This window comes from Galbibacter marinus (assembly GCF_000300875.1).
Classification (GTDB): Bacteria; Bacteroidota; Bacteroidia; order Flavobacteriales; family Flavobacteriaceae; genus Galbibacter; species Galbibacter marinus.
The window spans coordinates 230,686-288,356 of sequence record NZ_AMSG01000002.1 but is presented as its reverse complement, the minus strand read 5'-3'; the positions used below and the strand labels follow the sequence as shown (position 1 = coordinate 288,356).

Below are 57,671 nucleotides of genomic sequence, written 5' to 3'. Positions count from 1 at the left end.
AAAGTTCAGTACAGAGATGTATATGCTTCCTTCGGATTTACAGCTTTTAGAAAAATAGGGAGCTATAATACTATAACACAATATTAAAAAATCGAGTAGACGCATCTTTTAAAAACTCTACTCGATTTTTTTTCTATAAAGTTAGACGAAACCCTAACCGTATATTTCTTCCCCTTGTGGTATAACCCACAAGTTCCTGGTAATTTTCATTTGTGATGTTATCTAGGTTTAAAAACACAGTAAACTGATTGGAAACCTGATGGTTAACAGCAAAATTTAAAAGGGAAAAAGCCTTGAGATTCACATTTTCAAAGGTGCTAAAATCAGTATCCAAACGTTGCCCAGTATATTGATACCCTAGGCTAAATGCGGTGGTTGGAAGCAATTGATAATCCACATGAGTATTAATTTTATGCTTTGGAATTCTTAGTACCACCTTATCCCGATTCTCGGTAAATGTATAATTTGCGGTAATACTTAGTTTGTTCACAGGATTGTATGCAGCCTCTAACTCCACGCCATGAACAGTAAAACTATCTTCAATATTAGTGTAACTCCACTGTCCTGTTTCTATACCAAGCACATAATCAATAAAATTTTCTTCTTCACGGTTAAAATAAAGTCCACTCCATCTAAAGATATTACTTTTAAACTCCACTCCTGCTTCAAGAGTTTGATTTTCTTCTGGCTTTAGATCTGGATTTGCGCCAAATGCGCCGAATAATTGCGGCAGGGTCGGTGCAATATAGGAGCTACTATAAGATCCAAGAAACTTTAAATAACTCCCATCAAGCTTTAAGGTATAAGAAGGATTAAAATTGTATGTGAAATGGCTGCCATATTCGCTATGATTATTCCATCGACCTCCAAGGTTAAGATTAAGACCAAAGTCAGAAACCCATACTACATTGGCATAAGGGTCTGTAGTGGAAAAATCAGTGTCAGCTCCCAGAGTTGCAGTGTGTCGAACATAATTCACCCCTAAAATGGTGTAGAACTGATCATTAAAGTTATACCTGTTATAGGCATCCACCACAGTGCTTGTTGCCTTATAAGAGTTAGGAAATTCCGAATAAATATCCCGCCGAATTTCATTAAAAGAGGCGTTGATATTTAATTGTCCTTGTCCATAACGGTATTCAGGGGACAGAGTCACTCTGTACTGCTCACTTTGAGAATGATTATCATTATCACCCATTGGAGAGGATGAGTCAAAATCAGCTTTAAACTTATCGTAATACCCCAGCACATTTACAGAAAATCGATCCGAGAACTGATAACCAAAATTGACATTAGTGTTAATACGGTTAAAAGGATCCTCTTCTTCTGCTATCACTGCGGACAAACCATCGGTGTATTGCTGACCAAAACCTACCAAATAGCTAAACTTATCCAACCGTCCATTGACATTGAGATTATTTCGAAAGTCTGCAATTGAATAAGAATCCTCATCTGAAGATTGATTACTTGCTATACTACTTTGAAAACTCGCTGAAATCTTATCAGTTCCTGCTTGTTTTGTTTTGATATTAATAACTGCGGTAGCAGCACCATTTCCGTATAAGGCACTCGCTGCTCCCTTTAAAATCTCAACGGATTCTACATTTGCTAAATCCACGAGTTTTAAATCAAAATCACCCGCTATCTGAGAAGGGTCGCTAATGGCAATACCATCGATTAAGAAAAGTACTTGTCTGTTATTCCCACCCCGGACTAGATACGATAAATTCTGCCCTGCATTACTGCGACTTCCGTTGATTTCAATACCACTTTTGGTGTTGATTAGTTCTGCCAGAGTGCGTCCTTGATTTCTTTGAAGCTCCTCAGTGGTGATCGTAATAATCGTTTTTCCTGAGTTTTCGCGCTTTAATTCAAATCTAGAATCACTGACAACAACAGCATCTAATTGATTAATTTGAGTGTCATCTAACACACTAATTTCTTGAGAGTAGCCAAGGGTACACAGTACACCAAGAGCACAAAAAGAAAGAACTCTTTTGTTCATTTTTTAAGGTTGTAAAAAGGGAAAAAGTATGGAAAAACCATACACCAACTTTTATCCCGAAAGTTTGACAATGTATTTGTGAATTTAGGCAGGTCTCCTGGCTTGCTTTTGTTTTGATTAGCCTTCCCATCCAAATCCTATAGAAATTGAACAGTGGCATAAATAAGACACCAAAACATTAAATTAGTAGTTACTCGTTTGACTACTTAAAGCTTACAGTTGCGGGAACAGCTACGGATTTACACCGTATTCCCTTTTCATCCTATTTGAATTCTCAAAATTAGGAACCATAAATTCATGGCAAATGTAAACATTTTAGACAACAGAAGCCTTACCCAATAAATTAATCTTAATTTTACACCTAGAATCAGCGATAGAAAATACACAATTAAGCTTCTCATGATTAAATACCTTTGCCTTTTATTGGTTGTTGCGCTTATGGGTTGTAATGAATCCCAGCAAAAGAAGGAATCCCCTTCTTTAGAACAAACTACAACATTGCAAAGCACCCAGGATGCAGAAATTGCAGTTCTTTACGCCCAAGGGTTTACTATAAAAAAACAAGGTCACATTACCTTTATCCAAGTGAAATCTCCATGGCCTAATGCAAATGCTCCCTTTAGGTACGCCTTGATTGAAAAAAAGCATAAAAACCAATTAAAGGACAGTATAAATTACCTCAGAGAAAACTTTGATGCTGTTGTATTTACCCCAGTTAAAAGGGTAGCTGCCACATCGACTACCCATATTCCCGCCTTCGAACTTTTAGATGTTTCAGATCATTTAATCGGTTTTGCAGAAACAGACTTTATTTCCTCTCCAGAGTTAAGAAAACGAGTTGAAAGCGGGCAAATAATTGAATTAGGCTCCAATGAATCTTTAAATGAAGAGGTTATTATTGCTGCCCAGCCAGAACTTTTTATAGGCTTTGGAGTTTCGAATCAAAACAAGAGTTATGCCACCATCTCCAAAGCAGGAATTCCAGTGGTATACAATGGGGATTGGGTAGAGGAAACACCGCTTGGTAAAGCGGAGTGGATTAAATTTATGGGAGCTTTCTTTGGCAAATCCGAGCAGGCTAATCAAATTTTTAACGCCGTTGTTACAGAATATAACAAAGCAAAGAAACTTGCCCTAGAAGCTACCTCTAGACCAACGGTAATTAGCGGTTCGATGTTCAAGGATATCTGGTACGCGCCAGGAGGGGAAAGTTGGCTTGCACAATTCTTCCAAGATGCTAATGCTAGTTATCTATGGAAAGACTCCAAAGGAACAGGTAGTCTTTCTTTGAACTTTGAAACAGTTTTAATGCAGGCGCGTGATACTGAATATTGGATAGGTTCTGGACAATTTATTAGTTATAGCCAGTTAAAACAGGCTAACCCGCATTATCAACAATTTAATTTTTTCAAGAAAAAGAAGATTTTCACCTACGGCCTAAGCACTGGAGATAAAGGTGGGATGCTCTACTATGAGCTAGCCCCGACTAGGCCTGATGTTGTTTTAAAAGATATAATTCATATTTTACATCCCAATTTGTTACCCAATTACACAACAGTATTCTTTAAACCGTTACAGCCTTGAATACCACAAAATCATATTATCCTTCACTGCTTATTCTAGGGGTATTTCTTATAGTAAGCTTTGTAGTAAACTTATCTCTGGGATCAGTGAGTATTCCTGCTAAAGAAGTGATTTATGCGCTATTGGATCGTCCTGTGGCTGATGAATCTTGGAGGTATATAATTGTAAATTATAGGCTTCCAAAATCACTGACGGCAATTTTAGTAGGTAGTGGATTATCTCTAAGTGGACTCTTAATGCAAACCCTTTTTAGAAATCCTCTAGCAGGGCCTTTTGTTTTAGGAATTAGTTCAGGGGCTAGTCTAGGGGTGGCCTTATTGATTATGGGAACTTCAATATTTGGAGGAGTTATTGGATTTGGCCTTGGGTACTCAGCAGGTACCATTATTGCTGCAACCGTTGGAAGTTTTTTGGTCCTATCCGCCATTATGATTGTAGCTAGTGCGGTCAAGGATACCATGACTCTATTGATTATTGGCTTAATGTTCGGAAGTATTACCAGTTCAGTGGTAAGTGTACTGTCTTATTTTACTCAGAAAGAACAGCTTCAACAATATATTTTCTGGTCCTTTGGCAGTCTAGGTAATCTTTCTTGGAATCAATTGTTACTCTTATGTGTATTTGTTGTATTAGGAGTTTTAATTGCGATATATTGCATCAAGCCTCTTAATGCTCTTTTACTGGGGGAACACTATGCCTTTAGTCTGGGAATTAACGTTAAGAGATCTAGATATTTAATTATCATTTCTACAAGTCTCTTGGCTGGAAGTATTACCGCATTTGCTGGTCCAATTGCATTTATAGGTTTAGCTGTCCCACACCTGAGCAGACAATTATTTCCGACTCAAAATCACAAAATAATGATACCTGCAACCGTTTGTTTCGGAGCCATGATTATGCTTCTTTGTGATACGGTTGCTCAACTTCCTGGAAGTACTTTAACCCTACCCATTAACGCCATTACCTCTTTAGTTGGTGCTCCAGTAATTATTTGGCTATTGGTTAGAAAACGTAAAATGATTTTTTAAATATCGATCCTATCAAGACAAAAACAACAAATAGCGTCATTCAAGCCAGGGATCTAAAAATAGGATACCAGCATAAATCTATGATTAGCCCGGTGGCGGAAAACATCAATTTTAATGTGCAATCTGGTGAACTAGTTGCCCTAGTTGGTACCAATGGGGTTGGAAAGTCTACCCTACTTCGGACCCTCTCTGGTATTCAACCAAAGCTTTCAGGTGAGATCCTACTTCATAACACGTTGTTATCTTCCTACAAGTCTAATCAACTCGCCAAATCCCTTAGCATAGTTCTTACAGAAGGAATCCCGACTAAAAACCTGAGTGTTTTAGAGGTCATTGCTTTAGGAAGACAACCTTATACTAATTGGATTGGCAGTTTGAGCTCCAAGGATATTGATGTGGTTAAAACGATCCTTAACGATACTGGACTCAACGAGCTCCAAGATAAAAAGTGCTACCAACTCAGTGATGGACAATTTCAAAGAGTTATGATTGCAAGAGCCCTTGCTCAGGACACCTCTTTAATTCTATTAGATGAGCCCACTACGCATTTGGATATTTATCACAAAGCTTATGTTCTTAAAATGCTTAAAAACATTGTTAAAACAACTACTAGGTCCATTGTTTTTTCAACCCACGAAATTGGATTAGCCTTACAGCTTTGTGATAAAATTGTAATACTTCAGAAAGAAAAATCCATCTTTGGTACTCCAGAGGAACTTATAAAACAAGAAGTTTTTTCAGATTTATTTGGCAGTGATCTCATCAGTTTTGATCCACAAACTGCAAGTTTCAAAATCAATTGATCGATAATTATTTAAAATCCAAATCTACCAATACAGGAAAATGATCCGAAGGATATTTACAATCTTGGGAATCACTTAAAATGCCACTTTTAAGCACTTTAAACCCACCCTCTGAAATAAATACATAATCGATTTTATCAGTAACAGGCTTTTCAAAATGAAAACCATTAAAGGTACCCTTTGGTCCAAAAGCATTATCTCCTGCGGCTTTATGTGTATCAACCATTTGGCTTGTAATGATCCGAATACCCTGCTGTTGATCAGTTAAATTAAAGTCACCTGTAAGTACGACGGCTTTGTTATCTGTATTTACTTCATTTATTTTTTGAAGTATTAATTTCGAACTCTCCAAGCGCGCAGTTTCCCCCTTATGGTCGAAATGAGTGTTAAATACCCAAAAGCTATGATCAGTGTCCTTATCTTTAAACAAGGCGTAGGTACAAATTCTATTTAAAGCAGCATCCCAACCTTTAGATGGCTTATCTGAAGTAGGAGAAAGCCAAAATGTCCCTTGCTTTAGAACTTCCACTTGTTGTGTGTTATAAAAAATGGCTGAATATTCACCTTCTGTATTTCCTTTATCCCGACCTATACCTACGTAATCATAGCGGTCTAAAGCTGCTTTAATATCTTCGAGTTGATGGTGTAATCCTTCTTGAGTTCCAATTATATCTGCATCGTAATAATTAAGTTGAGATGTTAGAAAAGTTTTGCGATTTTCCCAATTGTTGACAGAATCCGATGTGTTGTCGTACTTGATGTTGTAAGACATCACTTGAAGGTCTTGAGCATAAGTTAAACTGCATAAAAGCGCAGCTAAAAGTAAATTTAAAATTCTCATAATTCTTGTGTTATAGCCAGTAAAATTTATTATTCTCAAATATACCAAACCTAGTTTTAGATGTTGTAAAAACTGCTTGTTTTATTTTATTTGCTATGTGTAAGCCATCACTTCCAATAGTTGGAACTTTTGTCAAAAATTAGTTGATAATATAATGCTAACCTCACCTCTTTCTAAACCAAAAGGTCACTTTACTGAATCGGAGTCCCTCTTAAGCGTTCAAAAACCTTATAGGCATTATCGACTTTTTGTTTTGGAGCCTGCTCAAACTCCTTATCCGTTACCTTATAAACCTTCTGTAGTGAATCCAACTTTTGATGCATCATTTCAATAATTTGTGTATACCGCTTATCATCGATGGCATTATACTGCTCTTTAGGATCTTCTTTTAGATCATAAAATTCCCAAGCATCAATGTCATCATAGAAGTGCATCAACTTATAGCGTTTAGTTTTGACCCCATAATGTTTTTTAACCATATGAAAGGCTGGGTAGTCATAGTAGTGGTAATAAATAGCATCTCTAAAATCATCATCAGATACCTTTCCTTGAAGAAGCGGCTTAAACGACTTTCCTTGCATTGCAACGGTGGCGGAATCAGCAGCCCCTGCGTAGTCTAAAAACGTTTGTGCAAAGTCTAGGTTTTGAGTCAAAGCGCTTACTTTGCTTCCTGCCTCTATCTTACCTGGATACTGAATCATAAAAGGCATTCTAAAGGATTCCTCATACATAAAGCGTTTGTCGAAAAAACCCTTTTCTCCAAGATAAAAACCTTGGTCTGAAGTATACACCACAATAGTGTTCTCCATAAGTCCATTTTCCTGAAGATAATCAAGCACCTTCCCTAACCCATCATCAACGGCCTTAACTGTTCCTAAGTATTCTTGAAGATAACGTTGTAATTTCCAAATCGCCAACTCTTTTCCCTTTAAATCCTTCTCCCAAAAAGCATTATTCTTTGGAAGGTAAGCCTTGTCCCAAATTTCCTTTTGCTCCTCAGACATACGATCAAAATCATTTGTCCAGGGATTGTTGGATAATTCTGTACTTCCATACTCCTTACTTAATTTCAGATCATGGCCCTCATACATATCCCTATAGATGGTCTGCAACTGTTGTTGAGCTGCAATTTGATTGTCATGCTTATCGAAATAAGTTTCAGGAACGGGAAAAGTAATAGAATCAAATTCATTTAAATAACGTAAAGGAGGCATAAAGTTTCTATGTGGAGCCTTGTGATGTAACATCATAAAGAATGGTTTGTTCTCCTTCCTACTTTCCTTTAACCAACTCAAGGCTTCTTCTGTAATAATATCTGTAGCATAGCCCGGGATTCGAATAGTGTCTCCCATTTTTATAAAATCAGGATTGTAGTAATGTCCCTGATCTACCACAATGTTCCAATAATCAAATCCCTGAGGGTACCCATAAAGATGCCACTTTCCAATCAATGCCGTTTGGTAGCCTATTTGTTTTAATTTCTTAGGTAGGGTAGGCTGATTACCATCAAATCGCTCGCCATTTTGACGAAATCCATTTACATGACTATGCTTACCTGTGAGAATTACAGCCCGAGATGGTCCACATATCGAATTGGTATTATACATATTGGTAAACAACGCTCCGTTGTCTGCAATTCTATCAATATTTGGTGTAGGGGCCAATTTACTCAACTCACTACCATAAGCACTTATTGCTTGATATGCATGGTCATCCGACATTATAAATAGAATGTTTGGTCGGCTATTTTGGATATCTTCCTTTGTTTGCGTAGAATTATTGTCTTTACTTTTTGTTTGACATGAACTCACAAAAATTAACAGAGCTCCTAAAACAAAGAAATTAAAAGTTCTAATGGTTTTTGAGTCCTTCATAATTATTTTTTAAGTGTTCTATTTATTTGCGTTAATTGCTGCTTTATGATTGCCTCATTAATAAAATTAGCTATAGAATCTGTTCTTGAGAAAGGAATTCCAGCCCATTGATGGGTCCCACTGGGGTCCATACCAAGGTTATACGAAACCTTTAATTCTTTTAATTTATCAGCCATGGCTTTAGAACCATAAAGCATGAGATAGCCAGGGGCATCCTTATCACAGTAATGGTGTGCTGCGACATCATAGGGCACCAAACGATCTTTCATACCATGAAAAAACATAGATGGTTTAGCGTTTGCCTTAGTTAAACTCCCGAGTTCTAATAAAGCTCCTGCAAAAGATACCACCCCCGCAAACTCCAGGTCCCCGTAGTTCAAATCATTATATAAATCGCTGTCGCGCATATACGCCAAATTAACCACAGCTTCTGCCCCCGCACTACTGCCGATGAGAATCACACGATTAAAATCAATTTTAAAAACGTCATTTCTTTTCTTTAGAAAATGTAGTGCCTTTAAAATATCCTCACCTGACATTTTGATAGTTTCTATTTTATCTTCAGCTGGACAATCACATCCGAAACCTGTTGCTTTTCCTTTTCTTGTTAGCCTGTAGCTTACAGAGGCTACTGTATAGCCCTTTTTTGCCATGGCTTCAGAAAATTTAACCTCTGTTGGGTTATCCCTTTGTCCTACAGAAAATCCTCCTCCATGAACGACAACAAGTAAAGGTCGTTTATCTAAAAGATCCTCCTTAGCATCATAAAAGTCTAATTTTAGGGTGTCGGCATAGGTATAAGTTTGTTGTTGTACCTTTTCAAAAATTGGTTCGATATACCTGTTTTCTTGCGATGGATTACAAGAAATCAACAATAAAAAGGTCCATGAAAGTAGTAAGAATCTTAACAGCATGGTAAAAGTAGTTTTTTAGTTCTACTGTAAATTAAAGGATTTTTTTAGAGTTGCATTGGAATCTGCACCTATAAATACCTCAAAAACACCAGGCTCTGCAATAAATTCCAATTCATTGTTGTAAAATTTTAAATCATCAGCTCTTAAAGTCAATCGAACGGTTTTTTGCTCCCCTTTTTTAAGGAACACCTTTTTAAATCCTTTTAATGTCCGTTTGGGCGGGGTAATACTTCTAACCACATCTTTAAGATATAGCTGTACTACCGTTGCACCGTCATACTCCCCAGTATTCTTAATTTCAACGGAAACCTCTATGGATTGATTTTGACCAATTCTATCGTGGCTTAATTTTAAATTTGAATATTCAAAAGTTGTGTAGCTGAGTCCGTAACCAAAAGCAAACAAAGGCGTGTTAGGAACATCAAGATAATTGGATCTAAATTTCTGAAATTCTTCAGGATCCTCAGCAGGGCGCCCCGTATTTTTCATGCTGTGGTATATTGGAATCTGCCCTACTGTTCGCGGCCAAGTCGCAGTTAATTTACCCGAAGGATTATAATTACCAAACAACAAATCAGCAATAGCATTTCCTGCTTCCACTCCAGGATGCCAGACTTGTAAAATACTTACTGGCATTTCAAATTCTTCACTAATATTTAGTGGTCTACCACTCATAAGAACTAAGACTACAGGTTTACCTGTTTCCACCAATGCTCGAATCATTTTTTTCTGTGCCTCTGGGATACGGAGATCAGTTCGACTCGCCGCCTCACCACTCATCTCTGTGGCTTCCCCCACAACAGCTACCACTACATCCGACTTGGATACACTAGCCAAAGCCTCCTTTAGTAATTCCTCTGGTGAGGATTCACTAATGATAACCCGTGGCCCAAAGACATTAATTTTTTTTGCCATTTCTGGGTCGTCCAATATATTCGAGCCTTTGGCATATTGGACCTTTGCCGAAGGGGCTACATTTGCAATACCCTCACGTATAGTTACAGCGTATTTAGTTTCACCCGTCGGAGCCCATGTTCCCAGCATATTATTTCTATTATCTGCCAAAGGCCCTACCAGTGCAATTTTAGCAGTTTTTGAAATTGGCAGTATTCCCGTTTCATTTTTAAGTAGTACTGCGGATGCAGCAGCAGCTTTTCGAGCAATCGCTCTGTTCTCTGGAGAGAGTATATCTCTCTTTGGTCTATCCATGTCGATGTATCGATAAGGATCATCAAACAAGCCTAACTTAAACTTTGCTTCTAAAATCCTTCTGCATGCCTTTGTAATGGCCTCTTCAGTCACCTTACCTTGTTCCAATGACTTTTTAAGCGTGGTTAAAAAACCTTCCCCTACCATATCCATATCCAAACCAGCATTTAATGCCAAGGCAGAAACCGCCTGCAAATCACCCAAACCATGAGCTACCATCTCATTTAAAGAGGTGTAATCAGAGACAACAAATCCCTCAAAACCCCATCGCTCACGCAATACCTTAGTCAATAACCATTTATTCCCAGTAGCTGGGACACCATCGATATCATTAAATGAAGTCATCACCGAGGCAGCTCCAGCATCTATAGCGGCTTTGTAAGGTGGCATATACTGATTAAACATTTTAAGGTGACTCATATCAACAGAATTGTAATCCCGTCCTGCTTCAGAGGCTCCATAAAGAGCTAAATGCTTTACAGTGGCCATCATGGTATTTGAAGCTGTGAGATCATCTCCTTGGTATCCCTCCACCATAGCCTTGGCAATAGCCGATCCTAAAAATGGATCTTCACCAGCGCCCTCGGCGATTCTTCCCCATCTCGGATCACGAGTGATATCTACCATTGGAGAAAAATTCCAGTTTATCCCATCGGCTGTAGCCTCCTTAGCTGCAACTTGAGCAGTCTTTTTGATTAAATCCATATCCCAGCTAGAGGCTAATCCCAAAGGAATTGGGAAAGTTGTTTTATAACCGTGAATAACATCAAAACCAAAGAGTAATGGAATACCTAATTGACTTTGGTTAACAGCAAGATCCTGAGCCATTCTAATCTTATTCGGACCAGAAACCCCAAATAATCCACCAACATTACCAGCCTTTATCTTCGCCTCTACATTCCGGCTAACAACCTCACCGGTAGCGATGCCACCGCCAGGGGTAACTAAATTAAGCTGTCCTATCTTTTGCTCCACTGTCATTTTTTCCAAGAGTGCTTCCACCATTGGAATTTGTTCTGAACTTTGAGCTAGTACAGAAAAACTTACCAAGAGACATCCTAATATAATGGTTTTTAATCGTGACATATTGTTTAATCTTTTATTCTGTTACGCTAGATATTCATTCTACTTGGCGAGCTATTCCTATTTATGGCTGAGCTCGATTTTTTGAAAACAACCAAGTTAAAAGCTCTGGTTCAGCAAATGCGGAATCCCAGCTGTTGTGATTGGCATCCTCATATAAAGTGAATTTAGGGTAACCACCAGCCTTTAACAAAGCTTCTACCATTTCTAGAGAATACAGCGGGGCGACCACATTATCTTTAGCGCCGTGAAATACCCACAAGGGTACTTGGGCATATTTTTCAGCCAAGGCTGTATTACCTGCTCCACATATGGGAATTGCAGCAGCGAATGTCGTTGGCATCCGACTGAGGATTTCAAAAGTCCCCATGGCTCCCATAGATAATCCTGCAACATAGACTCTATCTTTATTCACATAAGGTTGATCTAATTGCTCATTAAGTAATTCCATGACCAGTGTCAGAGCAGTAGTGGCTTCTTTTTGGGAATTAAATTCCAATTGTATACTTTGCTTAGAACGGTCAATATCCACATTCGACCAATAATCGTCCTTAGGGCATTGTGGAAAAATAACAATCGCTGGAAAATTAGATCTGTTTTCTTGGGCAGTAAACAGGGTACTTCCATGGGTTAGTTGGGCCTTGTTATCACTTCCCCGTTCACCGGCTCCATGAAGGAATAACAACAAGGGATAGGTCTGGTTCTCTGAAAAATTTTCAGGCAATAAAATCCGATAGTTTAAAGTATCGTTTTGCCGTACCAAACTTGCTTCTTTATAGAGTTGCTCTTGCGAAAAGATCAACATTGGAAGCAATACTAATAGGCAGCTAAGCCAGTTGTTTTTATAGTTCATAGTATTAAAATTTTACATTTTCAAAACTAAAATCGTGGTCAGCATCCTCCTTATAAGCATCTAGCCAAGGAGAATAGGTACTAACAGAAATTTCACCCTTTTCAACATCAACCTTCACTATTCTCAAAAATCCATTTCCACCACTTTGCGAGCCCTCCACTCCTTTTTGATAATTAGACAACATTTGATACACCTCATTACTGTGATCCCCCGTTGAGACCAGTCTGCCAACACCTGATTTTAAAACATGACCGCTAAATACCATCAAGATATTCGGATGCCTGCTAACCAATTTATCCCATAACTGTCTGCCATTATTAACCGCATCTGCTCCTGTGTCCTTTCCAATCCCATATGCCTGTGGTTGCCACCAATGATCACCCCCATGTAAGGTATTATCATCAAACATATAAGCATGCGTATTGATAATAACCTTTGCCTCAGGGTGCTTTTCAATTATTTGGTCTACCCAATCAATTGTTTTATTTCTAGGTCCAAATTCCAAAGAAAATACCAGCCAAGTATAGCCAGCGATTTCAAATTTACTACAAAGGTTATCTACCGTTGCTTTAGGAAAAGAAGCGATCACATGGTCATTATTCTTTAATGCTTGAATGTCAAAATGTGCATTGGCCAATTTGGTATTGCGCTGATCAGCAAATTTTCCTGGTCCACTCCCCATATCATGATTCCCTATGCTAAAGGTATAGGGAACCTTTGATTCTATTCTATTAAATCCTTCTTTGGCGAGTTTCCACTCATTTTCACTGTTGTTTTGCGTAATGTCACCAAGATGTATTACAAAGGAAAAACGCTTCTGATGATCTGCAATCCACTCCATTTGTCTTATGTAAATATCGGGATAAGATTCCATATAAGACTGCGTATCTGGCAATACTACAAACTCAAAGCTTTTTTTTTGAAGTTTACACCCCAATACCAATACTAAGACACCAATGTACATTACACTTCGACTAATGATCATGGCTACATAGTTGTATAGGTAAACCCTAATTTATCCAATCCATTTTGAACATCCTTATTTCTCATAAAAAGCTCCCAAAGTAATCCCGTTCTATAATTTTCAATCATAACAGGTATGGGCCCTTGATCAATAGCCAAATAACGAGGGACATACCAATCTTCCTCAAGACTAAAGGCATCATAGGGGCCATATTTCCCGATAAGGGAATCCTGCTCGGTATACATATATCTTAAAAACTGCATACTTTCTTTTGGTGTATAAGGCATAGATGCTAGTGCTGCAGTGGGTGTAATTACACCAAGATCCATACTTCCAGGACGATGTCCTGCATAGCCTTTCATGGAATAACTTGAGCTCATCCCCCAACAATTTTCCCCATAACCCTCGTAATTCTTTGGATTATCTACACAATACCTATACTGAATCAATGCATGATTACGATTCAAAGCCCAGTAGTCAGCATATTGATCTTTTAAGCCTTTTGGATTTAGTCCTAAATACGAATAATGAGACCAAAACATGGGACCAACTGGGTCGCCATCATGCTCATAATGATCTAGTATGGTAGGCAAATCATAATAGGTAGTATCCTCAGTAATCGCTCCATCTCTAGCCCAACCCTTATCATACACCTCTTTAGATATTGGATGAGTTGGTGATGCAGCTGCTAGAACATACATAATAAGGCATTCGTTGTATCCACCAATTGGGAAATTCATTTTCCACTCATGATTTTTCGACCAGTGCCAATACAATACATTTTCTCCTTTAGTATACCAATCCCATTCAACTTCTTCGTATAAGGTTTGAATATCACTAACTAGTTTTTGTTCCTGCTCATTACCACCCTTAAAGTATTCAGCTACCGTTAAAAGTCCTTGAATCAAAAAGGCAGTCTCTACAAGATCCCCACCATCATCATAGGTACTAAATGCTTTGGTTTTACCAGTATTGTCATCCAACCAATGTGGCCATGCACCATGAAAGCGATCCGCTTTTGCCAAAAAATCGACGACCTTAATATATCGTTTTAAGGCTTGATCTCTTGTGATGTATCCCCGTTCAATACCCACTAAAATAGCCATGAGTCCAAAACCGCTTCCACCAGTTGTTAAAATATGCTTGTCATTAGATGGATACTCACCATCGGTATGAATACGTTCTGCTGCCAATCCAGAATTCGGTAAGGCACCATCCCAAAAGTAATCGAAAGTTTGACGTTGAACCTTATCCATAAGGGCAACATCATCATCTGTTGGAACAAACTCTCCTTGCTCCTCTGGAGATGGAGTATTAGGTTCCGCGGTATCGGATTCCTTTTTTGTATTATTTTCACACGAGGTAATTACTAATGTGAACAACAACATAAAGATTTTGATTAAACGCATCGTATTTTATTTTTTTTAATTAATAGTTACTCTAAATCAGCATTTTGGATTTCCAAAATTTCTTCAATGCTCAACTCTTTGTTATAAAATCGGAGTTCATCAATAAAGCTCAAGTCAGAAAGATGATCCCATCCAGAGAACCTAGGAGCCCCAGATCCAATAGATAACAAATCGCATCCAGTCCAATCCACACCTGTAATAGCGGTTTCCGCTACCAGGACTCCGTCGATATAAACTTTGGCGGTGCTTTGAGAAATAGTAAAAGCCATTTGTACCCAATCAGTACCAGGGGAAAGATCTGCCGCTTCGCCACCATCTACCCATGAATCGGCCGTACCGTTACCCACATTGAGTTTAAAACGTTGATTACCCCCAGCATTTTCTCTAAAGAATCGAAATCCGCTGGTTCTGTTATTTTGAGCATCTGGATTCTCGGTGTCTTCAGGTCCTATCACTAATATTCCAGCACGATCTGGTACTGCATTTAATTTATACCAAAACGTGGCACTAAACTCGCTGTCTAATAATCCTTCTGTTGGAAATGTCACATAAGAATCTGCTGCTCCAGCAAAGGCATTAGCGCCAACTACGCTTTGATCAGCAAAACCTGTAGAACCAACGGCAGTACCGCTTGATACACTTACTAATTCCGAAAAATCCCCATTAAAAGGCATATAAAATATCTCACCATCGTAGATGGGTTTATAGGCTTCTTTTTTCTCGAAGGTAATAGCCTGTATGGTCTCTTTTCCTTCGATATCAGTTGCTTGAACTGAAAGGGTGTGACTACCGTTTTCTAAATTTGGATACACCAGATCATCTATGGTGACTTTTCTATAATCTTTAAAACTACTGTAGCTTCTGATTACTTCATCGTCCATAGAGACTACAACTGATATAAGTTCAATATCGTCTTCTACAGAAAATTTAATGGTGATAGGAACCACATCTTCTTTAACCTGAATTTCCAATCCTGCAGCTGGATAATTAATCGCAACTACAGGTGGGGCCATATCTGGCCCTGGTGCGACCTCCTTAATGGAGTCGATGCCTTGGTCACAGCTAGAAACTAGCAAGGCAAATACAAAGCTCATTAAATATATAATACGTTTCATATCGTGTGGTTTAAACATTAGTTTTACTTAGATAGTACAGGTAATTCATCGATTTGCTGTTGAGGATATGGCAATAGCTCCTTTTCTGAGCTAAAACTTCTACCTTGATAACTCAACTCCTGGTAATTGTCCACACGAATCATATCGTAATAACGAACTCCCCATTCCATGGCCAATTCTGCAAATTTTTCATCCAAAACATCTTGTGTGGTCACTCCTGAGAGTGCAGGCATATCAGCTCGTGCTCTCACTAGATTAACCGCTTGGTCCGCTGTAAGACCTACGCCTGTTGCACCCCTAGTTAATGCCTCCGCATACATGAGTAAGATCTCTGCATAACGAATCATTATGTAGTTCTTGTTACTCCCATAATCCGTACGACCAGGGATTAATTGGTTCGATGGGAGGTAGTGTTTCCCACTTGAAAACAGCGCCCTAACATTATTTTCAATCACATCTCCATCAGGGGTTGTATTTGACACAAAATCTGGAAGTGTTTCATACCCAGGTGTTTGTTGAATTTCTGAGATCCCATCAGGGGTAAATAATACACTGGTTTGAAGTCGGGTGGTTTCTCCACGATCCAGCATAAAATGGATGTACTTTAAACTCGGCTCATAGAATCCCCAACCAGAAGCCGCATCAGTTACCACAGGCGACCAAGCAGAGGGTCCGTAGGGAGCGTATAAATGGGATTCACGCTCACCAGAGCCTTGACCATAATCGGAGTATTGTAGTTCCATCAAACTTTCATCACTCAGTTTACCTGGGGTTTTAAACAATTCATAAAAATCAGGATAAAGATTAAATAATCCAGAGTTTATTATTTCTCCAGTAGCATCAGCAACCCCTTGGTAATTTCCTAATTCCTGATTGGCCATTGCCTTGACCGCATATGCAGTGTAGGCTGTATAAGCACCAGGAAGATCTTGTCTTTGGTTAGGCCTTATTTTTGGTAAGGCTGGGATAGCCTCATCCATCTCATCGGACACAAATTGCATGACCTCTTCACGTGTAGGAAGTGTCTGAATCTCTGCTAAGGTTGCAAGATCTGAGGTGTCCAATATAAATACACTTCCCCAAGTCTTTGCAAGAAAATAGTGATCCATGGCACGCATAATTTTAATCTCTGCCTTGTATTGTTCCCCTTGTTTTTTACCTGAGGCTTCAGCCTCTGCAATGTATTTATCGATGTTCTCAATCGCCGTATTGGCCACCACAATATCATCATAGTATGCTTTCCACACACTATTATACATCCAGTTATTGCTATCGTATTTAAACATGTCGGTATCTTGATATACGGCCTGGTCACCTGCGGCATTAACGTCATCTCCGCGAACACCTATTAAAAGTGGAAGTTCCCAACCTGTATCGGTATAGGCATCATAAACTCCTATTAAGGATAATAACATATCCTCGGTTTGGGTATAATCCGTACCACCAGTAAAGTTATTGTTCAACTCTGGCTCGTCAAGTTTATCACAACTACCAAATAACAGTGTTATGACTGATAAACTCACTACTATAAATTTATATTGTCCTCTCATGATTTCTTAAAATTTAATATTTACCCCTAAAGTGTATACCGCCGGTACTGGATAGGTTTGATTATCAAAGCCATCAGCAACCTCTGGGTTAAATCCATTATAACTAAATACCGTTAATGGTTTTTCAGCAGTTACGTATATTCTAGTTTGTGGAATCTTTTCGTTTTTAATAGTGTATCCAAGAGTGATATTCTGGATTCTAAAGAAATCACCATCTTCGATATAAAAACTATTGAGCTGATAATTCCATGGTTTACGAAGTCCTAAGGATGAAGGGTAACTATTGCTTGTTCCCTCCCCATGCCATCGATTCAAAAAGAAGTCTCTGTCAATATTAGTATCTGGTGTATAGCGGTATTCTCCGCGTTTTCTATTTAAAATTTTATTACCCCCTTGTCCAATTGCAGCTACTGAGAAATCCCAGTTTTTGTAATTTAGATTTACATTAAAACCGTAATTAAATGTCGGTATAAAAGAACCCAGTACTGTACGATCATCTCCATTAATAACTCCATCTTGATTTCTATCTTTAAATTTTAAATCACCAGGAACTAAAGCGTTGTCCACCGCAATCGGATCTGCTTGAATTTCGGCATCATTTTGATAAACCCCAGCAGTTTCCAATCCATAAAATGCAAACAGGGTTTCACCAACAATACTTCTTCGCTGAAAGTCAGAGCTTCCAAAATTTAAATACTGTTGTCCACCAAGGTCGAGAATTTCATTATCCAAAGTAGAGAAATTACCTCCTATACTATAACTAAAATCATCATTAACAACTTTAGTCCAATTAAGGGCCACCTCAAATCCTTGATTTCGAATCTGACCCACATTCTGCCTTAAACTCTCAGGGACAAGTGGTCTCGCCACAGGAATCACAGCATCTTTGGTATCTCTTCTAAAATAATCCAGTTCTACTGATAGGTTACTATTAAAAAGTCTAGCGGATAATCCTAGATTGTACTCCTCAGTCACCTCCCACCGCAAATAGGTAAAGGCGCTCGAGGTTTGTATACCTGAATACATCACATCTCCAAAAGAGGTTGTGACAACACTTGAGGTAAAGGCTCCATCACTCGAGGCTACGTTGTCGTTACCCAATTTACCCCAACTTCCACGGAGTTTCAAGAAGTTAACTACATCACTTTGTGGAAAAAATGCCTCCTCACTCAAAACCCAACCAGCACCAACAGTTGGAAAATATCCCCACTTCTCTTGATATTTATTCGTTCCATCAGCACGGAAGGTTCCATATAACAGATAACGTCCATCAAAATTATAGGCGATCCTACCAAAATAGGACAGTCCGTATTCTCTTCTACCGTCATCCCCAACAGCATCCACATCAATGGTTTGAGATTGATCTAAATAATAAGCTTGTTCGCCATTGTTGTATGGAAACCCAATCCCCTTTGCCTCTAACATTTCATAAGACTCATCTCGAAAAGAAGCCCCTGCTAATAGGGTAACATTATGCTTTCCAAAACTGTTCTCATAGGTTAGCGTGTTATCCCAAATTTGATTGGAAATGGTTGCATTTCTTTTTACTAGCTCTGAGTTAACGCGAACTTCGTTGCCGCCCAGGGTGTAGGGAAAACGTACCTCCCTGGTTTCCACTGTTTCAAAATTGTGATTATAAGCTGTTCGAAAGGTTAATCTATCAGGTATAATATCAATCTCGGCATAAAAATTAGCCATTACATTTCTGATTTTATCTTTGTTCTCACTAAAGGAGAGTAAAGGAAATGGATTTTGGCTACTACGATAACCTAAATCCTGTGAATTCGCATAATCAATAGGGGCGGCCACAGTATTTAAAGGGTCATGCACAGGCAGAAGCGGCACCGCATAATAGGCTTTACGCCATGCAGAAGCCTCTGGACGGTATCTAGATGCATTACTAAGCACCATACTTCCTCCAACGGTTAGCCAATCTGTTACATTAAAATCAATTTTACTACGAAGATTAAAGCGTTCATATTCGTTTTTCATATTTAACAAACCCTCTTGACTAAAATAGTTTACCCCTATGGAATATTTGGCATTTTCTCCACCCCCTGACATTCCAATATTGTGATTGGTAATTACGGCAGGGCGAATAATTTCATCATACCAATCCGTATTGACATCTGGAAGACTCGGATCTAGTCGACTTCTTCCATAACGAGCAATAGCATTGTCTACAAACTGATTATCAGCAGTGAGTCCAGTTTCATTTACATATTGAACAAACTGCTGTGTATTGGCCATCTTTACTACATTTTGAGCAATTTGATAACCCGTATATCCATCATACCTAAATTCTGGCTTTTGATTAAAGGTTCCTCCTTTAGTTTCGATAAGTACTACCCCATTTGCTGCTCTTACTCCATAAATCGCAGCTGCAGATGCATCCTTTAAAACGGAGATGGTCTTTATATCCGAAGGATTCAAAAAATTAATATCATCATAAAATCCACCGTCGACCACATACAAAGGCCCTGATTCTCCGGTGTTATAAGATCCGATCCCACGAATACGAACCGTTGGAGACTCCCCTGGTGAACCATTATTGACAATTTGAAGTCCAGCAACCTTTCCCTGTAAGGCTTGCATAGGCTGAGCAGCTGGAGTTTTTTCAATATCCTCTGCCTGAACTGTAGTAATTGCAGAGGTAAGATCTTTACTTTTTTGTGTTCCATAACCTACCACCACAACTTCCTCGAGTTCACTAGCACTGATGACTAATTGAACGTCTATGGTGGAGCTGGATCCTACCACAACTTCTTGGGTCTCCATTCCCACATAAGAGAACACCAAAGTATCGCCTTGGTTGGCCTCTAAAGAAAAGTTTCCATTGAAATCGGTCTGAGTTCCTGTTGTAGTTCCTTTGATCAATACACTAGCTCCTGGAAGCGGCATATTTTGATCATCAGATACCACTCCAGTAATGGTCTGTTGCCCAAAAGCACTCAAGCAAAAAAACAATAATAGGGTTAACAAATGATTTTTCATGTTTCTTATATTAAAGTTAGCTTCTTAAAATTATCACAAACTACAACGATGTAGCTATAAAACACCACAGCTTGAATACATCAACAAATGAGAAATCATTAAAGCGTTGTAAAAAAGATAGTTAAGATTATAAATGAGTAATAAGGAGTTACCCAGAAATCTACAATTGATGTAGTAATGATGAGTTTATTATTGATAAAACGTAAGTTTCTCTGTAGATAACTATTGACTGAAATCAGATAAATCTTAAAATTTTACCATTATTACCGTCTATTACTCTTAAAGCATGAAAAAAAGTTGATATTTTCATAAAAGGAATATAGAACTAAAATAACCAGCTCAGGTAAATTAAATATTGATCAGATATTCGCTCATATTTTGATCGGTACTGAGGTCTAATTTCTTTCTCAACCTGTACCTGTGGATCTCAACACCTCGTATAGAAATACCCATAAGTGGAGCAATCTCCTTGCTAGAGAGATTCATTTTTAAGTAGGCACATAATTTTAAGTCCTTCGGAGTGAGCTTTTCAGGGTGTAGTTTGTGAAGTTCTCTAAAGAAAGTGTCATGGATATCATTAAAATTGGATTCAAATAACTCCCAGTCTTTTGAATCCTTTAAATGTTTATCAATTCCACTTATGAGTTTATTGTATCGTGATTTATCAATAATTTCAGATTTAAAATAATTTAAATCTTCCTTGAGCTTCATTAGCATCTCATTTTTACGAGTCATCTCCATCGCTGTATTGGCGAGTTCCTTAGTCTTGTTTTTTAATTCTAATTGGTGCTGATGTTTCTGCAATTCGTTGAGTTTCTTCTCGTGTCTTAAGGCTTCTTCTTTACGATTAAGCTCTTTTTGGTGCTCGAACTGTACTTCTAAATACTTTTTATGTCGTATCAGTACGTACTTATTAATGGTTAAAATAAAAGCTGTAAGGAACAGTAAAATTAAAATCAGCAGTGCCGCGCCCCACATACCCAAGAACCATGGTTTCTCTACCTCTACAGTTAATAGAGTTGCCTTATCTGACAGCTTGCCTTTTACAACAGGTTGTATACTTATGGGCAAGCTCCCAAAATTCTGATTGGTTATAACAATTTTACCATCTTCCACTTTCCTATAATTCGAGCCCCCTTCGCCTAAGGCATATACCATGGTATTATTAGATAAAAACGGTGTAGACACCTCAATTGCAAGGGTATCGCGTTGTTTCATCCTTATGGATGAATCTATCATCTGTGGTACGCCATTTTTTAGTATGCGATTGATCTTGGGCTTAAATGAAAGACTAGTGCCAGTTATCTTTTCATTGTTGACCACCAAAATATCATTGTACAATGCAATTTGTACGATAGAGTCATCCAAAACCACAGCCCGTTCCTCCCCTTTTATCAAATGTCCACCATAATAACTGTTAGGGATATAGAATTGAGAATCTTCATCGGTTAAATTCCTTCTTACAAACAAAGTCCCATCCTGCTTTTTAAATACCACGGGAGAGGAATTGGGATCCGTAATTGGATAGGATTGCTGATCACTCTTTAAAATGGTATTTAAGGAATCAAAACTTCCTATCTTCTCTTCCAAAGGATTAAATACAAACCATTGTTGATCGTTGTAGAATGCTATTTGCCCTTCTATTTCAAAGAGCTTAATAGTGTAACTGTTTTTAAAGAACTCGTTATACTCTCGCTCTATTTTTATAACGTTCTTATGATCATCTGAAAAGTGAATCCTAAAAATCCCTTTATAAGGATGTGCCACCCATGCGATATTCTCTTTTTCAAATACGATCTTCTTTACTGGGAATTCAAGTCCTTGTATCTGAGTTACCTGCCATTGCTCACCTTGTTTTTCATAGAGTGATAAACCAGTATAGTTTCCCTGAATATAAGTGTCGGGCATTCCTCTAACGGGTTTAAAATCATAACCACCATTATTCGAGGAGATAAGTTCCCACTGCTTATCTCTTATCTGGTAGGTCCCTAAATTATGACCACATACAATTAAGTCGTCCACCAAAGTAAGGTCCCAAATGTGACCCTGTGACCCTTGAACAAAATGCATTCCTTGTTGATTGCTAATATACATTCCAGTATTAGTAGCTATATAGGTTTCCCCTTGGAAATTCAGCATATCGTATACACCTCCTATATCATAATTTGCAGGATTTAAATAATAGGCATTAAAATGCATAGGAATCGCAGAAATACCATTATCTAAAGCAAGCCAAACAATCCCACGCTCATTGACTAAACTTCCCAAAATGGTATTATTTTGAAGTCCTGAGAGCGTACTGATGTTGTAATATCCACCAGTTGTTCGATTCATCACATACAGCCCATTTTTTATTGTACCTAAGAAAATATTGGACGCATTGACACTTATTTTATTAAGCTGGTTTTGCTTTACAACCTCATTAAGTGGGTGATCCCACCTACTTATTTTACCCTGTTTATCCCAAAGGAACATTCCATTGAGTGCTGTTCCAATTAATACATGGTTCTTATCTAATGCAACCATGGATTGCACTTTAAAATCTTTAAGAGATGTACTCGGACGAACTAGTTGTAAATCTGAACCATTTAACTCAAATATGCCATGATTTCTTCCGAAAATATAAAAGGAGTCGTCGATTACATTTGCCCCTAAAAGTGTCATTTGAGGTTCAATTACCTCTATAGCGCCATTTGTATAAATAAAAAGACTACTGAAGGACTTAAAAATAATTTGATTATTCCACTGGTATATTCCCCAAATCGATTCCGTTTCATAGGCCTCTGCATTAATTAGTTTACTAAGACTATGATATTCTAAGATCCCGGTTGGTTGTCTTTCCCAATACCCAAACTCTTCATAGGATCCAGTATAGATCTTACCATCAAAATAAGCCACCGATCGGATAATAGTTTGATTGGGGAGCTGATAGAATCGCCATTTAACTCCATCAAATTCCAACAAGCCTTCGTTGTTGGCAACAAAGACCTTATTCTCCCCATAGGCTATACCCCAATTTTGAATACCGGCATTGTAATGGTTCAGGGAAAAATTATGAATTGGGGGGCGGTTTTGTCCTATTGTGACAAAGAGACTTAACCATCCAAAAGTTATAAATAAAAGAATTTTACTGCCTTTTATAGACATCTGGTTTACTGTTTTCACCTTATCACTACTGTTTTGATTCTTGAGAATAGTTTCTTTATGATCTGCATGAATCTCTTATCTTTACAACAATATTAATCGTATCATAATTTACAACGAAAATACATATTAATGATTGATAATCTAATCTTTATCCTTATTCCATTGATTACAGCTATCTTGGGGGTTTTTATTGGACGCTATTTACAAAAGCAAAAAAGTGCTTCTGTTATAAAGGTCATGCAAGACAGGGAAGATAGGTTGTTAAAACAAATTCAAGAGCATAAACAGGAAATCGACCAAGAGAAACTAGCCAAAGAAGAGATCCGAAAGATCAAGGATGATTTTGCGATCCGTTTGTCTAGAAAGGAGGTTGATTATGAGAATCTTCTTGAGCGAAACAAGGAACAAAAACAGGAGGTTGAGAAATTACAGGAGAAATTCAGCAAAGACTTTCAGCTTCTAGCCAATAGAATCCTGGAGGAGAAATCTAAAAAATTTACGGATCAGAATGAGGTAAATATCAAAAACATCCTCAACCCACTTCAGGAAAAAATTAAGAATTTTGAAAAGCGTGTCGAAGACAGTAATAAAGAAAGTATTACCCGCCACTCCGCCATGCAGCAACAACTCAAAGACCTACAAGATCTAAACGCACAAATTACCAAAGAAGCTTCCAATTTAACCAAAGCATTAAAAGGAGACACCAAAATGCAAGGAAACTGGGGCGAAATGGTACTAGAACGTGTTCTAGAGAAATCGGGACTAAACAAGGGAAGTGAATACTCTGTTCAAAATAGTTTTTCTACAGAGGAAGGCAAAAGAGTACTTCCGGATGTGATTATTCATCTACCCGCAGACAAAAAGATGATTGTTGACTCCAAGGTCTCCCTTATTGCCTTTGAGCGTTATGTCAATGAGGAGGATGATCTTCAAAAGACGATTTGGCTTAAAGAGCATGTGAATTCGGTTAAAAAGCATGTCGACCAACTCAGTGCCAAAAATTACCACAGCCTTTATGAGATGGAAAGTCCAGACTTCGTGCTGCTTTTTATTCCACTTGAGCCTGCATTTGCGGTTGCTCTTCAACAAGAGCCACAGCTGTACAATTTAGCCTTTGAAAAGAATATTGTTATTGTCACTCCTTCTACCCTATTGGCTACCTTGAGAACCATCGATAGCATTTGGCAGAACGACAGACAACACAAAAATGCCGTGGATATTGCCAAACAAGCTGGACGTCTATACGACCAGTTTAGAAACCTATTAGATGATCTGGATAAAATTGGCAAACAACTCAATACCGTTCAAAATACCTATAATAATTCAATCACTAAATTAACAGGTAGAGGCAATTTAATAACCCGCGTTGAACGCTTAAAAACACTTGGGGCAAAAGCGAGCAAACAAATCGATCAAAAGTGGCTTGAAAGAGCTTCTGAAGATCATCTAGAAGAAGAATAGCAATTCAAATTAATATTTAAAAACCAACCCTTACACGATATATGAATCAAAAATTTAAAACCGTAGAATCCTCCAAAGTAGAACTTTCTGAATTAATGCTTCCATCCCATTCAAATTTTAGTGGAAAAATACACGGGGGGTTTATCCTTTCTCTCCTCGACCAAATAGCATTCGCTTGCGCCTCTAAACATTCGGCCACTTATTGCGTTACCGCCTCAGTAGACACGGTTGATTTTTTAAGCCCTATTGAAATCGGTGAATTAGTCACCATGAAAGCTTCAATCAACTATGTTGGGAGAACCTCCATGGTAGTTGGAATAAGAGTGGAGGCCGAACATATTCAAACGGGTGTAGTTAAACACTGTAATTCATCCTACTTTACCATGGTCGCTAAGGATGATCAGGGTAAGAGTGTCAGAGTTCCTGGGCTTATTCTAGAAACAGAAAAAGAACTAAAACGCTTCTTTAATAGTGTCAAAAGGAACTCACTTAGAAAAGAACGCGAAGCCTATTCCAATCAATTGGAATACTCCGTAAATGAACTTATCCATGAATTAGAAGGACATAATGTCAAAATCGATCTTTAATATCGCTATTTAAAGCGATACTGTTTTTTATCGTTGTTTTAAACGATATTTGCATATATCGGTAAAATAAACGATATTTGAACTTATTCATTACAAAGCGTTACACATGATAAGTGTCATCACTGGAGATATTGTAAATTCTCGGCAATTAAAAGATCCTGATCTTTGGCTTAAACCTCTGAAAAAGGTATTTGAAAAAATATGTCAATCAGAGCAATATTGGGAGTTTTATAGAGGCGATAGTTTTCAAATTGAATTGCAACAAAGCAACAAAGCCTTCCATGCAGCCGTTTTAATAAAAGCCACTGTTAAAATGATCAAAGGATTGGATGTTAGAATGGCTATTGGTCTTGGAGAGAAAACCCATCAGGGTTTAAAAGTGACCGAATCCAACGGCCCTGCGTTTATTTATTCTGGAGAGGCCTTTGAAACGCTCAAGAAAAAAAAGTTGAATTTAGCCATTAAAACAAGTAATAACACCCTAGACTCAGAACTGAATCTGTATTTTAAACTGGCTTTAATCTCTATGGACCACTGGACCACGAATGCTTCAGAAATTGTAAAGTTGAGTATGGAGAATCCCGAATTCTCACAACAAGAAATTGGCGCGCTAACTGGTGTGAAACAAAACACGGTTAGCGAACATCTAAAAAGAGCGTTTTATAGTGAGATTCTAGAGCTAGACCAAATGTACCAAACCAAAATAAAACAGCTCTTATGACACTGATCTTCTTACGTCTTCTATTGGCTCACATCTTAGCAGATTTTCTTTTACAATCCAATAAGATGGTAAAAGAAAAACTAGAAAAGAAAATAGCTTCAAAACAACTGTATCTCCACATCCTTTTCCACGTTCTTTGTTATTATCTATTATTATGGGATTTAAATTGGTGGTTTATCCCTCTTTTAATTGGACTATCACACTACCTTATTGACCTTGGGAAGTTATACCTTCAAAACCCAAAAAATAGTCGGCTACTCTTCTTTATAGATCAAGGGCTCCATCTTATTATCCTATATGGCGCTAGTGTCTACCTCAGCGGTGCAGAGTTATTAAACTTTACTTTAAGTTCACAATTACTTCTTATTATCGTACTGGTAATATTCCTAACTCAGCCCTCATCAGTGATTATCAAAACACTGATATCAGTATACACCCCTAATACTGAAATGGAAAAAGAAGACTCCTTGCATAATGCTGGGAAATACATCGGCATGCTAGAGCGTCTTTTAGTCTTTGTATTTATTGCCAGTAATCATTGGGAAGGCGTAGGATTTCTTATTGCCGCAAAATCCATATTCCGATTTAGTGATCTCACACAGGCTAAGGATAGAAAACTCACCGAATACATTTTAATTGGTACATTACTGAGTTTTGGATTGGCTATGATATGTGGGCTGATATTTATCTATATGCTCATGAATCATAAAATAGCTTGGTAAATTACATACCACGGTATTTTAGTGGGGGGATAATCGCTTTCGAACTAACATTAAAATCATTTGAATTAAGCTCATTCTAGTTGTTGTCTAATTTTATTGGAATTGTAATTAAATCCTAAAAAATTATGAGCAAAAAGAATAAAAAACTAGATTCCATTAGCCAGAACATCCAATCTGGTGACCAAAAACCAATGACCACAAACCAAGGTGTCAAAATTAATGATGCCAATAATTCACTCAAAGCAGGTGAAAGAGGTCCATCCTTATTAGAAGACTTCATATTACGAGAAAAGATCACCCATTTCGATCATGAAAGAATTCCAGAAAGAATTGTTCATGCCAGAGGTAGTGGTGCACACGGCTACTTTGAATTGTACGAAAGTCAAAAGGAGCTCACCAAAGCTGGATTTCTAACCGATGTAGGTAGGAAAACCCCTGTATTTGTACGGTTTTCTACCGTGGCAGGATCCAAGGGGTCAACTGATTTACCCAGAGATGTGAGAGGATTTGCCGTTAAGTTCTACACCGATGAGGGTATCTTTGATTTAGTGGGAAACAACATGCCTATATTTTTCATTCAAGATGCCATGAAGTTTCCAGATCTCATCCACTCGGTAAAACCCGAACCCAATCGTGAGATCCCTCAAGCGGCATCTGCCCATGACACTTTCTATGATTTTGTTTCACATGCAACCGAAACCCTACACAATCAAATCTGGCTGATGAGCGATCGTGCAATACCACGCAGCCTTCGTATGATGGAGGGTTTTGGTATACACACTTTTAGATTTGTAAACGAGCAAGGTAAGTCCAATTTTGTAAAATTTCATTGGAAACCCCTACTGGGGGTTAATTCCGTAAGTTGGGATGAAGCCGTAAAAATAAGTGGTGCAGACTCTGACTTTCACCGAAGAGATTTATGGGAAGCTATTGAGGCTGGGAATTATCCACAGTGGGAATTAGGTATTCAAGTCATACCTGAGGAGGATGAACACAAATTCGACTTCGACATCTTAGATGCCACCAAATTAATTCCTGAGGAAATGGTTCCTGTACAGCGTATTGGAAAGTTAACCCTTGATAGAAATCCTGATAATTTCTTCGCTGAAACCGAACAGGTCGCATTTCATCCTGGCCATATTGTACCTGGGATAGACTTTACAAATGATCCTTTACTTCAGGGACGTCTTTTCTCATATACCGACACCCAACTATCTCGATTAGGAGGGCCAAACTTCCATGAAATACCCATTAACCGTCCATTAGAAAATCCACATAACAATCAAAGGGATGCACAAATGCGCATGACTATAAATAAAGGACAGACTGCGTACTTCCCCAATTCTATAGGAGGAGGCTGCCCATTTTTATCTCAAATTTCAGAGGGTGGTTTTTCCAGTTATCAAGAGCATGTTAGTGGAAACAAAATCCGAAGTCGAAGCAGTAGTTTTAATGATCACTTTTCGCAACCAGCACTGTTTTATAGAAGTTTAAAAGATCATGAAAAAGAACATTTAGCTAGTGCGTATGCATTTGAACTTGGAAAGTGTACCTATGAGCATATTCAGTTAAGAATGTTGTGGATTGTTAACAAAATTGATCAAACACTTGGACAAAATGTCGCCAAAAAAATGGGTCTAGAGGTCCCAGATAAAATTGATATGCCCATCAATCAGGCCATAGGAGCTAATATGGATCCAATCGCTCAACAACCTGGAGATCCTTTACATTATTTAGAATCCTCAGCTGCATTAAGTCAAACATTTCTGAGTTCGGAGGATATCTCCTCACGACAAATTGCATTTTTAGTGGCTCCTGGGTTCGACCACCAAAATCACATGAGGATGAAAGATGAATTAGAACGACAAAATGCTGTAGTGCATCTAATAGCACCAACGGGCGGTGAGATCACCTGTAATGCGCAAAAACAACACAAAATTGATGCGACATTGCTCACCACTGAAAGTGTATTGTATGATGCATTATTTATTCCAGGTGGACAGCAAGCCGTTCAAATACTTTCAAAGCAGGGCAAGGCTATTAAGTTTATAAATGAAACACTTAAACATTGTAAAGCTATTGCGGCCAATAATGAGGCTGAGAGTTTACTAGAGATGACTTATGTTAAAGATTTTGCAGAAGATCAGGCTATTTTTATAAACAAGGAACCTTCTGAATTCATTGCAGCTATCGCAAAACATAGGAATTGGAAAAGAGAACCAAAAGTTCAACACATACCAGTTTAGTCTGTTGTACTTATTAGGAGTGTATCCATTAGAGTTCAACTCATTACAACAAAAAATGGACTCGTTAACTATTTAAAGAAGTTTGCACGATAACAATGCTTAAACCCTTAATAGTAACGAGTCCACAGTCTTGGCGGAATTAAATTTTATTCACGGGGCAAAATAAGGTTTATCGAACTAGAGAGTCACTTTTAGGGTTACTCCCTTTGGGATTAACTTGTCTGCTTTCATAGGAAGCAGTATCCTCAATTTCTCGACGTTCACCTTGCCATTGTTCTTCCCTCTCTACTGCTTTTTGTTTGCTTTCATTTATGGATTCAGTAGTATTTTCAACCCTTGTAGGATCTTGTCGTTTTTCTCTACAAGAAATAACAAGTGCTAGAATAATAGCCATAAAAAATATTGAGCTTTTAAGTTTCATACCAAATAATTTTAAAATTATTAGTTCCAATTTGTTCATGCAATTTCCAATACTATTTTATAATAAATTAACCCTATCCAATGTAAAATTAACTGAAATACAACACGATATGATTGCTACTTGGAATGTCGCAAACCTTATACCCTGTTGTTTTATGAATGATTTAACAAATTACTAATCAACCTATTAAATTAATGCCAAAATACTATAGGTGGTTGCTCTTATACCTAATATTATATATAACTTTAAGTACACTCCCCCATTATTTATGAAGAAAACAATCAAGTATGTTTACCTTTAAAAATATTCGAAAAAGAGAAATATCAAAGATTACGACCCTTCTCAAACAATCAGAAGAAGTAAACTGTGCCCTTCCTGGTGGCGGTTTATTACATATCGAGCCTGGTCTACCATTTTTAATGGTTTGTAGAAGATCTGTTAGTGAAGATCCAATCGCTCGAGTGGTGATAAATCAAGCAAGTTATCTTCTTATTGGTAATGTAAAATTCAAAAGATATAAAAAATTAATTCTGGCTATTTCGGATGTACTATCATCCATCTATAAATCCTACCTTATTCTCGAACTCTACAGCTCTAAAACAAGCCACCTGTTTAACATAAAAGGTCCCGAGGATAAATTGCCTTCATTTCTTAAGGCTTTAAAACTAGAGCTAAACAAACTAGGGAAGCGGAATTCATTAAACCACATTGACACACAGATTGAAAATACCACAAAAAGACAGCCTGAAGGTACAGAATCTTTAATGACCACCGATAAAGCTAAACAATGCGGTGCCCTACTTGTTGGATTGGAAATCCCTGCCGTATTTTACGATAAGGAAGGTAGCTTTTACCCTGTTTTTTTTAGGGAGTTTAGAGATGCATTAGTAGAGTCCATTCATAAAGCAATCTATGAATATATTAGAGTACAAACTTCTTGTGGGATTCAGAGCTATCGAGCCCTAGGAAGAAGCTCATTAAAACAAAAAGTGTTTGAAGTAGATCGAAAGCTAACTGCCATCGAAGAATCGTATAAATTTCTGTGGTTAGTATCTCCATCGAATATCTATACGATTAAAAAAGAGTTTTTTGAATCTGAGTATCACAAGGTAATCCCCTATCACTATAGGTTGCTTCCCATTGATCCAGACATCCTAAAACGGGAATTGTACAATTTGAAAATTGAAGACATCGACGACCCATCTATGTCTCACCTTTTTAGACAAAAAAGAGAGGAGTTAGACTTACAAATATCAATGCTTAGTACTCGTGGTACGACAAAGTTTTACCACAATAGTATACGACTCTATGGTGAGGTTGATAGCAATCTTTTCCAAACCGCGAATATGATTCTTTCTGAACTCGATGAGGAAATCGAGCAAGATCCCGATCAAAAAATCAATGCCCTAGAGTTTAGTACTTACGCCAGAGAAGAATTTGAATTTTTCAAATCCCAACACCCTGAATTTAAAAGCAAAATACACTTAAGAAAAGATGTAAATATTATGATGGTCAACCAGGGAGAGTTGTACATCCCAGCGGATTACACCGCCCATAAATTGGAGGCCAAAGCACTTATACAACACGAATTAGGTACCCATGTACTCACCTATTTTAACGGATCACAGCAGCCATTAACCCAGTTATCCACAGGATTAAGCGACTATGACATCTTACAAGAAGGTGTAGCGGTTATGTCTGAGTTTTTTTCAGGCTGTTTATCTGTTAATAGGTTACGCACCTTGGCTGGAAGAGTCATGGCGGGTAAAACACTATTAGAGGGTGGAAATTTTAACTCCATTTTCCAATTGTTGTTTGACCACCATGGTTTTTCACAAGAACACGCTTTCAATATCACCTCTCGAATTATGCAAGGTGGTGGTTTTTTAAAGGATATTATATACCTAAAAGGCCTTATTGAATTACGTGCATATTTAATGGATGGAGGCGATTTTGAATTACTCTTTGCTGGTAAATTCGGCTTCAATCACATCCATATCATTGAGGAACTAATCGAGCGTAATGTATTAGATAAAGGGCTTATAAAACCAAGTTACGTTTTCGATCAAATGTATGAAGAAAGACTTCAACAAATAAAAAACGGCATGCCCATTCACCAGATGGCTAGAGGGCTTGTATCCACTTCCAATCATGCATAATTTAAAAATAAGATAAAATGAAAATATGTTTCGTATTAAATAAAATTTCAACTGAGAAGGCAGGAACCTCAGTTGCGCTTATGACAAAGGCTCATAACATGGGACACGAAGTATACGCCATGGGCGTAGGTGATTTTAAGTTTCAACACCAAGGCACCATATTTTTGTATGCTAAATCTGTCGATCCTTCTACAAAGGTAGAAACTCCTAAGAAATACCTCAAAGTGTTGCAAAGTGGCTCGGCTAAAGAAACCGCCATTGAATCTACCGATTTAGACGTATTATTTATACGTAACAATCCCACTGAAGAAGGTGCTTCGCGTCATTGGGCAGAGCAATCAGGACTGGCCTTTGGTAGGATGATTCAGCAACAGGGTGTCCTAGTTCTCAATGACGCCAATGCCTTATCCTATGGTTTTATCGACAAATTGTATTTTGAAGAATTACCACAAGAGATAAAGCCCGCTTCCATAATCACTCGAAAGAAAGATGACATCTTAAAATTTTGGGAGAAAAACAACAAACAAATTGTGCTAAAACCTTTGGAGGGTTCAGGAGGTAAGAATGTGTTTTTAATTGATAAACATGAAAAGAACATCAATCAAATTATCCAAACTATTAGCAAAGATGGGTATGTCATTGCCCAAGAATATCTCCCAGCTGTAAAGAAAGGAGATGTTAGAGTGCTACTTATGAATGGTAGAATTCTCACTGAGAACGGTGAAAAAGCCATCATTAGACGGGTATGCGACGAAGGTGAATTTCGTAGTAACTTTAAACAAGGGGCTACTGCTGATAAGAGCGATCTTACCAAATCAATGCAAAAGATTATTGACCTAACAGCACCCAAATTAATTAAAGACGGATTGTTTTTCGTAGGTCTAGATGTCATTGAAGACAAGCTAATTGAGATCAATATACTTAGTCCAGGTGGACTCGATCGTTTCGCAGATATTGGTTTAACTGATTTCACCACATCAGTGATAGAAGCTATTGAGCGAAAACTGTATTACAAACTTAAATACATGGGGCAAATTGAAAATAAAATTTTAGCCACCATGCATTAATAATCATAAAGAACCGCATCATGGAGGTAGATAGAATAATAGGATCTTATGGTAGTGATAAAAAGGGTCCGCTTCTTTTTATAACTGCTGGAATTCACGGGAATGAACCCAGCGGGGTAATCGCTTTACAAGAAATCTTTGCTGAACTCAACCAAAGTAAACCTCAACTATATGGTACTATTGTTGGAGTCTGTGGAAATCAACTGGCATTGAGTAAAGACCAGCGTTATATCGATCAAGATTTAAATCGTACCTGGACAAAATCAAATCTGTTAAGTAATGCCAAGTCTCCACATGAGTTAATGGAAATGCGTGAGATCATAGATGTATTGAAACACTATTTAAAACACAATCCCGAAAAGCGCTATTTCCTTGACTGCCATACCACCTCATCACCTAGTGATCCATATATTTCAGTTCAGGATGTCAATGACAACTGTGCTTGGGCCAAACATTTTCCAACACCAATTGTGATTGGATTTAGTGACATCATCACTGGAGATATTGATCATTACCTAAGTCGTATTGGTCTTACAGGATTTGTGTTTGAAGCAGGTCAACACACCGGTGAAAATGCGGTGGTCAATCAAAAAGCTATGATATGGTTAGCCTTAAAAGAAGCCTGTGGTTTAAACTTTGATCAGCTATTTGAATTTCCAACCTCTGTGACTACAATGATCAATCAACATCAATCAAAGCAAAAAGCCTTTAAGATTCTATACCGTCATCAGTTACATGAGAACGACAAATTTGAAATGCAACCAGGTTTTGAGAATTTTAGTATAATTAAAAAAGGGCAGCTTTTAGCTATGGAAAATGGCACTGAAATCAGAAGCAGCTGGGATGCCTATATTTTTATGCCTCTATATCAACCACTAGGTGATGATGGCTTTTTTATAATCGATACATTAGTGTAGCATAAAATTGTGCTTTAAGGGTCAATTATAAATTCCTTTGAGCTAATAATTCCATCTTGGTCATTTTACCTTTATCAGTATCCAAAGGTATCTATACAAGCTTCCCTTTATGGCAGCCATTAAGGTAAACACTTTTGGTAACGCGGATTTTATAAAAAATCCAAATTCGTGAAATCATCTTAGTATTAACATTTCAAAAAACTTTACGACATGAAAACATTAGAAGATTTATTCGAACATCAGATTCAGGACCTCTACAGCGCAGAAGAACAACTCATTGAAGCGCTTCCAAAAATGGCTAAAAAGTCTAATGATGAAAAATTGGAAAAGGCACTCAATAATCATTTAGAAGAAACCAAAACCCATTTGAACAGGCTAAAATCAATCTGCGATCGCTTAGGGATTCAAGGACAAGAAGAAAAGTGCCTTGCCATGGAAGGCCTTATCCGAGAAGCTGAACATTTTATTAAAGAAGATATGGAACAGGATGTTCTCGATGCAGGAATTGTTGCCGAAGCACAACGCATTGAACACTATGAAATTTCTGCCTACGGTACTGCAGCTCGTTTTGCAAAGGAACTTGGGTATGATGATATAGCGGATACCTTAAAAAGCACCTTAGACGAAGAGTATCACGCCGATGACAAACTTACCAAAATAGCAGAAAAAAGGTTGAACGAGCAAGCCAAAAGCAATTCATAACAACTTAATTAGTAGAAGAAACCATCCATTGAATTTAACGCAGATCTCACTCTTATCTCGTAAAAAAGATAAGGGTGATTTTTTTGTATAAGCCTTTACACACTAAGTATTTATTTGACTATCCCACTTTATATATAGGAAACGTTCTTAACAAAAGGGATCCCAGAGTTAGATACCAAGGATTCCAGTCGACCACCTTGGTAATTTTCAATAAACTGATCATCTATATGATAATACATTCCACTACTTTTAAGCTTTAATTTTGAAGTCTTTATGGATGTGATAAAATCCAAGACAGGTGATGGAGTCTTAACCCCCTTTAAGAGATTTTGAAGATAATTTGAAAAATCATCTCTACGATCCTCTGAAATTAAAACTAAGTGAAACCAAGCTGAACCAGGACTATTTGCTGGAGCCAATGGGAGATTAGGTCCCATATGTTTAATTTTCATCACCTCCGCCAAAATAAAAGAACCCTTTACAGTGAATTGATCTGTTTTTATTTTCAACTTTTGAGCCTCAATTTTCCCTACCACCTCGATGAGTTTGTGTAATGCCAGCTGTAGCTTCACCTCAGAAGTATAACTGGTTTTCGGTTTGCTTCTTTTACCCTTTAAAAGTTCTGGAAACACTCCAAATCCAAAACTTTCAATAAAGAATTGTTCATCTTTGGTGTTTTTAATTTCCCCAAAATGATAGTCATCAACCTTACTGAGATCAAAGTCAATCTTTCCAGTTGGATTGCCACGAATATTAAGGGATTTAGCAATATTATTAGCCTTTCCACAAGGGCATAAAATAATTGGACTCATAGAAAGTGGTAGGTTATCATTAGATTGCTTGAGTTTCTCAAACACCTTACGGACTGTGCCGTCCCCTCCAGCAAGTAGAATAGGATGCTCTGGGTTGAACTCAAAGGAATTCCATAGTTTGTCCTTTGTGGATACATACCGAACCTTATTGGCAAATCTTGCAATCATCCCAATTAACCATTCTTTACTGTGATTAGCCTTCCCTGCATTGGGATTGTGTATAATTTGTATGGTTTGTATCATGATTATAGGAACAACTAATTTTTTGTCAATAAGGGTTCGGTTTTCACGAAATGGTTGGTTAGTTTCCCCCATTGATAACGTTGCATCCCCAGCCATCCACCCCAAGCCATGACGGTATTTATGAACTTTCGATTTCCAGCCTTTGTCCCTGAATTATTAATCACTTCATTGCGGCCAATTTCATAACCATATACTCTAGTGCCATCAATTTCGACTTTAAAAATACTACTGGCTTTCTCTTGTAAAAAATGTGCGACCTTTTCAGAGGAATCCTCCATAGGATTACTCACTGGATGAACTATAAAGTATGCCTTCGAATCATCTGTATAAATTTCTGTCACCTTAACCCAATTCTCAGGCATGGCCATAGGAAATATAATTTTGATATAACTACCGAGTTCCAAAAGTGTGGTGGTGTGAATTAAATTAGGGTCATACAATTCAAATTTAGCGGTAAAAAATCCTAGATCCGACCAATCATTCACATTAAACAGACGGGTTCGTGCATGTTCAAATTGCGCTCTGGCCATGTTTAAGCTTACATGCTTCCAGTAATTTCTAAAACACCTATTTCTAAAGCCAAACATACTAAGAGATTATTGCAGTTACACATTCTATGTTGTAAGTAGTATAATATAAGTTCTAAATTTCTACAATTAACCACCTACAATTGTACCTCCATTTAGATGTATGGTTTGACCCGTCATATAGGAACTGTCCTCACTTGCTAGAAAGACATATCCAGGGCCTAATTCTGCAGGTTGCCCAGCTCTACCCATGGGTGTGTTTTGTCCAAATTTTTCATAGGACTCAAGTGTAGCTGGGATAAGTGGTGTCCAGATAGGGCCTGGCGCCACTGCATTAACACGTATGCCCTTCTCTGCCAAGGAGCGGGAAAGCGCACGTGTAAAGGACAGAATCGCCCCTTTAGAACTCGAGTAATCAATTAACGTAGGATTACCACGGTAGGCGGTAATAGAGGTTGTATTGATTATTGAATCCCCTTCTTTAAGATGTTCTAAGGCTGCTTGAGTGAGGTAGAAAAGCGGAAAGACATTTGTTTGAAACGTGGTTTCCATATTGATCAAATCCATATCTTGAAGATCCTCTTCTTGAAATTGCATGGCTGCATTGTTAACTAGTATATTGAGTCCACCAAACCTGTCTACTACTTTTTTAATGGCATCACGACAAAATTGAGAATCCTTAATATCTCCTTTGATCAAAAAGCAAGCTCCGCCCATTTGCTCAATTTCACTCTGAAGCTCAAGGGCATCTTGTCTCTCATTAAAATATAAAATGGCAACCCCTGCTCCTTCCATAGCAAAATGTAGTGCACAACTTGCTCCTATACCACTATCGCCACCTGTAATTAGGGCAACTTTCCCCTTTAGCTTATCACTTCCCTTATAATTCTCCCGAACCATGATGGGTTTGGTCTTCATATCAGACTGTCTACCGGGTTGTTTTTTTAAATCTTCTTTTGGAAAAACTTTAGGATACTTCATAATTGCTTTTTTTTTAAGTTAAAACTCAATATGGATTACAAGGGAATTTACTAAAATGTGGTTCTGAATCTGGGTGATTCCTTCAATAGGGTTAACAATAAGTCCAAATGAATTAAAAAAAGCTTCCAGTATGCTTTTGGTTATTATTTTTTCCAAATGGGGTAAGGATCCTAGGAAAGATAAAGTAATTTAAGGCTAATATTATTGAGCTTATGGAAGATTTACACCACAAATATCAGCGAGAAGGAAAAACAAAATCTCTGGGAGATATCTTTAAAGTATTCATGCAAAATTATAGAGAGTCTACCCCTGAGATGGGACAAAATTATAATATCCAACAATTCGAAAGGCATCATCAAAAAGTAGAGAACCTTTGCCAAGAACTTGGAATAACTACTAATTACCATCAAGGTTTATCATCACAGAAGATCAGTCACAGTGGTTTGAAGAGCGTCTTTAAATCAAAATATTCATTAATTAAGAATTTACTCCACAGAAGTAAAGAAGTATCAAATGTTAAATTAAAGCAAATTAAAAGAAGTATATATATATATTTTACTAACTTGTTGTTCTAGAGACGTAAAGCATACCATCTATCCTTGAAAGTAAAAAGAAAATAGGCATGTCAATAGATGGTATTAATAACAACGAAGCTTTTTGGTAACAGCTAAAAAACTGTTACTTTTTTTAATATAGTTAGTTATTGGTCATGGTAGAAAATGACCTATATAAACCAATGTATATAGAAATTTAAAAAGCTTCACTATGAAAACTTTGACTTTAAAAGACGATGACCTAAATGGGATATTCGGGTATCTACAAAAACACATCAGTGGAGAATTAACCACAGAACAGGGTGAGTTCCAACTTAAAACCCTCTCCACAAAATTCAAAGGGACAATTAAGGGTAAGTGCTATTCCAATGCAATTTCATTTATTAAATGTTCTTTGAATACCTTAGAGGAGTTTGAGTTTAAAATTAAATCTGAACACTGTCCTTCCTTTCTTTATTTTATCTTTTGCAATCGAGGAACTTTAATGCATCGAGATATTAATGATGGAGAATTCAATACGATTGATCAGCATCAAACGGCTGTTGTAAAACCCAGTAAGAAAGGGTTTGAATTTTTAATACCTAAAAAATCTAGAACTGAGCTTATTATCCTAAAGATTCATCCAAGACTCTATTTAAAAAAGGAAAAATTCAATTATTCGCTCAATCAAAAACTTCTGAACATTTATCAAGAATTCGATGCCAGAGATGGTTATACGCATTATGGAAATTACAACCTTAAGATATGTGATTACTTTAATGAAATAGACAACATCCACGAAAGAGGTTCCATTAAGGATATTATGTTAGAAGGTAGGATTAAGCTTTTACTTGCGGTGTTGATCAAGCAATACAAAGACGATATTAAAAACCGCCAAAAAATTAAAGGCTTAACTTCCCAAGAATTGAAGAGAATAACAGCTGTGGCAGAGCACATCAAAGGTAACCCATCTGCCTCATACTCCATTAAAAAGCTAACAAAAACATTCGCAATATCACCATCAAAGCTTCAAAAAGGATTTAAAATATTATACAACCGAACAGTTGCGGATTATATTAAAAATATTCGTGTTGAAGTGGCGGAAAATATGATTAAGAATAGAAATTGTACGATTTCTGAGATCGTGTATGACATCGGGTTTAGTAGTAGAAGTTATTTTTCTAAAATATTTAAAGAAAAATACAACTGTAGTCCAAAACATTATCAAGAAAAGCTAAAGCTAACCAACTTAGCGCTATAAAAGAACAAAATTTCTTTTTAATGGCACCAAATGATTAAAATTGGTGCCATTTTTTTGATTTCTATTGACTAATCTTTTTGGCTTTTTCTTTAACCTGGGTGAGTTTAATTGGATAAGGATTGGCCTTCAGACTTTCAGCAAGATGTACCATATTTTGGGCCATAATTAGCAGCATATTATTAGTGAATTCATGTTTATCCCCTTTAGCCTCAATATAGCTTGGCCCTGGCCCGGCTTCCCCTACATAATAACTAAACGGGTTTACTGCTAAAGTAAAACCGTGTTCTGAAAGATCAAATAGGATACTCGAAATGGCCTTTTTAGCACCATCTTCATTACCATCCACTAGCGCACCAGCTACCTTGTTGTAGGTCATATACTGATCATTATCGTTATGATCATCAGAAAACAATCCATCCATTCGCTCGGATACCATTTTCGCTATAGAACCTCTATCACCTCTCCATACTGGTGTAGCGATAATTAATATATCGGCTTGTTTAATTTGATTATGTATTGCTGGCCATTGATCACCGTTACCCATATCAGTTGCTGTACCGAAATTAATATTGTAATCAATAACTCGAATCACCTCGGTCTCAACATCCAACTCCTTAAAAATTGAGATGGATTTATCAATAAATGCTCTGGTGTTTGAAACCTCAGGAGATTTTTTAAGGGTACAGTTCAAAAAAAGTGCTTTTAGAGCCATAATGTTTAAATTTTAATCGTGTAATTTATCAAACACATTGTCTGTTTGATTTAAGTAAGTCTTGGTAATCCTTAGGACTACAATTGTACTTATCCTTGAAAATTTTGGAGAAATAACTACGAGAAGTAAATCCTATTTCATAAACAATTTCTGAAATCGTGCACTCCTTAGTTTTTATCATCTCTTCAGCGATTTCTACTCTTAAATTCTTGATGTAATTCGAAACGGTACGATTGTATAGGATCTTGAAGCCTTTTTGAAGCTTAGAAGGTGAAATTTTAAATTTCTGAGTTAAATCTTTCACTGTATGGGGAAGCGAATAATTGAGATCGATAAAATTTGAGATCTGTTTAACTTTTTTTAGATCTGAACTACTCAGACCGTATGGCTTATTGTTTTGAAAAAGTTCATTATCGCACTGCTTCAATAGTTTAGCCAATATGAGTTTTACTTGTCCCTCAAGAAATACCTCCCTTAATACCCCCTCATGCTTTAAATCGTTGAGCTCCTTAAAATGGTCACACACATAAAGGTTTAAACTTCCATAATGAGCATTTCCATTTCGTTCATTAAGTTTCTTGTATATCCTAGATAAATTATCGTTGAAATCAGACATTGTTGACTTATTTTTCAAATAACGAGTGGGATCCATTTTGATAATCAAAAGTTCCTGTGTGTAATCTTCTAAAAAATGGAGCCTAACACTTGATAAACTAGGGCTAATAACCACTGATTGATTCTCATATATAGGGCGATACAATTCTCTATCCCGTATTTCATGTGTTATTTTCCCTTTATTACAGTAAATAAAATAAAGTGAAGTCGAAGTTTTTATAGGTTGCAGAACCACTGCAAATCGCTCCTTAACCGAAAGCTGGCAACGAATAAAAGAAATTGAATCCGAGAATTCGCTTCCCGTAATAATGCCTTGAATTTCAAAGTCATGGATTTTAAGATTATACCCACCACCTTGTTGTGTGAGCTCCCCCTTTATTTGAGATGTAAGCTGCCCAAAAATTCTTTCAATACTATGATCTAATAACTTAATGGTCTTCATTATAAGTAAGTTAAAATTAATAGTAGCTTTTGGAGGGAACTCTAAAATCACGAATGACTTCTTGTTTCAAGTTACAAATTAATCAACACAAAACCAGTAACTTAAATAACTTTAAGAGAATTTTAAGTCGAATAATATTAATGGTTATTATTAATCTCCTAATCTGGCTTGACTTATACGCACCAAGCGTTACTTTTTAGAATTCAATCAATTTGGTCTTTTTCTAGACTTGCCACTGTTATAAGGTTCTGGTGCTCCCCATCAAGAATCTCTCCTAATATTCTAGTATCTTCCTGATAATTTAAAATATTAGTATAGTACAATGCTGCACTGTAAATTGAAATTTTAAAATGTACTAATCGCTGTGTTTCCACCATCAGTCCAACATTTAGAACTTCTTCTTCGGTAGCATGATTAATGAACTGTTGGATTTCTTGCAAATAGGCCTGAACCATCAAACAGGTAATTTCCCTATTACTTTCCAAATACGATTCAACTAATTTAGAAAGGGCTTTCTTATTATCCTTGGTCTTTTCGAGTTGTATCTCCAAAACTTCATTTAAGAGTCGGTTGGTGGTTTTACTGGCCATTATTGAAAGCCCTTCAACCAATTGTATCTCCGCGCTGTATATATAGTGCAGATGATATTCATATAATTCACTGATCGTTCTCATCCCGATTGCTTTTATTTGGATTTAAATGTGAAAATAGAACCAAAACAATGGTGTTTTTAATCCAATTGAGAATATTGCTACTCTAAAAGAATCTCACTACCATTTTTTAACATTTTTCCATTAAGCCTCAATGTATACTCTCACCATTACCTAAAAAGCGATTATCAGTCAAATCTACGAGCATTGGAGTAATACTGATTTTCCCTTGTTTTACTGCCCATCGGTCTGAACCTTCCTCTTCAGCTTCAATCGGGGTTACAGTGAACCAATAGTGATTTCTACCCATCGGATCCTTGCTGGCTATTACAGTTCCATCATAGTGACGAACAGCTTGTTTAGTCCAGATAATTTCTCCATCAGGTGAGTACGGGAAATTTATGTTGAGTAATTCTGGTTGATCCAGTGGGATTACATTAGATAATGCTTTATGTACGTGAGGCTCTAAGTTTCCAAAATCCACCTCATTGCTACTTAAGGAAACACTTAAAGCAATTCCTCTTTGATTAAATAACACTGCCTGCCTAGCAGCTGATAAGGTTCCAGAGTGCCATGCCGAATTACCTAAATTTGCCCCCATATTGATCCCTGATAGTACTAGGTCAAAATCTTTAAATAAATGTATTCCCATAGCTACACAATCAGCTGGCGTACCATTGACTCTATAGGCTTCAAGATCGTCAAAAACAATGGGAGATGTTTTATAAGTAATCGGCCTATTGGCTGTAATGGCATGCCCCATCGAAGACTGTTCAACATCTGGTGCCATTACAACAACCTCCCCAAAGGACGAGGCTACTTTTGCCAAACAGGCCAGTCCTGGACTATAAATTCCATCATCGTTTGTTACTAAAATTTTCATATCTTTTTTTTTATAATTGAACCTTTTTTTAAACTACAAAAACTTCAAACTGTACTTTAGCTCAAATCCAAAAATTTTGATCGTATTACAATCAAGCATTCGATATACAAACAGAATTGTTATTTGATTTAACTTTTACTGCCTTTAAAAGCGTCAATATTTTCTTTGTTTGAATTATCTATACGTCTATAAGAGCCATAGATTTGGGTGAACAATAAATCGAGAAATTATGAAAACAGAGTATTTAACACGCGAAGAATCCATTGACAAACTCAGAGAAATTATAGATAACAGCCCAGTGGGAATTATGCTTTCAAATTTAACTAGCATTCCTTTAGGAGCGAATCCCATGGAGGTTAAAACAGTTGATAATGACGGAGGTATTTGGTTTTTAAGTTCTGTAGTCAGTGACCATTACAGCAATATAATGGCTGATAAAAGAGTACAGTTAGTATTTAGTCACCCAGAAGAAATGCAGTTTTTAAGCATTTATGGCAGTGCGATAATTTACACCAACAAAACCCTTTTGGAAGAACTTTATACAGCCAGTGAAGACCAATGGTTCGATGGGGTAAACGATGTCAATTTAATAGGGATTAAGGTTGAGCCTTCCACTTCTTTTTACTGGGATAAGAAGCAGAACAAATTTGTAGAGTTTTTGAAAAATTTATTTAGTTCCGATTCTTCAAATGACAATGACAATGAGACCAAGGGAAGAATAAATCTTTAAGAATACTAGCTAAACTAACTATTTCCTTTCCTTATTTCATCCTTTGAATTATCTCAGAACCTCATAAGTAATGGATTTAAAGCTACCACCGTTGCTATCCTTAGCCGAACAGGCAGTAAGTGCGACAATTAAATCCATTTCTGCTTTAAATTCGATATAGTCTCCTGCCTTAGCCTTTGGAGGCAGTACGCGCAGAGAACCCTGAGCAGCTATGTCGACATGCATAAATAAATTGAAAGCCGTTGGTATGGCATCCTTATGTATGCCATACTTTTGTAACTCGTGGGAAAGGTTTCCTAAACAACTTGGTGAAGGATCATGAGAGTCGTAAAAATGAGCAAATGTTTTGGAATCACAAGGAGCCAGTAAAAAATCATTCCTACCGCAGGTATCCTCTACTATATATGCCATTCTATTGCTTCGATTACTCCAGATATAGTTCCCTTTGGTAATTAAAATAGATTCTTCGTAATCAAAGGTTTTTCCAGAGGACAATTTTTCATTGATGTCATGTTCATTAATGAGTATCATGTCAGAAACTTGTTTTCCTTCTGGATTATAAACTAATAGGCGTTGATCCTTTTTTAACTTAAAAGAAGCACCACTACGTGCTGGTATATGGTTAATCATTCAACTGGTTTTTCAAAATATGGACATTTCCAATTCTTATCAACTATTTTACCGCTGTATTGCATAGCCTCAGTCTGGGTGCCAAAATCTTTGAGCATAGGATTGATAGAACCTTGTAGGTTTTTATCTCTTTGTCGTATGCGCTTTTTTACATGATCAAAGACGCCCATTTTTCTTAACTTTTCAAATTGACTATGCCAGTTAAATACAAGAGAAACATACGGCATTCTTCTAGCCTTTCTCGGACTTTTTGGAAACATCCCTACGATATAAAATGCAGAACCAGCAATACTAAAGCTATAATTATTATCATGTAGCTTCTCACTTACTGAGGGATCCCAATCATAAGCATCCATTGCATTAAGTTTATAAAGCACATCCCAAAGAAACAATTCGAATTCTTCTACATCCTTTATTTCTAGATCTGGAAATACGGCAATCAATGAGGTAAAGACGTTTGAATCGGAATCTTTGGTCAGCACCCCATTTTCAATAAAAGTATATAATTTTTTTATTTCTTTAAATGAGCTACTTTCAAGTACGATGGTATCCACCGTGTTTTCATCTACTACAGACTGTGCCATCAAACATGGATGGTCTCCATCAACAATAAATTCTTTAATGGCCCTTGTTACTTTATTTCTTGGAAGATTAATAGAATTCATAACATACTTTTTTTAAATGTGTTAATACCTGTTCTTTAGTTAGAAAGGGTACCTTACTCAAATGTATTGTATATCAAAACTGCTTCTTAACTCATTCCACAAATTGCTTAACTAAAACACAATTTGAAGTGCATTAGTGTCTTCTCCTCTTGGATATATTACCCAAATTAAATTCTTGAGAGCTTTTAATACTAGACAATTCCTCCCACGAAATGGGAGTTGCGATGCTTCCATTAAGTGTAGCCCGAAGTGAATATGGACAAATGGTGGTTTGCCCATAAGAGTTTCTAGGATAGTCAATAAATATTTTACCATCCCTATCATCTTTTCTCATCTCAATGGTTAAAAGATCTGGATAAAGACCAATTAATTCTTCGGCAAGGTGTTTTACTTCTTCCCTTGACTGATCAAAGGTCTGGGTCCTACGTTTTGTATACCATAAATGCAGTCCATTTTTACCGCTAGTGGTCAATTTACAACGGATTCCTTTTTTATCTAAAAATTCCCGAATGACTTCCGCTGCATTTTTAAGTGAATTAAAGGAACCACTAGCAGGATCCAAATCAAAGACTACCTTGTCTGGTTTATTTAATTTATCGATCCTTGACAACCATGTATGGAATTCAATTGTTCCTTGATTGGCTAGGTACAGTAAGGTTTTTAGGTTGTTACACACCACGGATACATTTTTACCGTCATCCGTTTGTACCTCGACTGTTTTAATAAAATCAGGAAAATAGTCTGATGCATTTTTTTGAAAAAATCCCTGATGATTAACTCCATCAGGAAAACGTCGTAATGTCAGCGGCCTACCCTTTAAAAAAGGCATAATTTGACCTGAAAAGTTTTTATAATAGTTAATAACATCCAATTTGGAACTATTAGATTCTGGAAAAAGAATCTTATCAGGATTAGTAATATCTACACCGTGTATTTTCATTTTCTTCCTTCTTTTTCAATTTCTTTGATCGTTCTACCACTAACAACACTTTTGTTCTGTGTACTTACAGGATTTCTGCGCGCATCAGCATATTTATCGTCCTTTTTGATCAGTAGCCAATTCCCTTTTTGGGTTCCAGAGTCCATCTTCACTAGTGAGTACCCGCCTTGGATCTTTTTTCCATTTAGTAAAATTTCCATAACACCATTTTTATAGGCTGTAATGAGGGATTTATTCTCACTAGAATTATTACTGTAGGTTCCTTTATCCCAGATCATGACAGTACCTGCCCCATACTGATCCTCAGGAATAGTACCTTCAAAATCAGCGTATGTCATTGGATGATCCTCTGTTGGTATAGCCATTCGCTTTTGATTGGGATCTGTACTTGGACCTTTGGGAATGGACCATGATTTTAAAACACCATCGACCTCTAGCCTAAAATCATAATGTAAATTGGTCGCCTGATGCTTCTGAATAACAAAACGTTGACCTTTATGAGAACTTTGTTTATCATCTCCCCTTGGTTCCTTAGTTTTAGAAAAATCTCTTTTTTCATTATAGGTGTCAATATCCATGATTACAATACTTTAATTCGGAAGTTCACCAAAAACTACTAAAACATCTAGAGAAGGGTTCTTAACAAACCATTAAAATTAATAAACCAGTAGGCATTGGGTTAACTTTTCTAAGCATACGAGTTAAAAACAGCATATAATCTGCTTTAATCCTAGACATATGATGTTATATTGTCCTAAATTCTAGGGCGTTTGATAATTAATGGATATTATCTGAATATTAACCTGAAGACTTTCATTTTTCGGAACGCATACCGTAGCGCTTTTTTGTGACTTAGCAGGAAGATATCTCATAGTGATGGTAATTGTATCAATCACCCTACCTTCTCCTATTATTTGCCACCTAGTGATAACTTCTTCTGCGGTAGTATCCCCCGCATTTTTAACCACAACTTTATGCACCTTATGTTGAGAATCATAAAAAGTGCTTACCGTGAGATTAGGTGGAGAATTATTAGCAGTGAACATACTAAAGATGAGATATCCCATAAGTCCCAGTATTGTGATTACTCCGAATAGGAAGGTTACTCCCTTAACAAGATTCCGTGATTTATGATTTTTTTCCATCTTTAAATTACTTAATTAATAATCGACCAGCACTCGCACCGATGGTGGCTGGGATTGAAAGCACTATAGCTTTTGCTATTAGTAAGTTGAAATTACATTGACCACATTTACCCAATTCAAAGAAGTAAAGCAATAGAAATGAAATAATCAGGGCAGATAAATACGCTATAGCTAAATGAGATAAAATTTCTTTAAAACCTCGTTTAAGAGTATGAGTATTTTTAAAGTCACTAAAGTAAAAAATAATGAAACTCAGTGATAGATTAAACAGCACCATTAGCAATAAATGAAGCTTATTACTGGCAATAGCAATTTGTAAAATTTCTTCTGTTGGGGCAACAGATGCCGAAAAAAGGGTTGCTCCACAAAATGAAAGTATCCATAATTTCATTGTTGAAGGGTTCTTCTCTTTATCTTCTTTATCCTTGTTTTCTTTTTTGTGAGAATCTGATTGCTCTTCATCGCGCTCCTTTTCTTGTCCTAACTGCGCAGTTCCTACAGAAATTCCAATGGCTCCTATCATAGATTCTACAATTACTTTTCCCATAATTTCATCCGAGGACATTTCGAAGTTTATCATATTAATCAACCTTAAAAACAAGAATGTTACTATAAAAGCTATACCTATCTCTTCAGCGGATTCTTTTACAATATCCATAAATCTACTATCTGGCCTCATTCCTGCATATTTGTTATACCCAAGCAACATTACAAAGGTAAATACAACAAAGACAAACAATTTTTCATTTGAAGCAGTAATACCAACCCACCATAACTCCATGGTATAAAGTAAAGGGAGGCTGAATAACAACCCCCCGATAATTCCCCTCCCATATTCCTTGAGCGTAATAGTTTCTTCTTTATTGAGTATCATAACATCCCTTTACACTTTTTACGGACTTACTTGTTTTATATCGCTATGATCAAAAAGTTGGTTAGTTAAATAATCTTCGTTTTGAAAACTATTCAAATCCACAAATCTTGAAGGTTTAAGGAACAGTCATTTCCACAGTTACTTTTAAACAAAATTATCTGTGAAATGATATCCCTTTTTTAACATCAGTGTTCTAAATTAAAATATGCACTAAACCGAAATGGCTCTAAAAACAAAAAATGTTGACTCGATAAATTGAAACCACAGGAATTATAAGCCAATAGGTAGATATTAACGATAATTCTTGAGAGTTTTAGAAGAAAAAAACCTTAATGACTATATCATTAAGGTTTTTAAATAAGCTTTAAGAAATTAAAATCTGTTAGCACTAAACGATACCTAATCGTTCATAAGTCTCACTTAGAGCCTGGTAATCGTCTGTAATCACCAAAAGTTTATCATTTTCCATTAGTTGGGTTTTACCATTAGGAACAAAGAACAGTGAGCCACGTTTGACCATTACAACGATGGTTTTCTCTGGTAATCGAAGATCCATAAGGTGACTACCGTTCTCTAAAGCGACCTTGGTCACTTTAAGCTCAGAAGTAATTGATTTAATTTCATCTGAAAACTCTATATCAAAATTTTTCAATGCTTTTATCTTGGAAGGCTCTTCTACAAGACCTAACCATTTTGCCATGGGTGAAAGTGTGGTACCTTGTATAATTAGAGACACTAAAGTACAGAAGAATACTATATTGAACATCAATCTTGCATTGGGAACATCCGCGGCTAGTACCATAATGGCAAATATAATTGGAACAGCACCTCGCAATCCTACCCAAGAGATAAATGTCTTATCTTTCACAGACATTTTTGTAAAGGGCAATAAGCTTATAAATACGCTCAATGGTCTTGTCAATAGGATCATCACCAAACTTATAATAAGTCCTGGAACTATAATTTGAAGTAACTCAGTGGGATTAATCAATAAACCTAAAGTTAAGAACAGGAGTAACTGACTCATCCATGCCATTCCGTCAAAAAAGTTAACAGCTGAACGTTTGTGAACAAATCGGGAATTTCCAAGCACCAGCCCCCCTACATATACTGCCAAAAATCCATTTCCTTTAACAAAATAGGTAAAAGAAAATATGAAGATACAAAAGGTAAATACCATAATAGGATACAACGATTTGTTATCAATATCCATTTTATTAATGGCAAAGACAGCGAGTTTTCCAAGATAATAACCCGAAACGCACCCTACAATCAATTGAATCAAAAGGTTACCGAAGGCAAACAAGTAATTTGGCTCTGAATCCATCCCAACAATACCGATTAAGGTTATAGTTAAAACATAAGCCATAGGGTCATTACTTCCACTTTCTAGCTCAAGCATAGGTCGAAGGTTGTTCTTTAAATGCAATCCTTTTGATCTTAAAATGGAGAATACAGAAGCAGAATCCGTTGAGGACATTACTGAGGCTAACAGTAGGGACGCAAGTAAACCTATACCTGCAGCAGGCAATGTCAATCCAAGAATATACCAAACAGCTAATCCAGTAAAAATAGCGGTAAGTAATACACCAATAGTTGCAAGTATTACCCCTTGTTTTGCTATGGGTTTAATATCATCAATTTTTGTATCCATTCCACCTGAAAACAAAATAATACACAAGGCTACAGTCCCAATTGTTTGAGCAAGCTCTATATTTTCGAATTCTATCCCAAAACCATCACTACCAAAAAGCATTCCCACACCCAAAAATAGAAGTAAAGCAGGAACTCCAAATTTATATCCAGCCTTACCAGCTAAAATACTCAAGAAGAAAAGAATTGAAATTCCAAATAACACAAGCTCAACCGATACTCCCATATATTCAAATTTTAAAATCTATAAAAAATTGCGAACCGCAATATGCAAATTTAACTCACCCAATTACGGGATCGCTCTTACAAATAATTTAAACCTTGTTCAAAAACTTGGATTCTAACCTATGATAAACAATTATATAAAACTTCTATTTGCAATTATGACCACAAGGACTAGATAATTTGCGTTTTCAAATTTACACCAAAAATATCAATAAAATCTCTAACGAACTGGAGTTACGGTTTTTTTTTAACAAGTAAACTTCATGATTTCAATACTCTGTCGCCGCTATTTTTGGGAGTTATTTTCACATAAAACAGTTAATCTCAATAGGGTATAGATATCAGTGGCTGTGACATTCATTTTATGAATTGCTTGTCAAGCAATTAATGAAGTCTTTAAGACAAAAAACCCAACAAAATTATTCGAACAAACACTATTTATCACAGAAGCTTAAAAACCATATCCGGTAATTAAACAGATTAAAAACAGACCTTTTTGAAAGAATAAGAATAAAATGGATAAATAATTCTGAGCATCCATCAGGAATATAAATATCCTTACAACATTTTTATTCGTGGAACGATTTAGAAGAATCAGATTTTAAACTCATCAAAACCTTATCAATCCGAACACCATCCATATCGATGATTTCAAATGAATATGCACTGGTTTCAACCACATCACCTGTACGTGGCATTGATTTTAATTGATCGATAAGAAATCCTGAAATAGTAGAAAACCGCCCTGTATTGTCTTCGATCACTTTTTGAGAAAAAAATTGATTGAGTTCCCAAATTGGAGTTCTTCCACTAAGGAAATAGTCACCTCCTTTTCGCTGGGTGATATGTTTTTCTTCCTCGTGCTCATCTTCATCAGGCAAATCGCCCATTACAGCCTCAATTAGGTCATGGAGGGTTATAATGCCACGAACACTACCAAATTCATCAACGACCACTCCAAGATATTGCTTTTCATCTTTGAATTGGTTCAAAATTTTAAATGCTGGGGTATTTTGAATGATAAATATAGGTGAAGTCAAGATTTTATCCAAGGAAAAGTCAGGATCATTATAGCTATTCAGTAAGTCTTTTACATAAACAATTCCTTTTAATACATCTAAGCTACCCTCCCCTACTAGAAATCTTGAGTGCGCACTTTCCTTTATTTTATCAAAAATTTCCTCCTTAGTTGAATTGTAATCAATCCATTCAACTTCAAAACTGTGGGTCATAAGGGATTTGGCTGTCTGGTCGGTAAATGAAATCAAATTTTGCATAGCCTGACTTTCTTCTGTTTCCAATACCCCTTGCTTACCAGCCACTTTTAGAATAAACCTAAGTTCATCTTCACTAACCCTTTCAGCATCATTCTCCTTAATTCTAATTATTCGTAGAATAAGCTTAGTGGAAATAGATAATAATTTGACAAAAGGATAGGTTATCTTAGTAAAAACATTCACAATAGGTACGCAGAAAAGTGCAATGTTCTCTGGATTATTCATTGCAATAGTCTTTGGCACCAATTCACCTAAAACAATGGTAAAATAAGTTATTGTACCTATTACGACAATCATTGAAATCGAATCAACAGCACCACCTAAGAAAGAGAACTGGGATAAGAATTCTACCATATCACCTGTGAGAGTTGCCCCTCCGTACGCACCAGCTACAATACCAATTAAAGTTATCCCAACCTGCACTGAGGAAAGAAAATTTTCAGGGTTATCAAGAAGCCTGAGAACCAGTACTGCATTCTTATTACCATCATCTGCTTTATGCTGAATACGACTTTTATTCACAGAAACGAGTGCAATTTCTGATAGAGCAAAAAAACCATTGAGCAATGTTAAGATAAAGATAATGATCAGTTCCATAGGTTTTCTTTAATAATTATTCAAATATAGTGAAGTATGTGAGAATCTTTAACACATCTTTTATCAAGATGCATACTCTTCTCCCGAACATTGGTTCATGATTGTTAAAATAAAAAGGTGTAGCTTCTATTTCTAAATTTAGATAATATTATCCAGTGCTAGGTAAAATACCTTATTCAAGTCCTTTCATAGTAGCAACCGTCATCCCCCAAACAATAACACAGGAGAGAAATATCCCAATAGTATTAGCGAAAAAAGCCTGTTTTCTATCTAGCATAAGGAGGTAGGTAGCAATGGTTCCGGCATAGACTCCTGTCCCTGGAACTGGTAACATAACAAAGATGAGCAAGCCCCAAAAACCATATTTCATCACGTTTTTCTTAGCGCCTACTTTTGCTTTACGAGCTACGTATAAGGCTGATTTCTTGTAAAACCTCCATCTAAGAAAATAGTTATTTACCGAATCGAGAAAAAATAACATCATTGGGTATACTAAGATGTTTGCCCCAAAGCAAATCAAAAAAGCTACGTATATATTAATATCGTTAAAAACTGCATAAGGAATACCTACCTTAGCCTCCCCAAAGGGTGAAATACTCCATAGAATTGCAACTATTATATCTTGAATCACTGCTGATATTTTTTTGCAAAATTATTCTTTTAAATTCATTTTAGACTCTTTAAAAAAGAAATTGATCATAAATTTTGAAAGCTTTAACTTTTTACAACTATTTCTTGACAAGCCAAAAAACGATGCTACTTTCGAAATAGTATACTTTCCCCTATAAACCAAACAACTTTTCTAGGTGCGGCTCAATTCAATAACTCGAATAATTCAGAAATAACAACCTGGTAACGGCTTCGAATATTCAAAAAATAAAATAGAAAACGCTATCCTATTGTCGTATTATGATACAATCAAATAGATAGCGTTTACAATATGTCTTTAGGTAAATTTAAGAGTTATCTACCACATCTGCATCTGGCGCGTTGGTCTTAACTGATGAAATTCCATTTTCCATTCCACTGCTGGAAGAATACATTTCACTATTACCAATAACCTGACCGTTCGATGCTTTTAGATTAAAATAAGGACTTCCGTCTTTTGCCTCTAGTCGTTCGAACAAATCATCGTTCTGAGAGTTCGTCTTTACAGACTCAATTCCGTTTTCACAAGCAGATTTGGTGGTATACCCTTGACTACTTAGAATAACTTGACCATTAGAAGCTTTTAAGTTAAATCTGTACTTCCCTCCCTTGTCTACGTTTATTTCAAATTTTCCCATATTAATTATTTGTTTTTCTAAATATATTAATTTTTTTTGAAACTTTAACACTTCCCTTGTTAATGGGGTTGATGGAACATTGATTTGCACACTTCAACTTTAAGTTTCACTGCTTTGAGTTCGAACATCTTCTGTATTGATTTTACAGAGCTAGTAAGGCAGGCTAATGACAATAACTAAATGATTTGTTAACTTTACTTCGCAATTATAGAAAAATATGAATATACTAATATATGGTATTGGAGGAATTGGTGGTTACTTTGGAGGGAAGTTAGCCCTTACAGACCATCACATTACTTTTATAGCCAGAGGAAAACAATTAAAAGCCATTCAAGAAAATGGGCTAAAGGTAAAAAGCATTCTAGGAGATTTCCAATGCACACCAGATTTAGTAACAGATGACCTTAAACAAGTACCATGTCCAGATTTGGTGATCATGGGAGTCAAGAGTTGGCAACTTACTTCAGCTGCAAAGCAAATAGCTCCAATACTAGGTGAGAATTCCTTAGTGCTACCGCTTCAAAATGGTGTAGACAACCCAACAAAACTCATGGAGTATATCGATCAAAAACAAGTACTCAGTGGATTTTGTAATCTTATTAGCTATATAGAATCTCCAGGTGTGGTGTGTCACTTTGCTTTTAAGCCTACACTTACTTTCGCAGAGCTCGATAATACAAATTCCACTAGAATTCAAAAAATTGATGCTGTATTCCATCAAGCCGATATAAAAAGTATCATTCCAAAGGATATCCATCGAGAACTTTGGAAGAAATTTTTATTCATTACGACCATCAGTGCTATTGGAGGTTTATGTCGAGTTCCAATTGGTGAGTTGCGTGAGAGTTCGTATATTAATAGTCTTATGCGAAGTACAGCTCATGAAATCCTAAGTGTAGCAAAAGCAAAGCAGGTGGATTTACGAGCTGAGGATATTGAAAAAGTATTTCAGACAATTAGTGATTTAGATCCCATGAGTACAGCCTCAACCCAACGCGATTTAATGGCGGGAAAGCCTTCAGAATTAGAGACTTTCAATGGTTATATTGTGAAGCAGGCAAAAATGCACGGGATTTGCGTGCCAGTGAATGAAATGCTTTACCAATGCCTCCTACCCATGGAAAAGAAATCTAGAAGTGAATACTCAAAATAGATAATTGTTTATGATACCAGAAAAACTATTAATACACTACGGTGCTCATAATAAATTATATAAGAAAAATGATTTCATTTTTCAACAGGAGCATCGGGCGCATTTTTACTACCAAATAGTTTCAGGCGAGGTTAAAATGAACAACTTACGAGAGAATGGTAAGGAGTTTATACAAAGCTTTTTTTCTGCTCCCCAAAGTTTCGGAGAACCTCCGCTGTTTGCAGAGATCACCTATCCCGCAAATGCGGTGGCCACACAAGATTCTGAAATATTATGTCTAGGAAAGGAGCGTTTTTTGAAATTACTTTTAGAAAATCCAGAAATACATCTCGAGGTAACCACTGCCATTGCGTCCCGACTATATTATAAGGCCATAATGGCCTCGGAAATTTCTTCTCAGGAACCAGAACACTGTATCCTCCGGATCTTGGATTACCTAAAAGAAGATGTCTATAAATTAACAGAGCCATTTTCATTTAAAGTTGATCTAACACGACAGCAAATTGCAGATCTTACTGGTCTACGTGTGGAAACCATTATTAGAGCAACTAAATCACTGGAAAAGAAAAATGAAATTCAGATAAAAAATAGAAAGATTTACCGCTAGTAAACTGCGCAGGTTTAAATCGATTATTAAGGATCTTTTGATTATGACTCAGATCATAAAAAAGCATGTAAAATCAGCCTAATTTTACATCAACTTAAAATTCGATACAATGACACTATATAACAAATATCTTAAAATTTTCGAGAAGTCTTTTTATCTGTATATTTCATTCGGAATATTACTCTCTAGTTGCGTTGGAGGGGTGGCAGCAATGCTTGTTCTAATGAATGGAAGTGGACCATTAGAAATGTTTGAACTATTTCTTATCACGTGTGTAGCAATGGGATACAACACTGCTGTATTAGCGGATTTAAAGCCCAAAATAACATATAATATATTGCTTGGTAGTGTAGGAGTTAGTCTGCTTATTATTCTTTTGAATATTTTTTAACTATCATTGTAGAAACGGTGCTAGTATAATTATTTTGATAATAAAATTATGAGTAAATCTGATATTACCAACCTTGATGATGTAAAGCGATTAGTTGATGTTTTTTATGGAAAGGTACGGAGAGATGCGCTCCTATCTCCGATTTTCGAAAAGGCTATAGGAGACCATTGGGATACTCATTTAAACAAGATGTATCAGTTTTGGCAAACTGTACTATTAGAGGAACACACCTATTACGGTTCACCATTTCTACCACATACAAAGCTACCCATAAAAAAAGAACATTTTCAGCAGTGGTTACTATTGTTTAATGCGACTTTAAAAGCTGAGTTTAACGGAGAAGTTGCAGAAGAAGCAAGTTGGAGAGCTCACAAAATGGCAGAAATGTTTCAGTTAAAACTTCAATACATGGAAGAAAATAACTCCAAACCACTTATATAAATACCAGTTTAATAACCTCCTCCTTTTCAAGATTGTTAGGATTTTAAATACTCATATACGGGAGGACAAACACCCCAATACTTTCTTAGTTATAGGATGTATTGGGGTTGTTATTTCTAAACACATTGGTCACAGATTCCCTTTGCGGTAAAGTTTAAATCATGGATCTGATATCCAGTAGGTAGTGAAACATTCGGGATTTGTTGGTCCCTAAGGCAGCTTGTTTTTTTACATCGCTCGCAATAGAAATGTAAGTGCTGATCCTTGTGCTGATTCTCTTGACAATTACTTTGACACAGCGCATAGGCCATTACCCCATTTCCTTGTTCAATGGCATGAGCCACCCCTTTTTTTTCAAATGTTTTAACAGTACGATAAATGGTCGTACGATCCACTGGGATTTCTAAAGAACTATTGGTTAAAAACATCGTCTCAATATCAGTAAGCGAAATAGCACCTTTAGCCTCCTTTAATATATTATATACAAGCAAACGCATCGCCGTGGGACGTATCTTTTTTTCTTGTAATCGATCTTCAATTAAGTCTGTATCCATAATATTTTATTTTAATTCTTAAACCACAAAAAATTTCTGTGTACTTAAAAAGGTAAAAACAATTATCCTTCAATTCCTTCTGGGCTCAAATCGCTCTCCACCCCTTCTCGGTATTCTTAACAAAGGTACTGATTTCAATACAATTACCTCTGAAAACTAAGGGACAAAAAGGTTAAATAGTGCTATTTAAAACAAAGCTTTTTCTAAAGCTCAAAGCTCTTTTTCTACCACACCACAATGTAACATGCTTTCCACTTTGGATTATATCATAAGACAAGGCATTAATAAAGAACGCCTATCGGCAAAAGGATATGGGGAATCACAATTATTAAACGAATGTTCCAATGGTGTCCCATGTACAGAAAAAGATCATCAAAAAAATAGACGTAGTGAATTTATCATTGTAGAATAAGCCGTTAACTAAAACGGATACAAACAAGAAGCGCGCCCTCAAGTTCAAACGAGAACTAGAGGGCACGCTTCTTAATACTGATGAAGTTACTCTCCTATCTGTAAAGGGTTAAATAATCTATTTAATCGTTGATAACCCTATCTACAATATGGATAATACCATTGGTGGCTTTTATATCTTTTATTACAATTCTAACATTGCCATTTATAATCACATCTGTACCGTCTTGGGTAAAATTAAGAGTAGACTGAGAACCGGTTGTTGCGCTTTGTTGTTCTACAAGCTCCGCAGCAGATAACTCCCCTCCTACTACATGACCTGCTATGAGTGCATTCAAAGCCAAACCAGATGGCAAAGTTCCAAATGAAGTAAAGGCATTATTATTTGGTGCAAAAACGGTAAATGGCCCATCTTCCTCGTCGTCTAATCCAAAGTCATAGTTAGATAGAACCTGATTCAAGGTACTTAAATCATTTCGGCTAGCTATAATTTGTGCTACAGTTTGTGTTGGCTCAACCTCTTCTTGCAGTGTTTTAACTTCCAATACATTACTAAACTCAGATACATTCTCTGAATTATCAATAGCCCGCACCCTAAATTGATAATTAGTATCAGGATCAAGATTAGAAATATTAAAACTCGTATTTGATGTATTTCCTATACTTGTATCACCGTTGTAAACCTCATAAGCATCTACAGCCTCATTATCTGTGGAGGCTGACCAATTTAATACTAAAGAAGTTGCAGTGATCTCGTTGGCATTTAAATTTGTAGGAGAGCTAGGAGCCTCCGTATCTTGATCACTTGATGTTGTAACACTGACAGTATTGGATGCTTCAGATAAATTCCCCGCTGCATCGGTGGCTATGATATAAAATTCATACTGCGTACTTGCGATAAGACCACTAACATCAAAGGTAGTTTCACCATCAGTTAAACCAATTGAACTACCATCTTGGAAGACCTGGTAATCGACCACCTCAACATTATCCGTTGAAGTTTCCCAACTAAGTGTTACTGAGCCTTCAGTAAGTTTAGACGTCGCCAAGTTACTTGGCGCTGTTGGGCTTTGGGTATCCGCATCCTCTGGGGTTGCAACAGAAAGTGTTTCACTAGGATCAGAGGTGTTTTCCATAGCATCCATGGCGATTATGTAAAATTCATACATGTTCGATGGAGATAGACCATCAATTGTATGGCTCGTCTTATTCCCTACCGTTGCATAAGATTCCCCATCTAGAAATATCTCATAACCAGTCACCTCCACATTATCAATAGCAGCATCCCATGACAAGGTTAAGCTTTCAGGTGTTATTTCACTAGCCTTTAAACCAGTTACCACACTCGGCTTCTCATTATCAAGAAAAGACTCTAATTTGTCCTTATCATCACAGGAAATCTGCAATAAAATTAGCAAGCAAACAGCCAAGAAGCTGATGCGTCCAACTACATTTTTCATAAAAATCTTGTTAATTTATTAAACGTACATTATAGTGTTAAATGATTATTCTATGTACGCCATTTATGAAGGCAAGGACTATGGATTTTGGATTTTAACACAGTAAAACCCAAAGTTTTACAAGAAAACCTTAATTTTAACATTTGAAAAGTACCCTAAGGGGTATTTTACCTTCCTTTAGACTTTCCTTTTCTCCATAGATAATAAAAAATGGCTAATGCAACTGGCACCAGTATAAAGATGATAATATTATTGATATCAGTAAAATCAATCGGTTCGTTATCACTAGGTTTTGGGATTCCTTCTGGGGCTTGATAACTCATTATAAAAACATATAAACTTGTGAGCATAACTGACGATTTTAACTTTCTAAAAAGCATTAGATTCATCACAAAAGATAGGCATTTATAGAGTTTCAACCAAGATGTTCCTAGTTTATTTTTTTGTTAATTCTCCATAAAATTCAAAACATATTATTACTTTGGTCGTTAGAACTAATCAAAAATCTACAAGTTTTAAAAATGCTATCCATCCTACACAAAAAACGACTGCTCCCCGAATTATTACAAGATCACATAGATATTCATTGCCACTTAA

General features: G+C 36.7%; 54 protein-coding genes, 1 pseudogene and 1 riboswitch (2 of these 56 only partly in view). Of the genes and pseudogenes, 22 read left to right on the top strand and 33 right to left on the bottom strand.

Translation table 11 applies throughout. The annotated features are described in order from the left end of the window. On the top strand, positions 1-58 hold the 3' end of the coding sequence (locus I215_RS03020) for a S41 family peptidase (RefSeq protein ID WP_008990478.1). The gene continues 1,448 nt to the left of window position 1, outside the view; 58 of the gene's 1,506 nt are visible here — the last part of the coding sequence; its start codon lies off the left edge, out of view; it ends in the stop codon at positions 56-58. Between the two features lie 75 nt (positions 59-133). Here the strand turns inward: I215_RS03020 and I215_RS03015 are convergent, their stop codons facing one another. Continuing rightward, positions 134-2,005, bottom strand: a complete 1,872-nt coding sequence (locus I215_RS03015) for a TonB-dependent receptor plug domain-containing protein (RefSeq protein WP_008990477.1) — start codon at positions 2,003-2,005, stop codon at positions 134-136. Positions 2,006-2,075: 70 nt separating this feature from the next. Further along, positions 2,076-2,313, bottom strand: a riboswitch (cobalamin riboswitch). A 91-nt stretch (positions 2,314-2,404) separates the two neighbouring features. On the opposite strand from I215_RS03015, the gene I215_RS03010 reads away from it, so the two are divergent. The 3 genes from I215_RS03010 to I215_RS03000 all read left to right on the top strand — a co-directional run bounded on the left by I215_RS03010 (position 2,405) and on the right by I215_RS03000 (position 5,420). Further along, a complete protein-coding gene (locus I215_RS03010; RefSeq protein WP_040459738.1) occupies positions 2,405-3,589 on the top strand; it encodes an ABC transporter substrate-binding protein in 1,185 nt (394 codons plus the stop codon). Continuing rightward, entirely contained in the window at positions 3,586-4,617 is a 1,032-nt protein-coding gene (locus tag I215_RS03005; protein ID WP_008990475.1) for a FecCD family ABC transporter permease, read from the top strand. Before I215_RS03010 ends, I215_RS03005 begins: the two co-directional genes overlap by 4 nt. A gap of 80 nt (positions 4,618-4,697) precedes the next feature. Further along, a complete protein-coding gene (locus I215_RS03000; protein ID WP_008990474.1) occupies positions 4,698-5,420 on the top strand; it encodes an ABC transporter ATP-binding protein in 723 nt (240 codons plus the stop codon). Positions 5,421-5,427: 7 nt separating this feature from the next. On the opposite strand, the gene I215_RS02995 is transcribed toward I215_RS03000, so the two are convergent. The 11 genes from I215_RS02995 to I215_RS02945 form a co-directional block, all read right to left on the bottom strand. After that, a complete protein-coding gene (locus tag I215_RS02995) occupies positions 5,428-6,261 on the bottom strand; it encodes an endonuclease/exonuclease/phosphatase family protein (RefSeq protein WP_008990473.1) in 834 nt (277 codons plus the stop codon). A gap of 191 nt (positions 6,262-6,452) precedes the next feature. Further along, positions 6,453-8,135 (bottom strand): sulfatase family protein, encoded by a 1,683-nt coding sequence (locus I215_RS02990; RefSeq protein WP_008990472.1) that lies wholly within the window; start codon positions 8,133-8,135, stop codon positions 6,453-6,455. A 2-nt stretch (positions 8,136-8,137) separates the two neighbouring features. Continuing rightward, positions 8,138-9,049, bottom strand: coding sequence for an alpha/beta hydrolase (locus tag I215_RS02985; RefSeq protein WP_008990471.1), 912 nt, complete (start codon positions 9,047-9,049; stop codon positions 8,138-8,140). Between the two features lie 21 nt (positions 9,050-9,070). Next, positions 9,071-11,344 carry a beta-glucosidase BglX gene (gene bglX / locus I215_RS02980; RefSeq protein ID WP_008990470.1) on the bottom strand — a complete coding sequence of 758 codons (2,274 nt, stop codon included), beginning with the start codon at positions 11,342-11,344 and terminating at the stop codon, positions 9,071-9,073. 61 nt (positions 11,345-11,405) lie between these two features. Then, complete coding sequence (locus I215_RS02975; protein ID WP_008990469.1) at positions 11,406-12,194, bottom strand: carboxylesterase family protein; 789 nt, start codon at positions 12,192-12,194, stop codon at positions 11,406-11,408. 4 nt (positions 12,195-12,198) lie between these two features. Then, positions 12,199-13,179 carry a metallophosphoesterase gene (locus tag I215_RS02970; protein ID WP_008990468.1) on the bottom strand — a complete coding sequence of 327 codons (981 nt, stop codon included), beginning with the start codon at positions 13,177-13,179 and terminating at the stop codon, positions 12,199-12,201. A gap of 2 nt (positions 13,180-13,181) precedes the next feature. Beyond that, the gene (locus tag I215_RS02965; RefSeq protein ID WP_008990467.1) at positions 13,182-14,567 is read right to left on the bottom strand and encodes a glucoamylase family protein; all 1,386 of its coding nucleotides are present in this window, start codon (positions 14,565-14,567) and stop codon (positions 13,182-13,184) included. 26 nt (positions 14,568-14,593) lie between these two features. Continuing rightward, on the bottom strand, positions 14,594-15,682 hold the full coding sequence (locus I215_RS02960; protein WP_008990466.1) for a LamG domain-containing protein: 1,089 nt from the start codon (positions 15,680-15,682) through the stop codon (positions 14,594-14,596). Between the two features lie 23 nt (positions 15,683-15,705). Beyond that, positions 15,706-17,232, bottom strand: coding sequence for a RagB/SusD family nutrient uptake outer membrane protein (locus tag I215_RS02955; protein ID WP_008990465.1), 1,527 nt, complete (start codon positions 17,230-17,232; stop codon positions 15,706-15,708). A 6-nt stretch (positions 17,233-17,238) separates the two neighbouring features. Further along, entirely contained in the window at positions 17,239-20,226 is a 2,988-nt protein-coding gene (locus tag I215_RS02950) for a SusC/RagA family TonB-linked outer membrane protein (RefSeq protein WP_008990464.1), read from the bottom strand. 348 nt (positions 20,227-20,574) lie between these two features. Then, complete coding sequence (locus tag I215_RS02945) at positions 20,575-23,391, bottom strand: helix-turn-helix and ligand-binding sensor domain-containing protein (protein ID WP_237738915.1); 2,817 nt, start codon at positions 23,389-23,391, stop codon at positions 20,575-20,577. Between the two features lie 111 nt (positions 23,392-23,502). Here I215_RS02945 and rmuC point away from each other — a divergent pair, with 111 nt between their 5' ends. The 5 genes from rmuC (at position 23,503) to I215_RS02920 (ending at position 29,110) form a co-directional block, all read left to right on the top strand. Then, positions 23,503-24,834, top strand: a complete 1,332-nt coding sequence (gene rmuC / locus I215_RS02940) for a DNA recombination protein RmuC (RefSeq protein ID WP_008990462.1) — start codon at positions 23,503-23,505, stop codon at positions 24,832-24,834. Positions 24,835-24,875: 41 nt separating this feature from the next. Next, on the top strand, positions 24,876-25,421 hold the full coding sequence (locus I215_RS02935) for an acyl-CoA thioesterase (RefSeq protein ID WP_008990461.1): 546 nt from the start codon (positions 24,876-24,878) through the stop codon (positions 25,419-25,421). Positions 25,422-25,527: 106 nt separating this feature from the next. Further along, positions 25,528-26,142, top strand: a complete 615-nt coding sequence (locus I215_RS02930; protein WP_008990460.1) for a SatD family protein — start codon at positions 25,528-25,530, stop codon at positions 26,140-26,142. Then, on the top strand, positions 26,139-26,864 hold the full coding sequence (locus tag I215_RS02925; protein WP_008990459.1) for a DUF3307 domain-containing protein: 726 nt from the start codon (positions 26,139-26,141) through the stop codon (positions 26,862-26,864). Before I215_RS02930 ends, I215_RS02925 begins: the two co-directional genes overlap by 4 nt. 125 nt (positions 26,865-26,989) lie before the next feature. Then, on the top strand, positions 26,990-29,110 hold the full coding sequence (locus tag I215_RS02920; protein WP_008990458.1) for a catalase: 2,121 nt from the start codon (positions 26,990-26,992) through the stop codon (positions 29,108-29,110). Positions 29,111-29,279: 169 nt separating this feature from the next. On the opposite strand, the gene I215_RS02915 is transcribed toward I215_RS02920, so the two are convergent. Further along, positions 29,280-29,531, bottom strand: a complete 252-nt coding sequence (locus tag I215_RS02915) for a hypothetical protein (RefSeq protein ID WP_156800181.1) — start codon at positions 29,529-29,531, stop codon at positions 29,280-29,282. A 287-nt stretch (positions 29,532-29,818) separates the two neighbouring features. On the opposite strand from I215_RS02915, the gene I215_RS02910 reads away from it, so the two are divergent. The 4 genes from I215_RS02910 (at position 29,819) to I215_RS02895 (ending at position 34,376) form a co-directional block, all read left to right on the top strand. Beyond that, positions 29,819-31,690: a flavohemoglobin expression-modulating QEGLA motif protein gene (locus I215_RS02910; RefSeq protein WP_008990456.1), complete on the top strand. Its 1,872-nt coding sequence runs from the start codon at positions 29,819-29,821 to the stop codon at positions 31,688-31,690. A 17-nt stretch (positions 31,691-31,707) separates the two neighbouring features. Beyond that, entirely contained in the window at positions 31,708-32,757 is a 1,050-nt protein-coding gene (locus I215_RS02905; RefSeq protein ID WP_008990455.1) for a glutathione synthetase, read from the top strand. A 20-nt stretch (positions 32,758-32,777) separates the two neighbouring features. After that, positions 32,778-33,674 carry a succinylglutamate desuccinylase/aspartoacylase family protein gene (locus I215_RS02900; RefSeq protein ID WP_008990454.1) on the top strand — a complete coding sequence of 299 codons (897 nt, stop codon included), beginning with the start codon at positions 32,778-32,780 and terminating at the stop codon, positions 33,672-33,674. A gap of 210 nt (positions 33,675-33,884) precedes the next feature. Continuing rightward, complete coding sequence (locus tag I215_RS02895) at positions 33,885-34,376, top strand: YciE/YciF ferroxidase family protein (RefSeq protein WP_008990453.1); 492 nt, start codon at positions 33,885-33,887, stop codon at positions 34,374-34,376. Positions 34,377-34,504: 128 nt separating this feature from the next. Here the strand turns inward: I215_RS02895 and I215_RS02890 are convergent, their stop codons facing one another. The 3 genes from I215_RS02890 to I215_RS02880 form a co-directional block, all read right to left on the bottom strand. Further along, positions 34,505-35,431 (bottom strand): diacylglycerol/lipid kinase family protein, encoded by a 927-nt coding sequence (locus I215_RS02890; protein WP_008990452.1) that lies wholly within the window; start codon positions 35,429-35,431, stop codon positions 34,505-34,507. A 14-nt stretch (positions 35,432-35,445) separates the two neighbouring features. Then, positions 35,446-35,961, bottom strand: a complete 516-nt coding sequence (locus I215_RS02885; RefSeq protein ID WP_008990451.1) for a hypothetical protein — start codon at positions 35,959-35,961, stop codon at positions 35,446-35,448. A 126-nt stretch (positions 35,962-36,087) separates the two neighbouring features. Beyond that, positions 36,088-36,939, bottom strand: coding sequence for an SDR family oxidoreductase (locus I215_RS02880; RefSeq protein WP_008990450.1), 852 nt, complete (start codon positions 36,937-36,939; stop codon positions 36,088-36,090). Between the two features lie 212 nt (positions 36,940-37,151). On the opposite strand from I215_RS02880, the gene I215_RS02875 reads away from it, so the two are divergent. Further along, a complete protein-coding gene (locus tag I215_RS02875) occupies positions 37,152-37,514 on the top strand; it encodes a hypothetical protein (RefSeq protein ID WP_008990449.1) in 363 nt (120 codons plus the stop codon). A 190-nt stretch (positions 37,515-37,704) separates the two neighbouring features. Then, positions 37,705-38,733 carry a helix-turn-helix domain-containing protein gene (locus I215_RS02870; protein ID WP_008990448.1) on the top strand — a complete coding sequence of 343 codons (1,029 nt, stop codon included), beginning with the start codon at positions 37,705-37,707 and terminating at the stop codon, positions 38,731-38,733. A 61-nt stretch (positions 38,734-38,794) separates the two neighbouring features. Here I215_RS02870 and I215_RS02865 read toward each other — a convergent pair whose 3' ends face one another. The 4 genes from I215_RS02865 to surE all read right to left on the bottom strand — a co-directional run bounded on the left by I215_RS02865 (position 38,795) and on the right by surE (position 42,035). Further along, positions 38,795-39,445, bottom strand: a complete 651-nt coding sequence (locus I215_RS02865) for a flavodoxin family protein (protein ID WP_008990447.1) — start codon at positions 39,443-39,445, stop codon at positions 38,795-38,797. Between the two features lie 28 nt (positions 39,446-39,473). Further along, entirely contained in the window at positions 39,474-40,502 is a 1,029-nt protein-coding gene (locus I215_RS02860) for a helix-turn-helix domain-containing protein (RefSeq protein ID WP_008990446.1), read from the bottom strand. A gap of 203 nt (positions 40,503-40,705) precedes the next feature. Next, the gene (locus I215_RS02855) at positions 40,706-41,176 is read right to left on the bottom strand and encodes a DUF892 family protein (RefSeq protein WP_008990445.1); all 471 of its coding nucleotides are present in this window, start codon (positions 41,174-41,176) and stop codon (positions 40,706-40,708) included. A gap of 127 nt (positions 41,177-41,303) precedes the next feature. Beyond that, complete coding sequence (gene surE, locus I215_RS02850) at positions 41,304-42,035, bottom strand: 5'/3'-nucleotidase SurE (protein WP_008990444.1); 732 nt, start codon at positions 42,033-42,035, stop codon at positions 41,304-41,306. Positions 42,036-42,264: 229 nt separating this feature from the next. On the opposite strand from surE, the gene I215_RS02845 reads away from it, so the two are divergent. Beyond that, positions 42,265-42,765: a pyridoxamine 5'-phosphate oxidase family protein gene (locus I215_RS02845; RefSeq protein WP_008990443.1), complete on the top strand. Its 501-nt coding sequence runs from the start codon at positions 42,265-42,267 to the stop codon at positions 42,763-42,765. Positions 42,766-42,813: 48 nt separating this feature from the next. On the opposite strand, the gene I215_RS02840 is transcribed toward I215_RS02845, so the two are convergent. From I215_RS02840 to I215_RS02795, 10 genes are all read right to left on the bottom strand, one after another. Continuing rightward, positions 42,814-43,395 carry a DUF1989 domain-containing protein gene (locus I215_RS02840; RefSeq protein ID WP_008990442.1) on the bottom strand — a complete coding sequence of 194 codons (582 nt, stop codon included), beginning with the start codon at positions 43,393-43,395 and terminating at the stop codon, positions 42,814-42,816. Next, on the bottom strand, positions 43,392-44,060 hold the full coding sequence (gene gntA / locus I215_RS02835; protein ID WP_008990441.1) for a guanitoxin biosynthesis heme-dependent pre-guanitoxin N-hydroxylase GntA: 669 nt from the start codon (positions 44,058-44,060) through the stop codon (positions 43,392-43,394). Before gntA ends, I215_RS02840 begins: the two co-directional genes overlap by 4 nt. A gap of 133 nt (positions 44,061-44,193) precedes the next feature. After that, positions 44,194-45,000: a non-homologous end-joining DNA ligase gene (ligD, locus tag I215_RS02830; RefSeq protein ID WP_008990440.1), complete on the bottom strand. Its 807-nt coding sequence runs from the start codon at positions 44,998-45,000 to the stop codon at positions 44,194-44,196. Further along, a complete protein-coding gene (locus I215_RS02825) occupies positions 44,997-45,578 on the bottom strand; it encodes a DNA polymerase ligase N-terminal domain-containing protein (RefSeq protein WP_008990439.1) in 582 nt (193 codons plus the stop codon). Before I215_RS02825 ends, ligD begins: the two co-directional genes overlap by 4 nt. Before the next feature lie 183 nt (positions 45,579-45,761). Continuing rightward, complete coding sequence (locus I215_RS02820; RefSeq protein ID WP_008990438.1) at positions 45,762-46,145, bottom strand: hypothetical protein; 384 nt, start codon at positions 46,143-46,145, stop codon at positions 45,762-45,764. Between the two features lie 7 nt (positions 46,146-46,152). Then, on the bottom strand, positions 46,153-47,019 hold the full coding sequence (locus I215_RS02815) for a TIGR02587 family membrane protein (protein WP_008990437.1): 867 nt from the start codon (positions 47,017-47,019) through the stop codon (positions 46,153-46,155). Between the two features lie 388 nt (positions 47,020-47,407). Continuing rightward, positions 47,408-48,898 carry a potassium/proton antiporter gene (locus I215_RS02810; protein ID WP_008990436.1) on the bottom strand — a complete coding sequence of 497 codons (1,491 nt, stop codon included), beginning with the start codon at positions 48,896-48,898 and terminating at the stop codon, positions 47,408-47,410. A 568-nt stretch (positions 48,899-49,466) separates the two neighbouring features. Continuing rightward, positions 49,467-50,771, bottom strand: coding sequence for a hemolysin family protein (locus I215_RS02805; protein WP_008990435.1), 1,305 nt, complete (start codon positions 50,769-50,771; stop codon positions 49,467-49,469). Positions 50,772-50,943: 172 nt separating this feature from the next. Next, a complete protein-coding gene (locus I215_RS02800) occupies positions 50,944-51,402 on the bottom strand; it encodes a COG2426 family protein (RefSeq protein ID WP_008990434.1) in 459 nt (152 codons plus the stop codon). A 325-nt stretch (positions 51,403-51,727) separates the two neighbouring features. After that, positions 51,728-52,057, bottom strand: a complete 330-nt coding sequence (locus I215_RS02795; protein WP_040459735.1) for a YegP family protein — start codon at positions 52,055-52,057, stop codon at positions 51,728-51,730. 217 nt (positions 52,058-52,274) lie between these two features. Here I215_RS02795 and I215_RS02790 point away from each other — a divergent pair, with 217 nt between their 5' ends. The 4 genes from I215_RS02790 (at position 52,275) to I215_RS02775 (ending at position 54,649) form a co-directional block, all read left to right on the top strand. Then, a complete protein-coding gene (locus tag I215_RS02790; RefSeq protein ID WP_008990432.1) occupies positions 52,275-53,210 on the top strand; it encodes a ketopantoate reductase family protein in 936 nt (311 codons plus the stop codon). Positions 53,211-53,220: 10 nt separating this feature from the next. After that, positions 53,221-53,817, top strand: a complete 597-nt coding sequence (locus I215_RS02785; protein ID WP_008990431.1) for a Crp/Fnr family transcriptional regulator — start codon at positions 53,221-53,223, stop codon at positions 53,815-53,817. Positions 53,818-53,926: 109 nt separating this feature from the next. Continuing rightward, the gene (locus tag I215_RS02780; protein WP_008990430.1) at positions 53,927-54,208 is read left to right on the top strand and encodes a hypothetical protein; all 282 of its coding nucleotides are present in this window, start codon (positions 53,927-53,929) and stop codon (positions 54,206-54,208) included. Between the two features lie 48 nt (positions 54,209-54,256). Then, positions 54,257-54,649, top strand: coding sequence for a group III truncated hemoglobin (locus tag I215_RS02775; protein WP_008990429.1), 393 nt, complete (start codon positions 54,257-54,259; stop codon positions 54,647-54,649). A 116-nt stretch (positions 54,650-54,765) separates the two neighbouring features. Here I215_RS02775 and I215_RS02770 read toward each other — a convergent pair whose 3' ends face one another. Then, on the bottom strand, positions 54,766-55,203 hold the full coding sequence (locus I215_RS02770) for a Fur family transcriptional regulator (protein WP_008990428.1): 438 nt from the start codon (positions 55,201-55,203) through the stop codon (positions 54,766-54,768). Between the two features lie 250 nt (positions 55,204-55,453). Here I215_RS02770 and I215_RS16095 point away from each other — a divergent pair. Continuing rightward, positions 55,454-55,615, top strand: a pseudogene (locus I215_RS16095) (OmpA family protein); the annotation flags it as partial. 121 nt (positions 55,616-55,736) lie between these two features. On the opposite strand, the gene I215_RS02765 reads toward I215_RS16095, so the two are convergent. Further along, on the bottom strand, positions 55,737-57,074 hold the full coding sequence (locus I215_RS02765; protein ID WP_008990426.1) for a fibronectin type III domain-containing protein: 1,338 nt from the start codon (positions 57,072-57,074) through the stop codon (positions 55,737-55,739). Between the two features lie 167 nt (positions 57,075-57,241). Then, positions 57,242-57,424, bottom strand: a complete 183-nt coding sequence (locus tag I215_RS16090) for a hypothetical protein (protein WP_040459734.1) — start codon at positions 57,422-57,424, stop codon at positions 57,242-57,244. A gap of 171 nt (positions 57,425-57,595) precedes the next feature. Between I215_RS16090 and I215_RS02755 the strand changes: the two genes are divergently transcribed. Continuing rightward, on the top strand, positions 57,596-57,671 hold the beginning of the coding sequence (locus I215_RS02755) for a tyrosine-protein phosphatase (protein ID WP_008990425.1). Its footprint extends 665 nt past the window's final position; the window shows 76 of its 741 coding nt (coding positions 1-76); the start codon lies at positions 57,596-57,598; its stop codon lies off the right edge, out of view.

Excerpts from the sequence above, each read along its gene's own strand:
- I215_RS02915 (WP_156800181.1), bottom strand. The coding sequence starts at position 29,531 with ATGAAACTTAAAAGCTCAATATTTTTTATGGCTATTATTCTAGCACTT.
- I215_RS02845 (WP_008990443.1), top strand. The coding sequence starts at position 42,265 with ATGAAAACAGAGTATTTAACACGCGAAGAATCCATTGACAAACTCAGA.
- I215_RS02935 (WP_008990461.1), top strand. The coding sequence starts at position 24,876 with ATGAATCAAAAATTTAAAACCGTAGAATCCTCCAAAGTAGAACTTTCT.
- I215_RS02900 (WP_008990454.1), top strand. The coding sequence starts at position 32,778 with ATGGAGGTAGATAGAATAATAGGATCTTATGGTAGTGATAAAAAGGGT.
- I215_RS02865 (WP_008990447.1), bottom strand. The coding sequence starts at position 39,445 with ATGGCTCTAAAAGCACTTTTTTTGAACTGTACCCTTAAAAAATCTCCT.
- I215_RS02925 (WP_008990459.1), top strand. The coding sequence starts at position 26,139 with ATGACACTGATCTTCTTACGTCTTCTATTGGCTCACATCTTAGCAGAT.
- I215_RS02815 (WP_008990437.1), bottom strand. The coding sequence starts at position 47,019 with ATGATACTCAATAAAGAAGAAACTATTACGCTCAAGGAATATGGGAGG.
- I215_RS03000 (WP_008990474.1), top strand. The coding sequence starts at position 4,698 with ATGATTAGCCCGGTGGCGGAAAACATCAATTTTAATGTGCAATCTGGT.
- I215_RS02860 (WP_008990446.1), bottom strand. The coding sequence starts at position 40,502 with ATGAAGACCATTAAGTTATTAGATCATAGTATTGAAAGAATTTTTGGG.
- I215_RS02960 (WP_008990466.1), bottom strand. The coding sequence starts at position 15,682 with ATGAAACGTATTATATATTTAATGAGCTTTGTATTTGCCTTGCTAGTT.
- I215_RS02905 (WP_008990455.1), top strand. The coding sequence starts at position 31,708 with ATGAAAATATGTTTCGTATTAAATAAAATTTCAACTGAGAAGGCAGGA.
- surE (WP_008990444.1), bottom strand. The coding sequence starts at position 42,035 with ATGAAAATTTTAGTAACAAACGATGATGGAATTTATAGTCCAGGACTG.
- I215_RS02795 (WP_040459735.1), bottom strand. The coding sequence starts at position 52,057 with ATGGGAAAATTTGAAATAAACGTAGACAAGGGAGGGAAGTACAGATTT.
- I215_RS02930 (WP_008990460.1), top strand. The coding sequence starts at position 25,528 with ATGATAAGTGTCATCACTGGAGATATTGTAAATTCTCGGCAATTAAAA.
- I215_RS03015 (WP_008990477.1), bottom strand. The coding sequence starts at position 2,005 with ATGAACAAAAGAGTTCTTTCTTTTTGTGCTCTTGGTGTACTGTGTACC.
- I215_RS02870 (WP_008990448.1), top strand. The coding sequence starts at position 37,705 with ATGAAAACTTTGACTTTAAAAGACGATGACCTAAATGGGATATTCGGG.
- I215_RS02840 (WP_008990442.1), bottom strand. The coding sequence starts at position 43,395 with ATGATTAACCATATACCAGCACGTAGTGGTGCTTCTTTTAAGTTAAAA.
- I215_RS02950 (WP_008990464.1), bottom strand. The coding sequence starts at position 20,226 with ATGAAAAATCATTTGTTAACCCTATTATTGTTTTTTTGCTTGAGTGCT.
- bglX (WP_008990470.1), bottom strand. The coding sequence starts at position 11,344 with ATGTCACGATTAAAAACCATTATATTAGGATGTCTCTTGGTAAGTTTT.
- I215_RS02780 (WP_008990430.1), top strand. The coding sequence starts at position 53,927 with ATGACACTATATAACAAATATCTTAAAATTTTCGAGAAGTCTTTTTAT.
- I215_RS02875 (WP_008990449.1), top strand. The coding sequence starts at position 37,152 with ATGGAAGATTTACACCACAAATATCAGCGAGAAGGAAAAACAAAATCT.
- I215_RS02790 (WP_008990432.1), top strand. The coding sequence starts at position 52,275 with ATGAATATACTAATATATGGTATTGGAGGAATTGGTGGTTACTTTGGA.
- I215_RS02910 (WP_008990456.1), top strand. The coding sequence starts at position 29,819 with ATGTTTACCTTTAAAAATATTCGAAAAAGAGAAATATCAAAGATTACG.
- I215_RS02985 (WP_008990471.1), bottom strand. The coding sequence starts at position 9,049 with ATGCTGTTAAGATTCTTACTACTTTCATGGACCTTTTTATTGTTGATT.
- ligD (WP_008990440.1), bottom strand. The coding sequence starts at position 45,000 with ATGAAAATACACGGTGTAGATATTACTAATCCTGATAAGATTCTTTTT.
- I215_RS02975 (WP_008990469.1), bottom strand. The coding sequence starts at position 12,194 with ATGAACTATAAAAACAACTGGCTTAGCTGCCTATTAGTATTGCTTCCA.
- rmuC (WP_008990462.1), top strand. The coding sequence starts at position 23,503 with ATGATTGATAATCTAATCTTTATCCTTATTCCATTGATTACAGCTATC.
- I215_RS02785 (WP_008990431.1), top strand. The coding sequence starts at position 53,221 with ATGATACCAGAAAAACTATTAATACACTACGGTGCTCATAATAAATTA.
- I215_RS02820 (WP_008990438.1), bottom strand. The coding sequence starts at position 46,145 with ATGGAAAAAAATCATAAATCACGGAATCTTGTTAAGGGAGTAACCTTC.
- I215_RS02810 (WP_008990436.1), bottom strand. The coding sequence starts at position 48,898 with ATGGGAGTATCGGTTGAGCTTGTGTTATTTGGAATTTCAATTCTTTTC.
- I215_RS02890 (WP_008990452.1), bottom strand. The coding sequence starts at position 35,431 with ATGATACAAACCATACAAATTATACACAATCCCAATGCAGGGAAGGCT.
- I215_RS02855 (WP_008990445.1), bottom strand. The coding sequence starts at position 41,176 with ATGAGAACGATCAGTGAATTATATGAATATCATCTGCACTATATATAC.
- gntA (WP_008990441.1), bottom strand. The coding sequence starts at position 44,060 with ATGAATTCTATTAATCTTCCAAGAAATAAAGTAACAAGGGCCATTAAA.
- I215_RS03010 (WP_040459738.1), top strand. The coding sequence starts at position 2,405 with ATGATTAAATACCTTTGCCTTTTATTGGTTGTTGCGCTTATGGGTTGT.
- I215_RS02995 (WP_008990473.1), bottom strand. The coding sequence starts at position 6,261 with ATGAGAATTTTAAATTTACTTTTAGCTGCGCTTTTATGCAGTTTAACT.
- I215_RS02920 (WP_008990458.1), top strand. The coding sequence starts at position 26,990 with ATGAGCAAAAAGAATAAAAAACTAGATTCCATTAGCCAGAACATCCAA.
- I215_RS02775 (WP_008990429.1), top strand. The coding sequence starts at position 54,257 with ATGAGTAAATCTGATATTACCAACCTTGATGATGTAAAGCGATTAGTT.
- I215_RS02965 (WP_008990467.1), bottom strand. The coding sequence starts at position 14,567 with ATGCGTTTAATCAAAATCTTTATGTTGTTGTTCACATTAGTAATTACC.
- I215_RS02805 (WP_008990435.1), bottom strand. The coding sequence starts at position 50,771 with ATGGAACTGATCATTATCTTTATCTTAACATTGCTCAATGGTTTTTTT.
- I215_RS02955 (WP_008990465.1), bottom strand. The coding sequence starts at position 17,232 with ATGAGAGGACAATATAAATTTATAGTAGTGAGTTTATCAGTCATAACA.
- I215_RS02825 (WP_008990439.1), bottom strand. The coding sequence starts at position 45,578 with ATGGATATTGACACCTATAATGAAAAAAGAGATTTTTCTAAAACTAAG.
- I215_RS02880 (WP_008990450.1), bottom strand. The coding sequence starts at position 36,939 with ATGAAGTATCCTAAAGTTTTTCCAAAAGAAGATTTAAAAAAACAACCC.
- I215_RS02895 (WP_008990453.1), top strand. The coding sequence starts at position 33,885 with ATGAAAACATTAGAAGATTTATTCGAACATCAGATTCAGGACCTCTAC.
- I215_RS02970 (WP_008990468.1), bottom strand. The coding sequence starts at position 13,179 with ATGATCATTAGTCGAAGTGTAATGTACATTGGTGTCTTAGTATTGGTA.
- I215_RS02885 (WP_008990451.1), bottom strand. The coding sequence starts at position 35,961 with ATGGCCAGAGCGCAATTTGAACATGCACGAACCCGTCTGTTTAATGTG.
- I215_RS02770 (WP_008990428.1), bottom strand. The coding sequence starts at position 55,203 with ATGGATACAGACTTAATTGAAGATCGATTACAAGAAAAAAAGATACGT.
- I215_RS02990 (WP_008990472.1), bottom strand. The coding sequence starts at position 8,135 with ATGAAGGACTCAAAAACCATTAGAACTTTTAATTTCTTTGTTTTAGGA.
- I215_RS02765 (WP_008990426.1), bottom strand. The coding sequence starts at position 57,074 with ATGAAAAATGTAGTTGGACGCATCAGCTTCTTGGCTGTTTGCTTGCTA.
- I215_RS16090 (WP_040459734.1), bottom strand. The coding sequence starts at position 57,424 with ATGCTCACAAGTTTATATGTTTTTATAATGAGTTATCAAGCCCCAGAA.